General features: G+C 73.7%; 55 protein-coding genes (1 of these 55 cut by a window edge). 29 read left to right on the top strand and 26 right to left on the bottom strand.

Going from position 1 to position 55660, the window contains the following annotated elements; all coding sequences use genetic code 11:
- Positions 1-64: 64 nt before the first annotated feature.
- Together OG335_RS23100 and OG335_RS23095 are read right to left on the bottom strand one after the other, a co-directional pair.
- Positions 65-1183, bottom strand: coding sequence for an adenylate/guanylate cyclase domain-containing protein (locus OG335_RS23100; protein WP_405013030.1), 1119 nt, complete (start codon positions 1181-1183; stop codon positions 65-67).
- 143 nt (positions 1184-1326) lie between these two features.
- Positions 1327-2139 carry a biotin--[acetyl-CoA-carboxylase] ligase gene (locus tag OG335_RS23095; protein WP_405015490.1) on the bottom strand — a complete coding sequence of 271 codons (813 nt, stop codon included), beginning with the start codon at positions 2137-2139 and terminating at the stop codon, positions 1327-1329.
- 348 nt (positions 2140-2487) lie between these two features.
- Here OG335_RS23095 and OG335_RS23090 point away from each other — a divergent pair, with 348 nt between their 5' ends.
- The gene (locus OG335_RS23090; protein WP_405013029.1) at positions 2488-4080 is read left to right on the top strand and encodes an acyl-CoA carboxylase subunit beta; all 1593 of its coding nucleotides are present in this window, start codon (positions 2488-2490) and stop codon (positions 4078-4080) included.
- A 24-nt stretch (positions 4081-4104) separates the two neighbouring features.
- On the top strand, positions 4105-4323 hold the full coding sequence (locus OG335_RS23085) for an acyl-CoA carboxylase subunit epsilon (protein ID WP_405013028.1): 219 nt from the start codon (positions 4105-4107) through the stop codon (positions 4321-4323).
- 65 nt (positions 4324-4388) lie between these two features.
- On the opposite strand, the gene OG335_RS23080 is transcribed toward OG335_RS23085, so the two are convergent.
- On the bottom strand, positions 4389-4862 hold the full coding sequence (locus tag OG335_RS23080; RefSeq protein ID WP_405013027.1) for a DoxX family protein: 474 nt from the start codon (positions 4860-4862) through the stop codon (positions 4389-4391).
- 201 nt (positions 4863-5063) lie between these two features.
- Between OG335_RS23080 and mmpB the strand changes: the two genes are divergently transcribed.
- Both mmpB and OG335_RS23070 read left to right on the top strand, forming a co-directional pair.
- Positions 5064-5189, top strand: a complete 126-nt coding sequence (gene mmpB / locus OG335_RS23075; protein ID WP_405013026.1) for a morphogenic membrane protein MmpB — start codon at positions 5064-5066, stop codon at positions 5187-5189.
- Between the two features lie 40 nt (positions 5190-5229).
- On the top strand, positions 5230-5829 hold the full coding sequence (locus OG335_RS23070; protein WP_405013025.1) for a nucleoside triphosphate pyrophosphatase: 600 nt from the start codon (positions 5230-5232) through the stop codon (positions 5827-5829).
- A gap of 2 nt (positions 5830-5831) precedes the next feature.
- On the opposite strand, the gene OG335_RS23065 is transcribed toward OG335_RS23070, so the two are convergent.
- A complete protein-coding gene (locus OG335_RS23065) occupies positions 5832-6575 on the bottom strand; it encodes a hypothetical protein (RefSeq protein ID WP_405013024.1) in 744 nt (247 codons plus the stop codon).
- A gap of 258 nt (positions 6576-6833) precedes the next feature.
- Between OG335_RS23065 and OG335_RS23060 the strand changes: the two genes are divergently transcribed.
- Positions 6834-7568, top strand: coding sequence for a hypothetical protein (locus OG335_RS23060; protein WP_405013023.1), 735 nt, complete (start codon positions 6834-6836; stop codon positions 7566-7568).
- A gap of 240 nt (positions 7569-7808) precedes the next feature.
- Positions 7809-9581 (top strand): acetyl/propionyl/methylcrotonyl-CoA carboxylase subunit alpha, encoded by a 1773-nt coding sequence (locus OG335_RS23055; RefSeq protein WP_405013022.1) that lies wholly within the window; start codon positions 7809-7811, stop codon positions 9579-9581.
- Positions 9582-9670: 89 nt separating this feature from the next.
- Here OG335_RS23055 and OG335_RS23050 read toward each other — a convergent pair whose 3' ends face one another.
- Positions 9671-10639: a DeoR/GlpR family DNA-binding transcription regulator gene (locus OG335_RS23050; RefSeq protein WP_405013021.1), complete on the bottom strand. Its 969-nt coding sequence runs from the start codon at positions 10637-10639 to the stop codon at positions 9671-9673.
- Positions 10640-10822: 183 nt separating this feature from the next.
- Entirely contained in the window at positions 10823-12277 is a 1455-nt protein-coding gene (locus OG335_RS23045) for an NAD(P)H-quinone dehydrogenase (protein ID WP_405013020.1), read from the bottom strand.
- Between the two features lie 122 nt (positions 12278-12399).
- Here OG335_RS23045 and OG335_RS23040 point away from each other — a divergent pair, with 122 nt between their 5' ends.
- The 3 genes from OG335_RS23040 (at position 12400) to OG335_RS23030 (ending at position 15643) form a co-directional block, all read left to right on the top strand.
- A complete protein-coding gene (locus tag OG335_RS23040; RefSeq protein ID WP_405013019.1) occupies positions 12400-12837 on the top strand; it encodes a gamma-glutamylcyclotransferase in 438 nt (145 codons plus the stop codon).
- Positions 12838-12999: 162 nt separating this feature from the next.
- Complete coding sequence (locus OG335_RS23035; protein ID WP_405013018.1) at positions 13000-13833, top strand: purine-nucleoside phosphorylase; 834 nt, start codon at positions 13000-13002, stop codon at positions 13831-13833.
- Positions 13834-13936: 103 nt separating this feature from the next.
- Entirely contained in the window at positions 13937-15643 is a 1707-nt protein-coding gene (locus OG335_RS23030) for a phospho-sugar mutase (protein WP_405013017.1), read from the top strand.
- A gap of 119 nt (positions 15644-15762) precedes the next feature.
- Here the strand turns inward: OG335_RS23030 and OG335_RS23025 are convergent, their stop codons facing one another.
- The 3 genes from OG335_RS23025 to OG335_RS23015 all read right to left on the bottom strand — a co-directional run bounded on the left by OG335_RS23025 (position 15763) and on the right by OG335_RS23015 (position 17971).
- Positions 15763-16413 carry a PH domain-containing protein gene (locus OG335_RS23025; protein WP_405013016.1) on the bottom strand — a complete coding sequence of 217 codons (651 nt, stop codon included), beginning with the start codon at positions 16411-16413 and terminating at the stop codon, positions 15763-15765.
- A 68-nt stretch (positions 16414-16481) separates the two neighbouring features.
- Positions 16482-17219 carry an ABC transporter permease gene (locus tag OG335_RS23020; protein ID WP_405013015.1) on the bottom strand — a complete coding sequence of 246 codons (738 nt, stop codon included), beginning with the start codon at positions 17217-17219 and terminating at the stop codon, positions 16482-16484.
- Positions 17216-17971, bottom strand: a complete 756-nt coding sequence (locus OG335_RS23015; RefSeq protein WP_405013014.1) for an ABC transporter ATP-binding protein — start codon at positions 17969-17971, stop codon at positions 17216-17218. The genes OG335_RS23020 and OG335_RS23015 overlap by 4 nt, the downstream gene beginning before the upstream one ends.
- Before the next feature lie 86 nt (positions 17972-18057).
- Here OG335_RS23015 and OG335_RS23010 point away from each other — a divergent pair, with 86 nt between their 5' ends.
- Complete coding sequence (locus OG335_RS23010) at positions 18058-18621, top strand: hypothetical protein (RefSeq protein WP_405013013.1); 564 nt, start codon at positions 18058-18060, stop codon at positions 18619-18621.
- On the opposite strand, the gene OG335_RS23005 is transcribed toward OG335_RS23010, so the two are convergent.
- Complete coding sequence (locus tag OG335_RS23005) at positions 18608-19222, bottom strand: TetR/AcrR family transcriptional regulator (RefSeq protein ID WP_405013012.1); 615 nt, start codon at positions 19220-19222, stop codon at positions 18608-18610. The two genes, OG335_RS23010 and OG335_RS23005, sit on opposite strands and share 14 nt — an antisense overlap.
- A 752-nt stretch (positions 19223-19974) precedes the next feature.
- Here OG335_RS23005 and deoC point away from each other — a divergent pair.
- The 4 genes from deoC to OG335_RS22985 all read left to right on the top strand — a co-directional run bounded on the left by deoC (position 19975) and on the right by OG335_RS22985 (position 24199).
- Complete coding sequence (gene deoC / locus OG335_RS23000) at positions 19975-20982, top strand: deoxyribose-phosphate aldolase (protein WP_405015489.1); 1008 nt, start codon at positions 19975-19977, stop codon at positions 20980-20982.
- Between the two features lie 5 nt (positions 20983-20987).
- Complete coding sequence (locus OG335_RS22995; RefSeq protein ID WP_405013011.1) at positions 20988-22481, top strand: aldehyde dehydrogenase family protein; 1494 nt, start codon at positions 20988-20990, stop codon at positions 22479-22481.
- Complete coding sequence (locus OG335_RS22990) at positions 22474-23376, top strand: aldehyde dehydrogenase family protein (RefSeq protein ID WP_405013010.1); 903 nt, start codon at positions 22474-22476, stop codon at positions 23374-23376. Before OG335_RS22995 ends, OG335_RS22990 begins: the two co-directional genes overlap by 8 nt.
- A 175-nt stretch (positions 23377-23551) precedes the next feature.
- Complete coding sequence (locus tag OG335_RS22985) at positions 23552-24199, top strand: ATP-binding protein (RefSeq protein WP_405013009.1); 648 nt, start codon at positions 23552-23554, stop codon at positions 24197-24199.
- A gap of 60 nt (positions 24200-24259) precedes the next feature.
- On the opposite strand, the gene OG335_RS22980 is transcribed toward OG335_RS22985, so the two are convergent.
- Positions 24260-25246: a zinc-dependent alcohol dehydrogenase family protein gene (locus OG335_RS22980; protein ID WP_405013008.1), complete on the bottom strand. Its 987-nt coding sequence runs from the start codon at positions 25244-25246 to the stop codon at positions 24260-24262.
- 114 nt (positions 25247-25360) lie between these two features.
- Between OG335_RS22980 and OG335_RS22975 the strand changes: the two genes are divergently transcribed.
- The gene (locus OG335_RS22975; RefSeq protein WP_405013007.1) at positions 25361-26341 is read left to right on the top strand and encodes an AraC family transcriptional regulator; all 981 of its coding nucleotides are present in this window, start codon (positions 25361-25363) and stop codon (positions 26339-26341) included.
- Between the two features lie 158 nt (positions 26342-26499).
- On the opposite strand, the gene OG335_RS22970 is transcribed toward OG335_RS22975, so the two are convergent.
- Positions 26500-27225, bottom strand: coding sequence for a SigE family RNA polymerase sigma factor (locus OG335_RS22970; RefSeq protein ID WP_405013006.1), 726 nt, complete (start codon positions 27223-27225; stop codon positions 26500-26502).
- A gap of 489 nt (positions 27226-27714) precedes the next feature.
- On the opposite strand from OG335_RS22970, the gene OG335_RS22965 reads away from it, so the two are divergent.
- The 5 genes from OG335_RS22965 to OG335_RS22945 all read left to right on the top strand — a co-directional run bounded on the left by OG335_RS22965 (position 27715) and on the right by OG335_RS22945 (position 31628).
- Positions 27715-28395 carry a response regulator gene (locus OG335_RS22965; protein WP_405013005.1) on the top strand — a complete coding sequence of 227 codons (681 nt, stop codon included), beginning with the start codon at positions 27715-27717 and terminating at the stop codon, positions 28393-28395.
- 30 nt (positions 28396-28425) lie between these two features.
- Complete coding sequence (locus OG335_RS22960) at positions 28426-29913, top strand: ATP-binding protein (protein ID WP_405013004.1); 1488 nt, start codon at positions 28426-28428, stop codon at positions 29911-29913.
- Positions 29910-30278: a hypothetical protein gene (locus OG335_RS22955; protein ID WP_405013003.1), complete on the top strand. Its 369-nt coding sequence runs from the start codon at positions 29910-29912 to the stop codon at positions 30276-30278. The genes OG335_RS22960 and OG335_RS22955 overlap by 4 nt, the downstream gene beginning before the upstream one ends.
- Positions 30279-30388: 110 nt before the next feature.
- Entirely contained in the window at positions 30389-31006 is a 618-nt protein-coding gene (locus OG335_RS22950) for a VanZ family protein (protein WP_405013002.1), read from the top strand.
- A gap of 439 nt (positions 31007-31445) precedes the next feature.
- The gene (locus OG335_RS22945; protein WP_405013001.1) at positions 31446-31628 is read left to right on the top strand and encodes a PspC domain-containing protein; all 183 of its coding nucleotides are present in this window, start codon (positions 31446-31448) and stop codon (positions 31626-31628) included.
- 152 nt (positions 31629-31780) lie between these two features.
- On the opposite strand, the gene OG335_RS22940 is transcribed toward OG335_RS22945, so the two are convergent.
- From OG335_RS22940 to OG335_RS22930, 3 genes are all read right to left on the bottom strand, one after another.
- Positions 31781-32254 (bottom strand): hypothetical protein, encoded by a 474-nt coding sequence (locus OG335_RS22940; protein ID WP_405013000.1) that lies wholly within the window; start codon positions 32252-32254, stop codon positions 31781-31783.
- Between the two features lie 240 nt (positions 32255-32494).
- Entirely contained in the window at positions 32495-33640 is a 1146-nt protein-coding gene (locus tag OG335_RS22935; protein ID WP_405012999.1) for an adenosine deaminase, read from the bottom strand.
- A gap of 95 nt (positions 33641-33735) precedes the next feature.
- Positions 33736-34692 (bottom strand): LysR family transcriptional regulator, encoded by a 957-nt coding sequence (locus tag OG335_RS22930; RefSeq protein WP_405012998.1) that lies wholly within the window; start codon positions 34690-34692, stop codon positions 33736-33738.
- A gap of 63 nt (positions 34693-34755) precedes the next feature.
- On the opposite strand from OG335_RS22930, the gene OG335_RS22925 reads away from it, so the two are divergent.
- Positions 34756-36087: an MFS transporter gene (locus OG335_RS22925; RefSeq protein ID WP_405012997.1), complete on the top strand. Its 1332-nt coding sequence runs from the start codon at positions 34756-34758 to the stop codon at positions 36085-36087.
- Between the two features lie 140 nt (positions 36088-36227).
- Positions 36228-36782 (top strand): Uma2 family endonuclease, encoded by a 555-nt coding sequence (locus tag OG335_RS22920; protein WP_405012996.1) that lies wholly within the window; start codon positions 36228-36230, stop codon positions 36780-36782.
- Between the two features lie 40 nt (positions 36783-36822).
- Here OG335_RS22920 and OG335_RS22915 read toward each other — a convergent pair whose 3' ends face one another.
- The 8 genes from OG335_RS22915 to OG335_RS22880 all read right to left on the bottom strand — a co-directional run bounded on the left by OG335_RS22915 (position 36823) and on the right by OG335_RS22880 (position 46846).
- Entirely contained in the window at positions 36823-37947 is a 1125-nt protein-coding gene (locus OG335_RS22915; RefSeq protein WP_405012995.1) for a GDSL-type esterase/lipase family protein, read from the bottom strand.
- Positions 37948-38151: 204 nt separating this feature from the next.
- Positions 38152-39429, bottom strand: a complete 1278-nt coding sequence (locus OG335_RS22910) for a thymidine phosphorylase (protein WP_405012994.1) — start codon at positions 39427-39429, stop codon at positions 38152-38154.
- A gap of 108 nt (positions 39430-39537) precedes the next feature.
- Positions 39538-39933 (bottom strand): cytidine deaminase, encoded by a 396-nt coding sequence (locus OG335_RS22905; protein WP_405012993.1) that lies wholly within the window; start codon positions 39931-39933, stop codon positions 39538-39540.
- A complete protein-coding gene (locus OG335_RS22900) occupies positions 39930-41195 on the bottom strand; it encodes an ABC transporter permease (protein WP_405012992.1) in 1266 nt (421 codons plus the stop codon). Before OG335_RS22900 ends, OG335_RS22905 begins: the two co-directional genes overlap by 4 nt.
- Positions 41192-42343, bottom strand: a complete 1152-nt coding sequence (locus OG335_RS22895; protein WP_405012991.1) for an ABC transporter permease — start codon at positions 42341-42343, stop codon at positions 41192-41194. The genes OG335_RS22900 and OG335_RS22895 overlap by 4 nt, the downstream gene beginning before the upstream one ends.
- Positions 42344-42346: 3 nt before the next feature.
- Entirely contained in the window at positions 42347-43963 is a 1617-nt protein-coding gene (locus OG335_RS22890; RefSeq protein WP_405012990.1) for an ABC transporter ATP-binding protein, read from the bottom strand.
- A gap of 271 nt (positions 43964-44234) precedes the next feature.
- Positions 44235-45305 carry a BMP family protein gene (locus OG335_RS22885; RefSeq protein ID WP_405012989.1) on the bottom strand — a complete coding sequence of 357 codons (1071 nt, stop codon included), beginning with the start codon at positions 45303-45305 and terminating at the stop codon, positions 44235-44237.
- A 293-nt stretch (positions 45306-45598) separates the two neighbouring features.
- On the bottom strand, positions 45599-46846 hold the full coding sequence (locus OG335_RS22880) for an amidohydrolase (protein ID WP_405012988.1): 1248 nt from the start codon (positions 46844-46846) through the stop codon (positions 45599-45601).
- 330 nt (positions 46847-47176) lie between these two features.
- On the opposite strand from OG335_RS22880, the gene OG335_RS22875 reads away from it, so the two are divergent.
- The 6 genes from OG335_RS22875 (at position 47177) to OG335_RS22850 (ending at position 52487) form a co-directional block, all read left to right on the top strand.
- Positions 47177-47920, top strand: a complete 744-nt coding sequence (locus OG335_RS22875) for an SDR family oxidoreductase (RefSeq protein ID WP_405012987.1) — start codon at positions 47177-47179, stop codon at positions 47918-47920.
- A 257-nt stretch (positions 47921-48177) separates the two neighbouring features.
- Positions 48178-48714 (top strand): 2-oxo-4-hydroxy-4-carboxy-5-ureidoimidazoline decarboxylase, encoded by a 537-nt coding sequence (locus tag OG335_RS22870; protein WP_405015488.1) that lies wholly within the window; start codon positions 48178-48180, stop codon positions 48712-48714.
- 345 nt (positions 48715-49059) lie between these two features.
- Positions 49060-49437, top strand: a complete 378-nt coding sequence (gene sdhC, locus OG335_RS22865) for a succinate dehydrogenase, cytochrome b556 subunit (protein ID WP_405012986.1) — start codon at positions 49060-49062, stop codon at positions 49435-49437.
- A 6-nt stretch (positions 49438-49443) separates the two neighbouring features.
- The gene (sdhD, locus tag OG335_RS22860; RefSeq protein WP_405012985.1) at positions 49444-49935 is read left to right on the top strand and encodes a succinate dehydrogenase, hydrophobic membrane anchor protein; all 492 of its coding nucleotides are present in this window, start codon (positions 49444-49446) and stop codon (positions 49933-49935) included.
- 36 nt (positions 49936-49971) lie between these two features.
- On the top strand, positions 49972-51714 hold the full coding sequence (sdhA, locus tag OG335_RS22855; protein WP_405012984.1) for a succinate dehydrogenase flavoprotein subunit: 1743 nt from the start codon (positions 49972-49974) through the stop codon (positions 51712-51714).
- Entirely contained in the window at positions 51714-52487 is a 774-nt protein-coding gene (locus tag OG335_RS22850; RefSeq protein ID WP_405012983.1) for a succinate dehydrogenase iron-sulfur subunit, read from the top strand. Before sdhA ends, OG335_RS22850 begins: the two co-directional genes overlap by 1 nt.
- Positions 52488-52554: 67 nt before the next feature.
- Here OG335_RS22850 and OG335_RS22845 read toward each other — a convergent pair whose 3' ends face one another.
- The gene (locus tag OG335_RS22845; RefSeq protein WP_405012982.1) at positions 52555-52821 is read right to left on the bottom strand and encodes an SCO4848 family membrane protein; all 267 of its coding nucleotides are present in this window, start codon (positions 52819-52821) and stop codon (positions 52555-52557) included.
- Positions 52822-52948: 127 nt separating this feature from the next.
- Here OG335_RS22845 and OG335_RS22840 point away from each other — a divergent pair, with 127 nt between their 5' ends.
- Positions 52949-54235, top strand: coding sequence for a D-alanyl-D-alanine carboxypeptidase family protein (locus tag OG335_RS22840; RefSeq protein WP_405012981.1), 1287 nt, complete (start codon positions 52949-52951; stop codon positions 54233-54235).
- Positions 54236-54296: 61 nt separating this feature from the next.
- Here OG335_RS22840 and OG335_RS22835 read toward each other — a convergent pair whose 3' ends face one another.
- Together OG335_RS22835 and OG335_RS22830 are read right to left on the bottom strand one after the other, a co-directional pair.
- A complete protein-coding gene (locus tag OG335_RS22835; RefSeq protein WP_405012980.1) occupies positions 54297-55181 on the bottom strand; it encodes a class I SAM-dependent methyltransferase in 885 nt (294 codons plus the stop codon).
- 160 nt (positions 55182-55341) lie between these two features.
- Positions 55342-55660: the final stretch of a YihY/virulence factor BrkB family protein gene (locus OG335_RS22830; RefSeq protein WP_405012979.1), read on the bottom strand. 593 nt of this gene lie beyond the right edge of the window; only the last 319 of its 912 coding nucleotides appear in the window; the start codon falls outside the window, past its right edge; it ends in the stop codon at positions 55342-55344.

Below are 55660 nucleotides of genomic sequence, written 5' to 3'. Positions count from 1 at the left end.
CGTGTCCGCCGACCGCCCGGGCCCCGGGGCGAGGTCCCGCTCCGCACCGTGCGGGCGCCGCGCGTCACTCGGCGTCGCGGCTCCGGGTCAGCAGCCAGGGCTCGACGAGGCCGAGCCCGCGCACCGGCCGCCGCCACATCGGCTGCAGGTGGAACGGGAAGCCGACCGCGGCCTGGTGCCCGGCCGGATCCTCCGGGACGTACGGCGGCACCGCGCCGGTCTGCTCCATCGCGGCCGCGAGTTCGCCGTCGACGAGGACGGCGTCGCGCGGGGCGATCGAGGTGAGGCGGCTGGCCAGGTTGACGGTGGTGCCGAAGACGTCGCCCATCCGCGAGGTGACGGTGCCGAACGCCATGCCGACCCGGAGCGCCGGCATGGTGTCCTCCTTGGCGAGCGTCTCGACGAGCGCCAGGGCGATCTCGGCCGCGACCACGGGGTCCTCGGTGGCGTAGAGGATCTCGTCGCCGAGCGTCTTGATCACGCGGCCGCCCTGGCCGACGATCAGGTCGGAGCAGGTGTTCTCGAAGGTCTCGACGAGCTCGCCGAGCTCCTCCTCCTCCAGGCGGCGGGAGAGCCGGGTGAAGCCGACCAGGTCGGCGAAGCCCACGGCGAGCCGGCCGCTGGTGATCTCGGTGTCCTCCGCGGCATGCACCACCCGGCCGGTGACGGCGGCGAGCTGACGGCGCCAGACGTAGACGAGGAACTGCTCCAGCTCGGGCAGGAGCAGCTCGGTCAGCGGGTAGGCGACCTCGGCCCGGGTGAGGCCCGGTTCGACGGCCTGGGTGAGGTTCTCCAGGAAGGTGTCCATCTGCCAGCCGGCGAGGCGCGCGGTGGTCTGGCCGGTCGACCGGGCCACCTGGATCGCCATCGACTCGCTGAGAAGGCCGGACTCGATCAGGCCGGCGAGACGCCGCAGCGCGATCACGTCGTTGTCGGTGAGCGCCCGCGACTGCCCGATGTCGGGGAAGCCCATGGCGCGCCAGAAGCGGGTGGCGAGGTCCATCGACACGTCGGCCGCCCGGGCGGCCTGGTACGGGGTGTACCGGCGCGGCGCGTCGAGGATCAGCCGTTCCAGTTCGAGCGCGACGGTGTTGTCGCCCGCACCGCCGGCGGCCTGACCCTCGCTGCCGCCACTGCCGGTGCCGCTGCTGTTGCCGCCGCTGCCGGATCCCTCGCCTGCCACCGGTCCATCCCCGTGCGGTCGCCGCACTTCCTCTTGTCCTGCCTGTCAAGGGCGGCCGACCACCCTGGGGTAGTGGCGCGCCTCACACCGCTGCCAGGTGGAATGTTCGCACGGAATCCCGCGATCCGGGGCATCCGTCCGGATCAGGCGGGATCCGGGCGTTCCGGCCGGACGTGCACGACGTCGCCCGCGGCCACCGGGTGGCGGCTGCCGTCGGCGGTGCGGACGACCAGCCGGCCGTCGGTGTCCACGGCGACGGCCTCGCCGAGGAGCTCGCGGTCGCCGGGGAGTTGCACCCGCACGGGGCGTCCGAGCGTGGTGCAGCGGGCCGTGTAGGCGGGCAGCAGCCCGCTGGCGTGCGGGTCGCCCGCGGCGGCCCGCCACTCGCCGTACAGCTCGGCGAACTCGCGGAGCAGGCCGCGCAGCAGGGTCTGCCGGTCGGTGACGGCTGCACCGGCCAGGGCGAGCGATCCGGCGGTGGGCACCGGGAGTTCGTCGGCGCGCAGGGTGACGTTGATGCCGAGCCCCGCGACGACCGCGCCGCCGCCGAGCTCGGTGAGGATGCCGCCGATCTTGCGCTCCTCGCCGCCGACGGTGATCTGCAGGTCGTTCGGCCACTTGAGGCCGGTCTCCAGCTCGGTGACCCGCGAGACGGTGGTGGCCGCGGCCACCCCGACCAGGATCGGCAGCCAGCCGTACCGCTCGATCGGCACGTCGGCGGGGCGCAGCAGGACGGAGAGGAAGAGCCCGGAGCGCGGCGGGGCGCTCCAGCGGCGCTCCAGGCGGCCGCGGCCGGCGTTCTGCGACTCGGCGACGAGCACGGCGCCCTCGGGGGCGCCGTTCCTCGCGCGGGCGGCGAGGTCGGTGTTGGTGGAGCCGGTCTCGGTGACGACGTCGAGGGAGGTCCAGAGGCCGCCGGGCACCACGAGGTCGCGGCGGAGCGCGTCGGTGTCCAGCGGGGGGCGTTCGAGGTCCGTCCAGGGCGAGGGGCCGGAGTGGCCGAAGCCGCGGAGTCCGCTGCGGCGGGGGCGGGTGGGCTCGGGGTGCTCGGCGTCGGTCACCGGGTCAGCGTACCGACGGCCGGGTGCCCCGACGGAGCGCCGGCACCCGCCCGAGCGGGCATCCGCAGCAGGTCACAGGCCGTACCATCGTGCCGCAGATGGCGGGGCGACACACTGTGTCGCCCGCCATAACACGATGCGCCCGGCGCTGGCTACGCTACTTCGCGGTAGTCGCAGTGCCGCCCTGCCCTCAGGCCGTCGTCGGCTTCGGAGGCGGCCCATGGACCAGGGAGAGCCACCTCTATGACCGAGGCGCCGTACGACCCCCACACCACCGCCGGCAAGCTCGCCGACCTGCGGCGCAGGATCGACGAGGCGGTGCACTCCGGCTCCGCCGCGGCCGTGGAGAAGCAGCACGCGAAGGGCAAGCTGACGGCCCGTGAGCGGGTGGTGGAGCTGCTGGACGAGGACTCGTTCGTGGAGTTCGACGAGTTCGCCCGGCACCGGTCCGTCAACTTCGGGCAGGAGCGCAACCGCCCGTACGGCGACGGCGTGGTGACCGGCTACGGCACCGTCGACGGCCGTCAGGTCGCGGTCTTCGCGCAGGACTTCACCGTCTTCGGCGGCTCGCTCGGCGAGGTGTTCGGCGAGAAGATCGTCAAGGTCATGGACTTCGCGCTGAAGACCGGCTGTCCGGTCGTCGGCATCAACGACTCCGGTGGCGCGCGGATCCAGGAGGGCGTGGTCTCGCTCGGCCTGTACGGCGAGATCTTCCGGCGCAACGTGCACGCCTCCGGCGTGATCCCGCAGATCTCGCTGATCATGGGCCCCTGCGCGGGCGGCGCGGTGTACTCCCCCGCGATCACCGACTTCGTGGTGATGGCCGATCAGACCTCGCACATGTTCATCACCGGCCCGGACGTCATCAAGACGGTCACCGGCGAGGACGTCGGCATGGAGGAGCTGGGCGGCGCGCGCACCCACAACGCCAAGTCGGGCAACGCGCACTACATGGCCGCGGACGAGAAGGAGGCGATCGAGTACGTCAAGAGCCTGCTCTCGTACCTGCCCTCCAACAACCTCTCCGACCCGCCGGCCTACCCCGAGCAGGCCGACCTCTCCGTGACGGACGAGGACCTGGAGCTCGACGCGATCGTGCCGGACTCCGCGAACCAGCCGTACGACATGCGCCGGGTGATCGAGTACGTCCTCGACGACGGGGAGTTCCTGGAGACGCAGCCGCTGTTCGCGGGCAACATCATCACCGGCTTCGGCCGGGTCGAGGGCCACCCGGTGGGCGTCGTCGGCAACCAGCCGATGGACCTCGCGGGCTGCCTCGACATCAACGCGAGCGAGAAGGCCGCGCGGTTCGTCCGCACCTGCGACAGCTTCAACATCCCGGTGCTGACCTTCGTCGACGTGCCGGGCTTCCTGCCCGGCACCGGCCAGGAGTGGGACGGGATCATCCGCCGCGGCGCGAAGCTGATCTACGCGTACGCCGAGGCCACCGTGCCGCTGATCACCGTGATCACCCGCAAGGCGTTCGGCGGCGCGTACGACGTCATGGGCTCCAAGCACCTGGGCGCCGACCTGAACCTCGCCTGGCCGACCGCGCAGATCGCGGTGATGGGCGCGCAGGGCGCGGCCAACATCGTCTACCGCCGCGAGCTGGCCGAGGCCGCGAAGGCGGGCGCGGACGTCGACGCCCGGCGGGCCGAGCTGGTCGCGGAGTACGAGGACACCCTCCTCAACCCGTACCTGGCCGCGGAGCGGGGCTACGTGGACGCGGTGATCGCGCCCAGCGAGACCCGCGGTCACATCGTGCGCGGGCTGCGGGCACTCCGCGGCAAGCGTGAGACCCTGCCGCCGAAGAAGCACGGCAACATCCCGCTCTGACCGCCGCACGAGAGGATTGAGAGCATGGCCCCGATCCAGGTGCTGCACGGGCAGCCGACCCCCGAGGAGCTGGCCACCGTCCTGGCGGTGGTCCAAGCCCGGGCCGCCGCAGAACAGGCCGCCGCAGAGGCGGCCCGCGGGGCGGGCGGCCCGGTCGACCCGTGGCGCGACCACGCCCGGCGGATGCGCGGGGCGCCCGCCCCCGGGCCCGCCGTCTGGCGGACCTCCGGCTGGGCGCGCTGACGCCCGGCCCGTCCCGGCACGAGGGGCCCCGACCGTACCGGTCGGGGCCCCTCGCCGTGCCGGGGTCAGGCCGCGGCGGGCACCGCGGCGGTGCGGCGTGCGAGCAGGCCGTCGAGGGCGAGGCCGCCGGGGCCGACGGCCGCGATCGCCAGGAACACCCAGCAGAAGAGCACGGACGGCTCGCCGCCGTTCTGGATCGGCCAGAGCGCGTGCTCCTGGTGGACCGAGAAGTAGGCGTAGGCCATGGACCCGGAGCAGATCAGGGCCGCCGTGCGGGTGCCGAGGCCGAGCAGCACGAGGACGCCTCCGACGAGCTGGATCACCGCGGCGAACCCGCCGGGCCAGCTCCAGGCGTCGACCGTGCCGCCGCCCTTGGCGCCGCCGAGCACGCCGAAGAGCGAGGCGGCTCCGTGGCAGGCGAAGAGCAGGCCGGCGACGATGCGGAAGGCGCCCACGACGTACGGCCTGGCCGTGTCGACGGGCTCGCGGGGGACCGCGGACGTGCGGGGCGCTGCGGACGTGCGGGGGACTGCGGGCATGGGGGGCTCCCTCGGGGCGAAACCTGATGTGGGGGGGTCTTGCCGGTCCTTCTGTCACCTGTGAGCCGCAGAGGGATTGGCTTTACAGGTCCTTGACAAGGATTCAGTTCCCCGCGGACCCGGCCGCCGAACTCCCCACCCGGCGGTAACTTGAGTACCGGTACTCAGGCGCCCGCCCTCCGCCCCGCACAGGATGAGGAGGTGCTCTGGTCCGACCCCCGCGACGAACCCTCCGCCGAAGCGCGGAGGGTGCAGCGCATGCTGCGGCGCGCGGGCCCGCTGCTGGCCGCCCTCGCCCTCGTCGCCGCCGTCCTGCTGGTGCGCTGAGCGGCCCGTACGCCCCCGGCGGAGGCCCTAGGCTTGCCGCATGACCGATCGCCGCACCCTCGTCCTCGCGTCCGCCTCCCCGGCCCGGCTCGGACTGCTCCGCCAGGCCGGCCTCGACCCGCAGGTGCGGGTCAGCGGGGTCGACGAGGACGCGATCAGCGCCGCCACCCCCGCCGAGCTCGCGCTCGTGCTCGCCGAGGCCAAGGCCAAGGCGGTCGCCGCCGACCTGACCGGCGGCGAGCTGGTCGTCGGCTGCGACTCCGTCCTGGAGCTCGACGGCCTGGCGCTCGGCAAGCCCGCCGACGCCGCCGAGGCCCTGGAGCGCTGGCGGTCGATGCGCGGCCGCGAGGGCGTGCTGCGCACCGGCCACTGCGTGATCGACACGGTCACCGGCCGGCAGTCCTCGGCGACCGCCTCCACCACCGTGCGCTTCGGCACCCCCGACGACGCCGAGGTCGCCGCGTACATCGCCTCCGGCGAACCGCTGCACGTCGCCGGGGCGTTCACGCTCGACGGCCGGTCGGCGCCGTTCGTCGAGGGCATCGACGGCGACCCGGGCAACGTCATCGGCCTCTCCCTGCCGCTGCTGCGCCGCCTGCTGGCCGACCTCGGCGTCCGGATCACCGACCTCTGGAGCTGAGCTCAGCCCGTCGCGGGCGCGTACGCCGCCAGGAAGGCCCGGACGTCGGGCAGCGCGCCGTCGTCGAGCAGCGGCACGCCGTGGTGGCCGCCCGGGTAGATCCTGAGCTCCTTGTGGGCGGAGGCCGCCGCGGCGTGCAGGCTGCGGGCGTCGTCGGCGAACGGCGCGTCGAGCTCCTCCGCGGCGAGGAACACCGGCGCGGTGAGCCGCTTGACCGCGGTGGCCGCGTTGTTGCCGCCGAACGACTCCGGGGCGCTCAGCGACACCACCGCGGCGACCGGCACCGGCGCGGGCAGCGCGCCCGCCACCAGGGCGCCCGTGCCGCCCTTCGACGCCCCGACGAGCACGAGGCGGGTGACGCCCTTGCCCTTCAGCCAGCCGGCGACCGCCGCGAAGCCGTCGGCGACGTCACCGTTGGCGTTGAACGGCACGACCGCGTAGCCCGCCCCGGTGAAGCCGTCGAGGTACGGCACCCAGTCGCAGAGCGAGCCGCCGTTCTGGTGGGCGAGCACCAGTGCGACCCGGGCGCCGCCGGTGTCGGAGTCGCGGTAGTAGGCGTCGGTGTCGGCGAGGCCGCCGGGGATGCGGACCGACCCCGCGGCCGCCTGGGCCTCCGTCAGGCAGCCGTACCGCTCCGCGGCCGCCGACGCGGCCGGGGCGGCGGCCGCGCCGGGGCCGTCCGTGCCGCAGCCCGCCACCGCGGCCAGCAGGGCCCCCAGCGCGGCCAGGGCCGCCGTTCTCCGCACCGCTCGCATCGTGTGTCTCCCCCGTCGGTCCCCGGCGGACCGGGCGGACCGCCGCGGACACGCTAGGGGCCGCCCCCGGTCGCGTCAATGGTCCAGACCATTGGGTGCCAGACCCTGCGGCCAACCGGACGGCGGACCTCCGGAAAGCCCTGTCGATCCGGACAGAACGCGGCCCGCACAACTGTGGCCCCGGGCCACCCGACGGCCCACCGGGCCCCGCTAGGCTGACGCGCAGCCGTCGAGCAGGAGGGAGCGGGGATGTCGGACAGCGTTCTGAACGTGGCGCTCGGACTGGTGGCCAGCGCCATCAGCGCGGGCCTCGGCTGGCTCGCCCAGACCCTCCGCCGACGGCGGAGGGTCGGCCGGGTGCGTCGGTTCTTCGGCATGCCGGCCGGCACCGAGTGCCTGCTGGTCGTGCCCCGCAAGGGCGGACCGGGCACCTCCACCGCCGTGGCGCGCGACGACGCGTACGCGATGATGGAACTCGCCGCCCTCGTACGGGAGTGCGGGGCGCGGTCCGAGATCGTGGCGCACGACCAGGTGCGCCAGGGGCTCGGCGGCAAGGCCGAGTTCTGCCTCGGCGGCCCGTCCGCCAACCACCGGACGGCCGCCCACCTGGCGTCCTGGCTGCCCGGACTCACCGTCGCCTCGGGCGAGGGCGACCTGACGATCACCGCGGGCGACGAGGCGTTCCCGCTCGCCCGGCCCGCACCGGACGGCGCCCCGGCGTACGTCCTGCTGGCCCGGGTGCACGCCGGATCGGGCGACCGCCCGGTCTTCCTGATATCCGGTCAGACCGCCACCTCCAACCACGCGGCCGTCCGCTACCTGGCGGCCAACCACCGCGGCCTGGCCCGGCAGCACGGCACGGACGGCACGTTCGCCGTGATACTCCGGGTGGTCAACCCGGAGGCGTACGGCCCGGACGTGGTCGAGCAGGCGGCGGACGTGACGGCCAGGGCCACCGCGCGACCGGCACCCGTGACCGTCTGACGACCCCTCCGCGACCGCCGTGTGGCGAAGGCCACGGCTCGGCACGCCCCGCCGCGGGGCGCCGCGGGCCCGGGATCGGCCGCCCCGCGTAGCGTCCCTACCTGCAGGGCCTTCCGCAGCGTGGTCGGGTGATCACGAATACGGGTGACGCTCCGTGTGGGCCAGCTCACCACCAGGGACTACTCGCCGGTAGTGCGTTTGGATCCCTAGACTCAACGAGGTTTCACGAAGGGAGCCACAGTGCGCAAGGTGCTCATCGCCAACCGCGGAGAAATCGCCGTCCGCGTCGCCCGGGCCTGCCGGGACTCCGGTATCGCCAGCGTCGCCGTGTACGCCGAGCCGGACAGGGACGCTCTGCACGTCCGCGCGGCCGACGAGGCCTACGCGCTCGGCGGCGACACTCCCGCGACCAGCTACCTGGACATCACCAAGGTCCTCAAGGCTGCCGCCGACTCGGGCGCGGACGCCGTCCACCCCGGCTACGGGTTCCTCTCCGAGAACGCCGACTTCGCCGAGGCCGTCATCGGCGCGGGCCTGACCTGGATCGGCCCGCCGCCGCAGGCCATCCGCGACCTCGGCGACAAGGTCACCGCCCGCCACGTCGCGCAGCGCGCCGGCGCGCCGCTGGTCGCCGGCACCCCGGAGCCGGTCTCCGGCGCCGACGAGGTCGTCGCGTTCGCCTCCGAGCACGGCCTGCCGGTCGCCATCAAGGCGGCGTTCGGCGGCGGCGGCCGCGGCCTCAAGGTCGCCCGCACGCTCCAGGAGATCCCCGAGCTGTACGAGTCGGCCGTCCGTGAGGCCGTCGCCGCCTTCGGCCGCGGCGAGTGCTTCGTCGAGCAGTACCTCGACAAGCCGCGGCACGTGGAGACCCAGTGCCTGGCCGACAGCCACGGCAACGTCGTCGTCGTCTCCACCCGCGACTGCTCGCTGCAGCGCCGCCACCAGAAGCTCGTCGAGGAGGCGCCCGCGCCGTTCCTGACCGACGAGCAGAACGCCGAGCTGTACCGCGCGTCCAAGGCGATCCTCCGCGAGGCGGGCTACGTCGGCGCGGGCACCTGCGAGTTCCTCGTCTCCCAGGACGGTCTGATCTCCTTCCTGGAGGTCAACACCCGCCTGCAGGTCGAGCACCCGGTCTCCGAGGAGGTCGCCGGCCTCGACCTCGTCCGCGAGATGTTCCGCATCGCCGACGGCGAGGCGCTCGGCTACGACGACCCGGAGATCCGCGGCCACTCGATCGAGTTCCGGATCAACGGCGAGGACCCGGGCCGCGGCTTCCTGCCGGCCCCCGGCACCGTGACGCTGTTCGCGCCGCCGTCCGGCCCGGGCGTGCGCCTCGACGCGGGCGTGGAGACCGGCTCGGTCATCGGCCCCGCCTGGGACTCCCTGCTCGCCAAGCTGATCGTCACCGGCGCCACCCGCAAGCAGGCGCTGCAGCGCGCCGCCCGCGCGCTGGAGGAGTTCACGGTCGAGGGCATGGCCACCGCCATCCCGTTCCACCGCGCGGTGGTCACCGACCCGGCGTTCGCGCCCGAGGTGCACGGCAGCGACGCGCCGTTCGAGGTCTTCACCCGCTGGATCGAGACCGAGTTCGACAACACCATCCCGGCCTTCACCGGCACCGGTGGTGACGGCGACGAGGCCGAGACCCGCGAGACCGTGGTCGTCGAGGTCGGCGGCAAGCGGATCGAGGTCTCGCTGCCCTCCTCACTCGGCGTCTCCACCGCCCCCGCGCCGACCGGCACGAAGGTCGCCAAGCGCCGGGTCGGCGCCAAGAAGGCCGGCGCGGCGGCGAGCGGCGACACCCTCGCCTCCCCGATGCAGGGCACCATCGTCAAGGTCGCCGTGGAGGAGGGCCAGGTCGTCGCCGAGGGCGAGCTGATCGTCGTCCTGGAGGCGATGAAGATGGAGCAGCCGCTCAACGCGCACAAGGCCGGCACCGTCGTCGGCCTCAAGGCCGAGGTCGGCGCCAGCGTCAGCAGCGGTGCCGCACTCTGCGAGATCAAGGACGTCTGACCCGCGTCACGTCCGGACGGCCGGCCCGTACCCCTCGGGGTGCGGGCCGGCCGTCGTCGTGGCGGGAGCCGGCCGGGGCGCGGCCGGGCTCAGGGGCGGCCGGTGGCCAGCGGCCGGGCGATCAGGCCGCCGTGCGCGCCCGGACGGCGCTGGCCGGGCAGCGGGGCGCCGGGCGGCGCGGCACGCCGCAGGCCGGCCGGGGCCCCGCCCGGCGGCTGGTGCGCCGTCGGCCCGGGGTGGGCGGGGCCGCTGTGCACCGGCGGCTCCGCGGGCGTCCCGAGCGGGGCCAGCGAGATCTGGACGCCGCAGTCGGCGAGCGCGTCCAGTTCGCGGGCGGTCGGGTCGTGGGCGGCGGACTGCTCGTCCGTGACCAGCCGGGTGATGGCGTCGGTGGGCACCGTCTGGAACATCGTGTCGGCGCCGAGCTTGGTGTGGTCGGCGAGGACGATCACCTCGGTGGCCGACTGCACCAGTGCCCGGTCCACGCTCGCCGACAGCATGTTGGTGGTCGACAGGCCGCGCTCGGCGGTCAGGCCGCTGCCCGACACGAACGCCTTGGAGACCCGCAGGCCGGCCAGCGACTGCTCGGCGCCGCTGCCCACCAGGGCGTAGTTGGAGCCGCGCAGGGTGCCGCCGGTCATCACCACCTCGACGCGGTTGGCGTGCGCGAGGGCCTGCGCCACCAGCAGGGAGTTGGTGACCACGGTGAGGCCGGGCACCCGGGCGAGCCGGCGGGCCAGCTCCTGCGTGGTGGTGCCGGCGCCCACGACCACGGCGTCGCCCTCCTCGACCAGGCCGGCGGCCAGGTCGGCGATGGCGCTCTTCTCGGCCGCGGCGAGATGGGTCTTCTGCGGGTAGCCGGGCTCCCGGCTGAAGCCTCCGGGAAGCACCGCGCCGCCGTGGCGGCGGTCGAGCAGCCCTTCGGCCTCTAGGGCCCGGACGTCCCGACGGACGGTGACTTCGGAGGTCTGGACGACACGGGCCAGTTCCCGGAGCGAGACCGCTCCGTTGGCGCGCACCATCTCAAGGATCAACTGGCGACGTTCTGCTGCAAACACGGAACCGACGGTAACCGAATGACCGTCTGCTTTCAGGCGTTTGCACCTGGTAACGGGAAACGCTCACGTCGGAGCGGCGCACGACCGTACAATTCGCGCCGCCGACCGCTTCCCGCGCGCTGGGCCACGCGGGTGGTGCGCCGGGGCGACCGCCGCGCGACCGCCCCGACCTGCACCGGCAGGTCAGGAGTCCGAGCCCTCGCGCTTGCGGATGTGCAGCTGCCGGGCGGCCTCGGCGGTGGAGCCGGACAGGGACGGGTAGACGGTGAACGCGCCGGCCACCTGTTCGACCGTCAAGTTGTTGTCCACCGCGAGCGAGATCGAATGGATGAGTTCGCTCGCGCGCGGCGCGACGACGACACCGCCGACCACGATGCCGGTGCCCGGCCGGCAGAACAGCTTCACGAAGCCGTCCCGGATGCCCTGCATCTTGGCCCGCGGGTTGCCGCGCAGCGGCAGCTTCACCTCGACGGCGTCCATCTTCCCGCAGGAGACGTCGGCGGCGGTGTAACCGACCGTGGCGATCTCGGGGTCGGTGAAGACGTTGGAGGCGACGGTCTTGAGGTTGAGCGGCTGCACCGCGTCGCCGAGCACGTGGTACATCGCGATCCGGCCCTGCATGGCGGCGACCGAGGCGAGCATGAAGACGCCCGTGCAGTCGCCGGCCGCGTACACGCCCGGGGCGGAGGTGCGGGAGACCCGGTCGACCTGGATCTGGCCCCAGTCGTTGAGCTTCACCCCGGCCTCCTCCAGGCCCAGGCCCGCGGTGTTCGGGACGGAGCCGACGGCCATGAGGCAGTGCGTGCCCTCGATCACCGTGCCGTCCGCGAGGGTGACCTCGACCGTGTCGCCGATCCGCTTGGCGCTCTCGGCGCGGGAGCGGCCCATGACGTTCATGCCGCGGCGGCGGAAGACCTCCTCCAGCACCTCGGCGGCGTCCGGGTCCTCGCCGGGCAGCACGCGGTCGCGGCTGGAGACCAGGGTGACGTTGGATCCGAGCGCCTGGTAGGCGCCGGCGAACTCGGCGCCGGTGACGCCGGAGCCGACGACGATCAGCTCGCGGGGCAGCTCGTCCAGGTCGTAGACCTGGGTCCAGCTGAGGATGCGCTCGCCGTCCGGCCGGGCGTCGGGCAGCTCGCGGGGGTGCACCCCGGTGGCGATCAGCACCGCGTCGGCCCGCAGCGCCTCGGTGGTGCCGTCCACCCGCTCGACCAGCACCTCGCGGGAGCCGTCGGCCGCCTGGCCGCCGGGGCCGAGCCGGCCCAGGCCGCGCAGCACGGTCACGCCGGCCCGCGTGACGGCCTGCGTGATGTCGTGGGACTGCGCGATGGCGAGGCGCTTCACGCGGCGGTTGACCTTGCCGAGGTCGACGCCGACCACCCGGGCCTTCTGCTGCAGCGGCGGGGTGTCGTCGGCCACGATGATGCCGAGCTCCTCGTAGGAGCTGTCGAAGGTGGTCATCACCTCGGCCGTGGCGATCAGGGTCTTGGACGGAACGCAGTCCGTCAGCACCGCCGATCCGCCGAGTCCGTCGCGGTCGACGACGGTCACCTCCGCGCCGAGCTGGGCCGCCACCAGGGCCGCCTCGTATCCGCCGGGTCCGCCACCGATGATCACGATCCGAGTCACGAGCACCATTGTCCCGCATGCCGGAAGCAAATCCACGCCCGGGGGCGTTGCCGTGTGCTCACCGCGTCCCGATGTGACGGTGAGCACTCCCGCGCCCGCCCCGGGCTGCGCACTCCCGTAGGCTGGCGCCCATGTCGCTCTACGCCGCGTACGCCACGAACCTCGACGCCCGGCAGATGACCCGGCGCGCCCCGCACTCCCCCTTGCGCGGCACCGGCTGGCTGGACGGGTGGCGGCTCACCTTCGGCGGCGAGCAGCTCGGCTGGGAGGGCTCGCTGGCCACCGTCGTGGAGGACGAGAAGGAGCAGGTCTTCGTCTCCCTCTACGACGTCTCGCCGGTCGACGAGGAGGGCCTGGACCGCTGGGAGGGCGTGCAGCTCGGCATCTACCGCAAGATCCGCCTGCGCGCGCACACCCTGGACGGCGACATCCCGGTGTGGACGTACGTGCTGAACGACTACGAGGGCGGTCTGCCCGCGGCGCGCTACCTCGGGCTGATCGGGGACGCGGCGGAGAGCGCCGGCGCGCCGGACGACTACGTGCTCGACCTGCGCCGCCGCCCCTGCTGACGGCCGCGGGGCCGCGGACGGCGCGCGCCATGGTGCGATCCGCCGGAAGGGCGCCCGGCCAGGGGGACGTTTCCGGTCTTTCCGGACGATCCGGGTAACGATCCGGCGCGTCTTCGCGGGATGGTCTACGCGCGTAGGAGAATGTTGACTATCCTCGGCCATGTGAACGCATCTCCTCAGTCGGTCGTCTCCGCCGACCCCTATGCCGCCGCCCGGGCCGCCGCCGAGCGCCTGCGCGAGCTGACCGGTGCCGAGCGCCACGACGTCGCCCTCGTGATGGGCTCCGGCTGGGTGCCCGCCGCCGACGCCATCGGCGACCCCGACGACCCCGGCACGGTCGAGTTCCCCGTGACCGAACTCCCCGGGTTCCCCGCACCCTCGGTCGCCGGACACGCCGGCCGCATCCGCTCCGTGCGGGTCGGCGACAAGCGCGCCCTGATCTTCCTCGGCCGCAACCACTACTACGAGGGCCACGGCGTGGCCACCGTCGTGCACGGCGTCCGCACCGCCGCCGCCGCCGGCTGCGGCATCGTCGTGCTCACCAACGGCTGCGGCGGCCTGCGCCAGGGCTGGCAGCCCGGCCAGCCCGTGCTGATCAGCGACCACATCAACCTCACCGCCGACTCGCCCATCGTCGGCGCCAACTTCGTCGACCTCACCGACCTCTACTCCAAGCGGCTGCGCACCCTGTGCCGCGAGGTCGACCCGACCCTCGACGAAGCGGTCTACGTGCAGTTCCGCGGCCCGCACTACGAGACCCCGGCCGAGGTCAACATGGCCCGCGTCATCGGCGGCGAGCTCGTCGGCATGTCCACCACCCTGGAGGCCATCGCCGCCCGCGAGGCCGGCACCGAGGTGCTCGGCCTCTCCCTCGTCACCAACCTCGCCGCCGGCATGACCGGCGAACCGCTCAACCACGAAGAGGTCCTGGAGGCCGGCAAGGCCAGCGCCGAGCGCATGGGCTCGCTGCTCGCCAAGGTCCTTGAGCGGATCTGAGCCCGTCCTGACGCAGAATCAGTAGACCGGCGGCGGCCGGCCCGCCCCCAGCGGTGCCGCCGCCCGCCGCCGGCCGGCCCGCACTTCGTTTGGAGCTCGCAGCATGGCGCAGGCACCCACCACCGACCTCCTCGACCGGGCCCGCACCTGGCTCGCCGAAGACCCGGACCCGCGGACCCGCGACGAGCTCACCGAGCTGCTCGCCGCCGCCGAGGGCACCGACGCCGACACCGGCCAGCGGATCGCCTGGTCACGGCTGGCCGAACGCTTCTCCGGCCGCCTGCAGTTCGGCACCGCCGGCCTGCGCGGCGAGCTCGGCGCCGGCCCGATGCGGATGAACCGCGCCGTCGTCATCCGCGCCGCCGCCGGCCTCGCCGCCCACCTCCGCCGCCACCCGGAGCTCGGCGACCTCGTCGTCGTCGGCTACGACGCCCGCCACATGTCGTACGACTTCGCGCGCGACACCGCCGCCGTCGTCGTCGGCGCCGGCCTGCGCGCCGCGCTGCTGCCGCGCCCGCTGCCCACCCCGGTGCTCGCCTTCGCGGTCCGCCACCTCGGCGCCGCCGCCGGCGTCACCGTCACCGCCAGCCACAACCCCCCGCAGGACAACGGCTACAAGGTCTACCTCGGCGACGGCTCGCAGATCGTGCCGCCCGCCGACGCGGAGATCGCCGCCGAGATCGACGCGATCGGCGCACTCGCCGACGTGCCGCGCGCCGACGGCGGCTGGGAGGTGCTCGGCGACGGGGTCGAGCAGGCCTACCTCGCCCGGGCCGTCACCGTGCTCGACCCGGCCGGGCCCCGCGACCTCGACGTCGTCTACACCCCGCTGCACGGCGTCGGACGCGACACCCTGCTGGCCGCCTTCGCCCGGGCCGGGTTCCCCGCCCCGACCGTCGTCGCCGAACAGGCCGAGCCCGACCCGGACTTCCCCACCGTGGCGTTCCCCAACCCGGAGGAGCCGGGCGCGATGGACCTCGCGTACCGCACCGCCGCCGCGGCCCGCCCGGACCTCGTCATCGCCAACGACCCGGACGCCGACCGCTGCGCCGTCGCCGTGCCGGACGCGGCCGACGGCGGCTGGCGGATGCTCCGCGGCGACGAGGTCGGCGCGCTGCTCGGCGCGGCCCTGGTCGCCAAGCACGCCACCGGCACCTTCGCCACCACCATCGTCTCCTCCACCCTGCTCGGCCGGATCGCCGACGCCGCCGGCCTCGGCCACGCCGAGACCCTCACCGGCTTCAAGTGGATCTCCCGCGCCGAGGGGCTGCGCTACGGCTACGAGGAGGCGCTCGGCTACTGCGTCGACCCGGAGGGCGTCCGCGACAAGGACGGCATCACCGCCGCCCTGCTCGTCGCCGAACTCGCCGCCACCCTCAAGCGCTCCGGCCGCACCCTGGCCGACCTGCTGGACGACCTGGCCGTGGAGCACGGGCTGCACGCCACCGACCAGCTCTCCGTCCGGGTCGACGACCTCGCCCTGATCGCCGACGCCATGCGGCGGCTCCGCGACGAGCCGCCCACCCTGCTCGCCGGCCTCCGGGTGACCGGCGCCGACGACCTGACGGCCGGCTCCGCCGGCCTGCCCCCCACCGACGGCCTGCGCTACGTGCTGGCCGGTGAGGGCGTCCGCTCGGCCCGGATCGTCGTGCGGCCCTCCGGCACCGAGCCCAAGCTCAAGTGCTACCTGGAGGTCGTCCTGCCGGTCGACGGCGCCACCGGTCTCGCCCCCGCCCGGGAGCGCGCCGCCGCCCTGCTCGCCGGCCTCAAGCGCGACCTCGCCGCGGCCGCGGGCATCACCGGCGCCTGACACCGCCGCGGGCATCACCGGCGCCCGGCACCGCCGCGCCGACACGCCGACATGCCGCAGGGCCCGGGACACCCGTCCCGGGCCCTGCGGGCGTACGGCGGCCGGTCAGCCCGTGACGGTCAGCCCGTCACGACCAGCGCGACGAGCGCGATCAGCCCGAGCACCGTCGGCGCGATCACCCACCAGCACCAGCGGACGACGACCGGGCCCTGCGCCGCGGCGTGCGCGGAGCGGTGGGACGCCATCTCCTGCAGCTCGTCGACCACCTGGTCCGACCACGCCCGGGTCGGGTCGCTGTCACCGGGACGGCGCGTCGTCAGCCCCGGGTCGCCGGCGGCCCGCGCACGGTCGGCACGGCGGCGGGCCGTCTTCCGCTGGCGGATCGACACCGGCACCGCCCACACCTGGTACTTGTGGCCGGCGGCGAACAGCTCGACGGAGTACCCCGACTTCAGCCCCTCGACCCCGGACCACGGCGCGTCGATCGTGCGCAGCGGGTTGCGCACCAGCAGCCGGCGGTCGTTGGCGTACACGGCGGGCCTCAGGGTGTAGGCGATCACCGGGAAGGCGAAGACCGGCGCGGCGGCCAGCGCCACCCACGGCGTGCGGCCGGAGCCGGAGATCACGGCGTCGACGATCAGCCAGCCTGCGACGGCGAGCAGCAGCACGCCGGAGATGATGCCGGGGCCGGAGCGGTAGACGCGGTCTGCGTACTTGGGCTCCTCGGGGGCGGCAGAGCCGGGGTCGGGCGTGCCGTCGGATTCGGTCATGGGGACGATTCTGCCCCATGCCCGCGACGCACCCCGGGGAGCCCGGCCGGTGCCGCCCCCGGCCGCCGTCAGGCGCTGCGGCGGCGCAGCGTCGCCGCTCCGAGGGCGAGGGCGAGCAGGGCGCAGCCGGCGATCACGGCGAGGTCGCGGACGACCGCGCCGCCCACCCCGCCGTGCACCGTCAGCCTGCTCATCGCGTCGACGGCGTACGACAGCGGCATGACGTCGGAGGCCCAGCGCAGCACCTCCGCCATCCGCTCGCGCGGCACGAACAGCCCGCAGAGCAGGAACTGCGGCAGCAGCACGGCCGGGAGGAACTGCACGGCCTGGAACTCGGTCGCGGCGAACGCCGAGACCAGCAGCCCCAGGGCCATGCCGAGCAGCCCGTCGCCGACCGCGACGGCGAACAGCAGCCAGGTCGGCCCGGCGACGTCGAGGCCGAGCAGGCCGATGGTCAGCGCGGAGGCCAGCGCCGCCTGCACGAGGGCGACCAGGCCGAAGGCGAGCGCGTAGCCGAGCAGCAGGTCGAGCCGGCCGAGGGGCATGGTGAGCAGGCGCTCCAGCGTGCCGCTGGTGCGCTCGCGGAGCATCGCGACCGAGGTGACGAGGAACATCACGAGCAGCGGGAAGACGCCGAGGAGGGCCGCGCCGATCCGGTCGAAGGCCTCCGGCTGGCCGTCGTACATGTAGCGCAGCAGGGTCAGCAGCACACAGGGCACGACGAGCAGCATCGCGAGGGTGCGCGGGTCGTGGCGGAGCTGGGCGAGGACCCGCCGGGTGGTGGCGAGGGTGCGGCGGAGGTTCATCGGGGGCTCTCCACGGGTGCGGGGGTGCCGCCGGCGACGAGCGCGAGGAAGGCGCCGTCGATGTCGTCGGCGCCGGTGGCGGCGAGCAGCGCGGCCGGGGTGTCGTGCGCGAGCAGGCGGCCCTCGCGCATGAGGAGGAGGCTGTCGCAGCGGGTGGCCTCGTCCATGACGTGGCTGGAGACGAGCAGGGTGGCGCCGCCGTCGGCGAGCCCGCGGAAGAGCCGCCAGAGGTCCTGGCGGAGCACGGGGTCGAGGCCGACGGTGGGCTCGTCGAGGATCAGCAGTTCGGGGGTGCCGAGCAGGGCGGCGGCGAGCGAGACGCGGGCGCGCTGGCCGCCGGAGAGCCGGCCGGCGGTGTCGTGCTCGTGGCCGGTGAGGCCGACCTGTTCGATGACGCGGGCCGGGTCGGTGCGGGGTGCGCCGAGGACGGCGGCGAAGTAGGCGAGGTTCTCGGTGACGGTGAGGTCGCCGTAGACGGAGGGTGCCTGGGTGACGTACCCGACGCGTTCGCGCAGTTCGGCGGCGCCGGCGGGGCGGCCGAGCACCTCGACGCTGCCGCCGGCGGTGCGCTGCACGCCGACGATCGCGCGGAGCAGCGTGCTCTTGCCGCAGCCGCTGGGGCCGAGGAGCCCGGTGACGGAGCCGCGGGGCACGGTGAGGTCGAGCCCGTGCAGGACGGTGCGGCCACCGCGGACGACGGCGAGCCCGTCGACGCGGATGGCGGGGGCGGGCCCCGCCGGAGAATTCATCATGCGATGAGTTTTGCGCGCGGGGACGGCGGCCGTCAAGACCGGGAACACCATGGACAACCACGCCGGACAACCGCCAGGGTGGCCCCGTGATCCCCTCGGACGACACGACGGAACCCGGCCGCACCGTGCGCGGCCTGACCCTCCCCCCGCTGCTCCTCGGCCTGATCGCGGACGGCCGGTGGCGCCACCCGGGCGACGCCGCCGTCACCGCGGCACTGCCGTGGTTCGAGGACCCGCTCGACCTCCTCACGGAGATCCCGGAGATCCGCCGCCACTCGCACGCGCTCGACGACCTCGCCGACCTCGACCTCGGCCCGCTCTACCGCCAGGCCCGCGGCAGCACCGCCACCGGGCCGGTGGAGCTGCCCTGGCTCGACATCGACCGGGCCGTGCTCGTCGGGCTCTCCCGCACCGCCGGCGACGACACCGCCCTCGCCCTCGACTACCGCACCGACCCGGCGGACCCCCGGGTCGTGGCGAGCGACGTCTGGACCGACCCGCGCGCGTACGTCTGGCGGGTCGCGGCACCCACCCTGTCGTCCTTCGCCGCCGCGCTCGGCCTGACGCCCGGCCCGGCCCCCGCCGCGCCCGGGCCGACGACCCCCGCCGCGCCCGGCCCGGCCCCGGGGAAGCCGGTCAGGCCCCGGTGAGGTAGCCCTGCAGGGCCCGGGCCAGCAGCGGCAGGAGCTCGTCCGGGGAGGCCGAGGCCAGCGGCTCCACGGCGATCACGTACCGGGCCATGGCCAGGCCGATCACCTGCGACATCGCGAGCTCGACCCGGAGCTCCGGCTGCGGCACGTCCAGACCGGCCGCCACCCCGGCGACCACCTCCGCGACCATGAAGCCGCGCATCAGCCCGGCGACCTCCTCGGAGGCCGCGGCCGTCCGCAGCACCGCGAGCAGGCGGTCCCGCACGTCCGGCTGTTCCCACAGGGCGAGGACCAGCCGGGCCAGCCGCTCGCCGATCGCGGCGGGGCCGCCCTCCAGCACCTGCGGGACGATCAGCCGAGGATCGATCGGGAACTCCAGCGCCGCCAGGAACAGCCGGTCCTTGGTGCCGAAGTAGTGGTGCAGCAGCGCCGCGTCCACCCCGGCCGCCCGGGCGATCGCCCGCATGCTCGCCTTCTGGTAGCCCCGCGCGGCGAACTCCGCCCGCGCCGCCTCCAGCACGGTGCCCCGGGTGTCGGCCCCGCCGGGGCGTCGGCCGGTCTTCTTACGGGGGGCGGGCTGCTCGCCGGCTGCGGAGGTCACCCCGGCATTCTCCCCGGCCGGGCGTGACTCTTCCGAGCGAGGACGAATCGCTTCCCTTCCGCGCACCCACCCGGACACTGTCCGGACTCCGGGCCATGACCGACGAACCGGCCCTCGCGGGCACCGCACCCGCCCGGGCCGCCACGGAATCCGAACCGCCCGGCTACGGCGACCTCCTGCGCGACGTCAAGGCCGAGATCACCTCCGCCCACGTCCGGGTGCACCGGGTGGTCGACACCGAACTCATCACCCACCACCGGCACATCGGCCGGATCATCCCGGAACGCCAGGAGAAGGAGGGCTGGGGCACGAAGGTCGTCGACCGGCTGTCCGTCGACCTCCGGACGAGCCTCCCGGGGCGCAGCGGGGGTACTCGGTCCGCAGCCTGCAGTACATGCAGCACCTGGCCGGGAACTGGCCGGACCCAATTGGGCCGCAGCCTGTGGCGCAATTGCCGTGGGGCCACGTCCGCACCCTCCCCGGCTCCCTCCCCGACCGTCCGGCCAGGGACTTCTGCGCCCGGCAGGCCGTGCAGCACGGCACGCTGCCCGCGGAGCTGCGGCCGCTGCCGCCGGGCCCGGAGCAGCCGGCCCGGGTCACGCACGAGGTGCCGTCGCGGCACGGCACCGCGCGAGGGCGGAGCGCACGGGGAGCCGGTCGCGGCGCCCCGCGCGCCCCGCATCTCGGTCCCGTATCGAAACCTGACCCCCCTAGCGGATCGCTACGCGCGTAGATATGCTGGTCTGGTGACTATGTCCACTCTTGCAGCCAACGCCAACCCCCAGCCTGGCGGCCGGGAGGTGCCATCGGGCGCTGCGGGCAGCGGTCTTGAGGACGTCGCGGCGTCCGAGGCCTCGCTCCGCCGCTTCCTGCACGGCCTGCCCGGCGTCGACCAGGTCGGCCTGGAGGCTCGCGCCGCCACGCTCGGCACCCGCTCGATCAAGACCACGGCGAAGGCGTACGCCATCGACCTGGCGATCTCGATGATCGACCTGACCACGCTGGAAGGCGCGGACACGGTCGGCAAGGTGCGCTCGCTCTGCATCAAGGGCCGCAACCCCGACCCGACGGCGCCGCGGGTCGCGGCCATCTGCGTCTACCCGGACATGGTCGCGACCGCGAAGGACGCGCTGCGCGGCACCGACATCCAGGTCGCCTCCGTCGCCACCGCCTTCCCCGCCGGCCGCGTCGCCCTGCCGGTGAAGCTGGCCGACACCGCGGACGCGGTGGCCGCCGGCGCCGACGAGATCGACATGGTCATCGACCGCGGCGCCTTCCTGTCCGGCCGCTACCTGGACGTCTTCCAGGAGATCACCGCGGTGAAGGAGGCCTGCCGCCGCCCCGACGGCACCGCCGCCCACCTCAAGGTGATCTTCGAGACCGGCGAGCTGCAGACGTACGACAACGTGCGCCGCGTCTCCTGGCTGGCGATGCTGGCCGGCGCCGACTTCATCAAGACGTCCACCGGCAAGGTCGCGGTGAACGCCACTCCCCCGGTGACGCTGCTGATGCTGGAGGCCGTCCGCGACTTCCGGGCGCAGACCGGCGTGCAGGTCGGCGTGAAGCCGGCCGGCGGCATCAAGACCACCAAGGACGCCATGAAGTACCTGGTGATGGTCAACGAGACCCTGGGCGACGACTGGCTGAGCCCGCACTGGTTCCGCTTCGGCGCCTCCAGCCTGCTCAACGACCTGCTGATGCAGCGCCAGAAGCTGACCACCGGACGCTACTCCGGCCCCGACTACGTGACGGTGGACTGAGACAGATGGCCAAGAACAAGAAGACGGACGAGCCCGTGACCGAGAAGCGCGGCCTGTTCGAGTACGCGCCGGCCCCCGAGTCCCCCGCCGCCGCGGGCGACATCGCCACCTCGTACGGCCACTTCATCGGCGGCGAGTTCGTCGACTCCAGCGGCAGCGAGGCGCTGAAGACCGTCAACCCGGCCACCGAGCAGGTGCTGGCGGAGTTCGCGCAGGGCACCACCGAGGACGTCGACCGCGCGGTCGCCGCCGCCCGCACGGCGTTCACCGACTGGTCGGCCCTGCCGGGCAGCGAGCGGGCCAAGTACCTCTTCCGGATCGCCCGGATCGTCCAGGAGCGCTCGCGCGAGCTCGCGGTGCTGGAGTCGATGGACAACGGCAAGCCGATCCGCGAGACCCGCGACTTCGACCTGCCGATGGTCGCCGCGTGGTTCTTCTACTACGCGGGCTGGGCCGACAAGCTCGACTACGCGGGCTTCGGCCCGAACCCCCGCCCGGTCGGCGTGGCCGCACAGGTCATCCCGTGGAACTTCCCGCTGATGATGCTGGCGTGGAAGATCGCCCCGGCCCTGGCGACCGGCAACACGGTCGTCCTCAAGCCGGCCGAGACGACCCCGCTCACCGCGCTGCGCTTCGCCGAGATCTGCCGCCAGGCGGGCCTGCCGAAGGGCGTCGTCAACATCGTCACCGGCGACGGCCGCACCGGCGCCGCCCTGACCGCCCACCCCGACGTCGACAAGGTCGCCTTCACCGGCTCGACCCCGGTCGGCCGCTCGATCGCCCGCCAGCTCGCCGGCAGCCGCACCCGGGTGTCGCTGGAGCTGGGCGGCAAGGCCGCGAACATCGTCTTCGACGACGCGCCGATCGACCAGGCCGTCGAGGGCATCGTCAACGGCATCTTCTTCAACCAGGGCCACGTGTGCTGCGCGGGTTCCCGGCTGCTCGTCCAGGAGTCGGTGCAGGACGAGTTCCTGGAGGCGCTCAAGCGCCGCATGTCGACGCTGCGCGTCGGCGACCCGCTCGACAAGAACACCGACATCGGCGCGATCAACTCGGCCGCGCAGCTCGCCCGGATCACCGAGCTGACCGACGCGGGCGAGGCCGAGGGCGCCGAGCGCTGGGCGCCGTCCTGCGACCTGCCGGGCGCCGGCTACTGGTTCCGTCCGACGCTGTTCACCGGCGTCAGCCAGGCCCACCGGATCGCCCGCGAGGAGATCTTCGGCCCGGTGCTGTCCGTGCTCACCTTCCGCACCCCCGCGGAGGCGGTGGAGAAGGCCAACAACACCCCGTACGGGCTGTCGGCCGGCATCTGGACGGAGAAGGGCTCGCGGATCCTCTGGACGGCGAGCCGGCTCAAGGCCGGTGTGGTCTGGGCGAACACCTTCAACAAGTTCGACCCCGCGTCGCCGTTCGGCGGCTACAAGGAGTCGGGGTACGGCCGCGAGGGTGGCCGGCACGGTCTGGAGCCCTACCTGAATGTCGAGGCCCGCGATGTCTGATGGCGCACTTCGTCTTGACGTCCTCAAGACCTACAAGCTGTACGTCGGCGGGAAGTTCCCGCGGTCCGAGAGCGGACGGGTGTACGAGGTGACCGACTCCAAGGGCCAGTGGCTCGCCAACGCCCCGCTCGGCACCCGCAAGGACACCCGGGACGCCGTGCTCGCCGCGCGCGCCGCCGTCAAGGGCTGGTCCGGCACCACCGCGTACAACCGCGGCCAGGTGCTGTACCGGGTCGCCGAGATGCTGCAGGGCCGCCGCGAGCAGTTCACCGCCGAGGTGGCGACCGCCGAGGGCGTGAGCGCCAAGAAGGCCGCCGCCCTGGTGGACGCCGCGATCGACCGCTGGGTCTGGTACGCGGGCTGGACGGACAAGATCGCCCAGATCGCCGGCAACGCCAACCCGGTCGCCGGGCCGTACTTCAACCTCTCCACCCCGGAGCCGAGCGGCGTGGTCGGCGTCGTGGCGCCGCAGGCCGGGTACGGCTTCTCCTTCCTCGGCCTGGTGTCGGTGATCGCCCCGGTGATCGCCTCCGGCAACACCGTCGTGGTGGCCGCCGCCTCCGGCGCACCGCTGCCCGCGCTGTCGCTCGGCGAGGTGCTGGCCACCTCCGACCTGCCCGGCGGCGTGGTCAACGTGATCTCCGGCCGCACCGCGGACATCGCCCCGACGCTCGCCTCGCACCAGGACGTCAACGGCATCGACCTGACCGGCGCCGTCCACCCGGACGGGCCCGGCTCGGCCGCCGCCCTGGAGGCGTCCGCCGCGGACACCCTGAAGCGCGTGCTGCGCCCGGCCGTCGACCCGGCCGCCGCGGACTGGACCGAGGCGCCCGGCACCAGGCGCCTGCGCACGTTCCTGGAGACCAAGACGGTCTGGCACCCGATGGGCATCTGACCGGGCCGCCCGACCGCCGCGTCCCGACGCACGGGGACCCGCACCCTCCCGACCGGGGGTGCGGGTCCCCGTGCGTCGTGCACGGCGCACGACGGGTGTCGGGCCGGTGTGAGATTGGCCCGGGCCGGCCCGACCGGTTTCGGCGAACGGCCCCGATGCATCAGACTGGTGTCCCGTGAGTGACTCCACGATGAACCTCCCGTCGACGCCGCACGCCCGCGTCATCCTGCTGTCGGGCCCGTCCGGGTCGGGGAAGTCCTCGCTCGCCGAGCGGGCCGGTGTGCCGGTGCTCCAGCTCGACGACTTCTACAAGGACGGCGACGACCCCACGCTGCCGGAGCTGCCCGGGGGCGGCACCGACTGGGACTCCCCGCTCTCCTGGCACCGCGACCAGGCACTCGCGGCGATCCGCGCCCTGGTCGTGACCGGCCGCGCCGAGGTCCCGGTGTACTCGATCCCCGCCAACGGCCGCACCGGCACCCGCACCCTGGAGCTCCGCGGTGCCGCCGCGTTCGTCGCCGAGGGCATCTTCGCCGCCGAACTCGCCGGCCCGTGCGCCGACGAGGGCCTGCTCGGCGTGGCGATCTGCCTGCGCAACAGGCCGTCCACCACGGCCTGGCGGCGCTTCCGCCGGGACGTCCGCGAGGGCCGCAAGTCGGTGCCGTACCTGGTGCGCCGCGGCTGGCGGCTGATGCGCACCGAGCGCGGCATCGTGGCCGGCCAGGTCGCCCTCGGCGCGTACGCCTGCGCCGGCCCCGAGGCCGAGCGCAACATCCGCGCGCTCGCCGACCGCCGGCCCGCCCCGGCCCACGCCGCGGCCTGACCGGCCGCCGCACCCCGGCCGCACCCCGCTGCACGGCAGCGCAGCGCCGCGGGCCGCCGGTCAGTGGCGCACCGTCACCACGATCTTGCCGAGGTGCGCCCCGGACTCCAGGTGGCGGTGGGCCTCGGCGATCTCCGTCAGGTCGAAGGTCCGGTCGATCACCGGGGCGAGCGTGCCGGCCCGCAGGCCGGCGTCGAGGAAGTGCGCCGCCCGGCGCCGGGCGGCCGGGTCGCCCACGACCTCCAGGTTGTTGTAGCCGAGGATGCGCAGGCCCCAGTCGAGGGGCAGCGGCGCGGGCCGCGGGTCGAGCCAGCCGTACACCACGAGCAGTCCGCCCGGGGCGACGGTCCTCGCCAGATCGGCCAGTCCGGGCCCCGCCACCGGGTCGAGCACGATGTCGGCGCCGCGTCCGCCGGTGGCCCCGGAGACCTGCCCGGGCAGGTCGCCCTCCTCCGCGAGGAGCACCCGGGCCGCGCCGAGGGCCAGCAGCCGCTCGCGCTTGGCGGCCGAGCGGGTCACCGCGATCGGTACCGCCCCGAGGTGCCGGGCGGTCTGGATCGCGGCCACGCCGACCCCGCTGGACGCCGCCGTGACGAGCACGGTGTCCCCGGCCCGCACCCCGCCCTTCTCGACCAGTGCGCCGTACGCGGTCGTGCCGGCCAGCCAGACCGCCGCACCGGTGACCGCGTCGGTGCCGCCGGGCCGGTGCAGCAGCCCGTCCTCGGCGACCAGGATCCGGTCGCCGTACACGCCGTGCGTGCTCAGGTGCCCGACCGCGGCCGTGCAGACCTGGTCGCCCGGGGCGAAAGCGGTCACCCCCGGGCCGACGGCCAGCACCTCGCCCGCCGCCTCGTAGCCCAGCCGCGAGCCGGGCAGGACCGGCGGGTAGAAGTACGTGCCGGAGCGGAGCAGCGCCTCGGCCCGGTTGAGCCCGATCGCATCGACCCTCACCAGCACCTCGCCCTCGCCCGGATCGCCGAGGTCCACCTCGGCCAGGCGCAGCACCTCGGGCCCGCCGGTCTCGTCGAACACCACAGCCACGGCCATCCCGCATCTCCTCGCCACAGAAGGTGACGTTCCGTCACCACGGCTCCGGTGGGCCGCTGTTCACGATGCTGGGCGACGGCCGCCCGGCGGGCCATGCCGCAGCGTCCACCGGTCATGTCCGCGCGTCTCGCGGGTACGCTCGGCGGCATGGACGTGCTCGGCGACGTGATCGGTGCGATGCGCGCGGGGCGGCCGCACGCCGCACTCCGGACCCGCGGCGGGCCGTGGGGGCTGCACTTCCCCGCCTCGGCGGGTGTCGGGTTCCATGCCGTGCTGGCCGGCTCCTGCTGGCTGCTGCCACCCGGGGGCGGGGAGCCCGTGCAGGTCTCCGCGGGCGAACTGGTCCTGCTGCCCCACGGCCGCGCCTACGGTCTGGCCGACCACCCCGCGACGGCGCTGGTGGAATTCGGCAGCCCTGCGGCCGAACGCCGGCAGGAGCGGGAGGGAACCGCGGGCCCGGAGAGCGTGCTGCTGTGCGGCGCCTACCTGCTCGACCGGGAGCGGACGCATCCGCTGCTGGGCCGACTGCCCGAGGTCGTCCGGCTGGCCGTGGCCGGCACGCCGGCGGGCACCGTGGTGGAGCTGCTGCACGGCGAGCTCGCCGGGCCGCTGGCCGGCGGCGGTACGGCGGCCACCGCCCTGCTCGACACGGCGCTGCTGTACGTCCTGCGGGCCTGGTACGGCGGGCAGGACGCCGTCACGGGGCGGGGGTGGGCGGCGGCCCTGACCGATCCGGCGGTCGGTGCGGCGCTGGCCGCCCTGCACGAGGACCCGGCGCGGGCCTGGACGGTGGCGGAGCTGGGCGCGGCGGGCGGCCTCTCCCGGGCCGCGTTCGCCCGGCGGTTCAGTGCCCTGGTGGGCGAGCCGCCGCTGGCGTACCTGACGTGGTGGCGGCTGACCCTGGCCGGCCGGCTGCTGCGCGAGGGCGACGAGCCGCTGCGCGCGGTGGCCCGGCGGACGGGCTACGCCACGGAGTTCGCGCTGGCCAGGGCGTTCAAGCGGGAGTACGGCACCGCCCCGGGCCGCTACCGGACGGAGCGGCGGGCCGCCTCGGCGGCTGCCGCGGCCCGGGCGGACGGCCGCGCCGCGGGCTGAGCGCGTCCTCCCGGCGGACGCGCAGAAGCCCGGTGCCTCTCCCCGGCACCGGGCCCCGCGTGTCGGGGTCGCGGCGGTTCCCCCGTGGCCGCCCCTCCCCCGAGCCGGCAGGCCACACGTCCGCGAACCCTTCCCGTCCCCCGACGGGAGTCCTGTGGTCAGGCGACCAGCTCGCCGAAGGCGTGCGCGGTGTCGCCGTCACGGTTGAGCTGCTCGTCGTCGCGCAGCCGGCGCAGCGCGCGCCAGATGCTGCTCTTGACGGTGCCGACGCTGATGCCGAGGATGCCGGCGATCTCCGGGTCGGTCCGGCCCTCGTAGTAGCGGAGCACGAGCATGGTGCGCTGGTTCTCCGGGAGCTTGGCGAGCGCCTGCCAGAGCACGGCGCGCAGCTCGGTGCCGCCCATGGCGTCGGTGTCGCCCGCGTGCTCGGGCAGCTCCTCGGTCGGGTACTCGTTGACCTTGCGGCGCCGCCAGGCGGAGATGTGCAGGTTGGTCATGGTGCGGCGGAGGTACCCGCCGACCGCGGCCTTGTCGGTGATGCGGTCCCAGGCGCGGTAGGTGCTGAAGAGCGCGCTCTGCAGCAGGTCCTCGGCCTCGTAGCGGTCACCGGTGAGGTGGTACGCGGTGGCGTACAGGGAGGCGCGGCGCTCGCGCACGTACGCGGTGAACTCGGCGATCCGGTCCTCCGCCTCGGCCGGGCACTCCCCCTGCGCGCCTCCCTGTCGACCGTCCTCGGCACCGGCTGCCGCGGGGGTGAGCCGCAGCAGCGTGGTGCCTGCGACCTGGCGGGCGTCCGGCTCCCCCGAGCCGTTGCCGTTCAGGCCGTTCCCCGTCGGGATGTCCCGACCCTGGCCGCCGACCGGGAGAATGCCCCGGAGCGTCATGGTCGAGCCGCTGTCGGCCGTGTTCCCCCCGCGGCCGATCCCGAACAGCTCCCCCCCGTGCCCGCCGCCGGAGCGGTGGGCGCCGGTGCGGTGTGCGCACCCCCGTACGATCACGGCACCGGACGTCTCGTCGGTCCGCACCTCGTACCTGGTCCGCGGGCTCGCGGTCGAACGCGCTGCGCGGACAGCCGCGTTGCGGTTCAGAAGCGTTGCGTTCATCGTGCGCCCCCATGGTAGGTACGTGCGGTTCCGCCGCCGTCCCGGCCGGGTGCTGGACCCTGCGCGTTCTCGGCAACAAGGGAAATCCTGCCCGCCCGTCGTCATGGCGGTGTCCGCCGACTGTCACAGGGCTGTCACAGCAGCCGGGGGACGCTCATGCACCGCTGTCCCACCCCGCCGGACGCCCGAAGCGGCCCTTCCGGTTCCCGCGACCGTTCAGCAACCACCCGGGTGGGTGATCCCGGGCCCCGGGTGGGCCAGAATGACCCCGTGCCTTTCCTGCTTCTGATCGAGGACGACGACGCCATCCGGACCGGCCTCGAACTCGCCCTCACGCGCCAGGGCCACCGCGTGGCCGCCGCTTCCTCGGGCGAGGACGGCCTGAAGCTCTTCAAGGAGCAGCGTCCGGACCTCATCGTGCTGGACGTCATGCTGCCCGGGATCGACGGCTTCGAGGTGTGTCGGCGCATCCGCCGCACCGACCAGCTGCCGATCATCCTGCTCACGGCGCGCTCGGACGACATCGACGTGGTGGTGGGCCTGGAGTCCGGCGCCGACGACTACGTGGTCAAGCCGGTGCAGCCGCGCGTCCTCGACGCACGGATCCGCGCCGTGCTGCGCCGCGGCGAACGCGAGAGCTCCGACTCGTCGACGTACGGCACCCTCGTCATCGACCGTTCCGCGATGACCGTCACCAAGGACGGCGAGGACCTGCAGCTCACGCCGACCGAGCTGCGGCTGCTGCTGGAGCTGAGCCGTCGGCCGGGGCAGGCGCTGTCGCGGCAGCAGCTGCTGCGGCTGGTGTGGGAGCACGACTACCTCGGTGACTCACGGCTGGTGGACGCCTGCGTGCAGCGGCTGCGGGCGAAGGTCGAGGACGTGCCGTCCGCGCCGACGCTGATCCGCACCGTGCGCGGGGTCGGTTACCGCCTCGACCCGCCCCTGTCGTGACCTCCGCTCCTTCGTCGTCTGTGAGACCTGTTGACTGACCCCCAGACCCCGCGGCGCCGGTCCGGTCCGTGGCTGCGGCTGCGTTCGCTGCGGGTGCGCCTGATCGCGGTGTTCGCCGCCGTCGCGCTGATCACCGCCGTGTCGGCGTCCGGCATCGCGTACTGGCTGAACCGCGACGCCGTGCTCAAACGCGCCCAGGACACCGCCCTGAACGACTTCCGGGTGTCGCTGACGCGGAACGTGTCGGCGCTGCCCTCGCAGCCCGACTGCTCCGAACTCGGCTACCTGGCCCAGCAGGTGGCGTCCTCCGGGCTCAACTACGACGTGGTGGTGACCGATCCGGCGCACCCGGAGTGCCGGGTCTCGTCCGACCCGTCGCAGTTCACGCTCGCCCTCGTGCCGGACGCGCTGCGCCGCGCCGTCGGCACCCCGCGCGAGGTGGGCGCGGGCAACCCGTACGCGTACCACCTGTACTGGCAGCGGGTGAACCTCGGCAACCGGCCGTTCCTGGTGGGCGGTACGCGGGTGGTGCCGGACGGGCCGACGGCGTACATGTTCAAGTCGCTGGAGGACGAGCGGGCCGATCTCAACACGCTCGGCTGGTCGCTGGCGATCGCCACCCTGCTCGCGCTGATCGGCTCGGCACTGCTCGCGCAGGCCGCGTCGGCGACGGTGCTGCGGCCCGTCCGGCGGCTCGGCGAGGCCGCCAGGCAGCTCGGCGAAGGCCGGCTGGACACCCGCCTGGAGGTCGAGGGCGGCGACGAACTCGCCGACCTCGCCAGGACGTTCAACCGCACCGCGGAGTCGCTGTCGCACCAGGTCGAGGAGTTGAGCGCGCGCGAGGCGCAGAGCCGGCGCTTCGTCGCCGACATGTCGCACGAACTCCGCACCCCCCTCACGGCGATGACCGCGGTCTCGGACATCCTGGAGGACGAGGCCGACTCGCTCGACCCGATGATCGAACCGGCCGTCCGCCTCGTGGTCAGCGAGACCCGGCGCCTCTCCGACCTGGTCGAGAACCTCATGGAGGTGACCCGCTTCGACGCCGGCACGGCACGGCTCGTCGCCGACGAGGTCGACATCGCCGACCTCATCATGTCGTGCATCGACGGCCGCGCCTGGTACGACGCCGTCGAGGTCGACTCCCCCCGCGGGGTCCGGCTGATGGCCGACCCGCGCCGGCTCGACGTCGTCTTCGCCAACCTCATCGGCAACGCCCTCAAGCACGGCGGGTCACCCGTGCACGTCGTCGTCCGGCCGCACGGCGACCAGGTCGTCGTCGAAGTCCGCGACAGCGGCCCGGGCATCCCCGAGGAGGTGCTGCCGCACGTCTTCGACCGCTTCTACAAGGCCGACAAGGGCCGCGCCCGCTCGGAGGGCAGCGGCCTCGGCCTGTCCATCGCCATGGCCAACGCACAGATCCACGGCGGCACCATCACCGCCGCCAACGGGGAGCACGGCGCGGTCTTCACCCTGACCCTGCCGCTCACCCCGCCCAGCCAGGAGGACGGCCAGTGACGGCGGCGGAACCGGCGACGGCGGGACGGACCGGCACGGCCCGGCGGGCCACAGCGGTACGGCGGGCCACAGCGGTACGGCGGCTGGCAGCCCTGGTGCTGCTGGCCGGCGCCGCGGTCGGCTGCGGGATCCGGCCGACCGCGGTGCCCGTCGACGCCGGGGCACCCGCCAGCCGCACCGCCTGCCCGACACCGGTGCAGGTGCCCAAGGCCGCCGCCGTCCTGCCGAGCGCCGCACCCGGCCCGGGCACGGCGACCGGCGCGGCGAAGGCCTCCGGCGGCCCGGCGACGAGCGGCGCGCCGTCCGGCCCGCCCGTCTTCAGCGCCTCGCCCACGCCCAGCCCCTCCGCCTCGCACTGCCCCTGAACGCGCCCCCGCCCCGCCCGCACCGGAGCGGTGGAACCACCCGCCGCGGAGGGTGCGTCCCTCCCGGTGTGCACCGACATGCCACCCTCACCAGCAGCGGGACCGGCACCGTGACCGATGGCGGTCGTCCCGGCGACGACGCACCGGCCGACCGGCCCTCGCCGCCGCCGGACGCCTTCCGCCCCGTGCGGGCGGTCGCACGACTGCTGCTGGTGGTCTACCCGGTGCTGCTCGCCGTGCTGGTGCTGCGCCCCAGCGGGGCGGGCTGGACGTACCCGGCGAACCTCACCCCGCTCGCCTCCGTCGACCGGGCACTGGCCCTCGGCGGCTCCGCCGGGGCCCGCCAGCTCGCCTCCGGACTGCTGCCGCTGGCCCCGTTCGGGGTGCTGCTGCCGCTCGCCGTCGGCCGCCTCGGCACCGCCTGGCTGCCGTCGTTCCTGCGCACCGCGGGCGGCACCGCGCTGCTCGCCACCGGGCTGGAGATCCTCAAGAGCTGGGCGCCCGGCCACGTGCTGAACGTCGACGACATCATCCTCGGCACCCTCGGTGCGGCCGTCTGCCACCTCGCGGTCGTCCCGGCCGCCCGGGCCCTGCTGCGGCTGCGCGGACGGTCACCGCGCGGCACCGCGCCCGACCGCCCGCGGGCGGGCGAGCGGGCAGTCGAGCGGGCGCCCCAGACCGCGCCCCTGGGCCGGTTCGGCCTGCCGGACACCGCACCGCGCCGCTGACCGCAGGCCGCAGGCCGCAGGCCGCCACCAGTGGCGCGGGCGGCCTCGGCGGCCTCCGGGTCGTCGCGCTCCCGCCCAGGCGGTCCGGACGGGCGGGAACTCGCGTATCCGGGCCGTGGACCGCACGACCGGCAGCCCCGCGCGGGTGACTTCGCGGTCGAGGCTGCCGGTCGGGGCCCACTCGACCGGCACGCCCGGAAGCGCAGGTGCGGGGCCGTCCGCAGGCGGCCCGTTCGGGGAGCCGGTCTCGGGGGCGGCGCCGGCCGGGCCCTCGGGGTCGGCCCCCGAGCCGACCCCGAGACGGTGCCCGGCCCACCCGGTGAGATGTCAGGGGCCTGGATCGGTATCGGGGCTGACGACCGGAGCGGCCCCGCCGAGCACGATGGAGTCATGCCCGCCGGAGAGACCGGCCGGGCCGCCGGACTCCGGGAGTCACGTCATGAGCAAGCTCGCCCGCCCCCGCCACAACCGCGTCATCGCCGGCGTCTGCGCCGGGCTGGGCAAGCGCTTCGGCCTGGCCCCCTGGACGGTGCGGATCATCTTCCTGGTCTCGTGCCTGCTGCCCGGCCCGCAGTTCCTGATCTACCTGGCGCTGTGGCTGCTGCTCCCGCAGGAGCCGTGAGCCACCGCAGCGCCAGGAGCCACCGGCCGTGAAGCACCGGCCGTGCACCACGGCGAGGGCCCGCCCCGGGGAATCGTCCCCGGGGCGGGCCCTCGCCGTGGTGCGGGCGCGGCAGGTGGTGCAGGTGCGGCGGGCGGTGCGGGTGCGGCGGGTCAGCCGCCGATGCCGGGCAGGCCACCGCCGGTGGCGCCGCCGAGGCCGCTGACGGTGCCGAGGACACCGCCGACCGGGGTCTTCTCCAGGCCCTGGGCGCCGGGCACGGGCGGCAGGGCGCGGTCCTGGGCGGCCGGGGCCGCCTCGGGGGCCGCCTCCGGCGCGACCTCCGGAGCCGCGGCGGGCGCCTCGGCGACCGGGGCGGCGGCGACGGGCGCGGGCGCGGCGGCGGGCGGCGTCAGCTTGCCGGCGACCTCGGGGTTGAGGGTGCCGACGGTCTGGGTGACCTCGTTGCCGCCGGGCACCTTCTGGACGGCACCGGGCACCGCACTGGTCAGGCCGGGGTTGGTCAGCGCGCTGGTCGGGAGCCCGAGCCCGCCCGGGGCGGCGGCGGAGGCGGTGCCGGCGGCTACGGCGGCGATCGCGACGCCGAGAGCGGCGGTGCCGGCGGCCTTCAGGGTTGCCTGCTTCATGCGTTGGTCCTCGTGTCCTCGTCGGTGCCCGTGATGCGGCCGCCTCGCGGCGCCCGAAGTCACACCGGGTCATCAGTGACTGGCACACCGTAGTGAGAACATCGAATGCGGATCAACGGAGCGTCACCCACAGGACTGAATAGTCGGACGATCGCAGGAGCGGCCGGGCAAGCCCGGGACGGACGGGACCGGGAAGCCAGGCCCGCCCGACCCCGGCCCCGCCCGGCTCAGGTGCCCGGCTCAGGCGCCGGCGAAGAGCCACTCCGCCTTGAGCTCGGCGTAGCCCGGCTTGATCACGTCGTTGATCATGGCGAGCCGCTCGTCGAAGGGCAGGAAGGCCGACTTCATCGCGTTGACGGTGAACCACTCCATGTCGCCCAGGGTGTAGCCGAAGGCCTCGACCAGGTGCCCGAACTCGCGGCTCATGCTGGTGCCGCTCATCAGCCGGTTGTCGGTGTTGACCGTGACGCGGAACTTCAGCCGGCTGAGCAGCCCGATCGGGTGCTCGCGGTACGAGGCGGCGGCGCCGGTCTGCAGGTTGGAGGTGGGGCACATCTCCAGCGGTACGCGCTTGTCGCGCACGTACGCGGCGAGCCGTCCGAGCTGCACGGAGCCGTCCTCGCCGACCTCGATGTCGTCGACGATGCGCACGCCGTGGCCGAGCCGGTCGGCGCCGCAGCACTGCAGCGCCTCCCAGATGGAGGGCAGGCCGAAGGCCTCGCCGGCATGGATGGTGAAGTGGTTGTTCTCGCCCTTGAGGTAGTCGAAGGCGGCCTGGTGGCGGGTGGGCGGGTGCCCCGCCTCGGCCCCCGCGATGTCGAATCCGACGACGCCCTGGTCGCGGAAGCGGTTGGCGAGTTCCGCGATCTCCGTCGAGCGGGCGGCGTGCCGCATCGCGGTGAGCAGGGTGCCCACCCGGATGCGGTGCCCCGCGGCGCGCGCGGCGGCCTCGCCGAGGCGGAAGCCCTCGTTGACGGCCTCGACGACCTCGTCGAGGGTGAGCCCGGCCTCCAGGTGCTGCTCGGGGGCGTACCGCACCTCGGCGTAGACGACGCCGTCGGCGGCGAGGTCCTCGGCGCAGTCGGCGGCGACCCTGACCAGCGCCTCGCGGGTCTGCATGACGGCGCAGGTGTGCGCGAAGGTCTCCAGGTAGCGGACGAGCGAGCCGGAGTCGGCGGCCTCGCGGAACCACGTGCCGAGCTTGGCCGGGTCGGTGGTGGGCAGGCCCTCGTAGCCGCAGGCGGCGGCGAGTTCGACGATGGTCTCCGGGCGCAGGCCGCCGTCGAGGTGGTCGTGCAGGAGCACCTTGGGCGCGCGGGCGATCTGGTCGGCGGTGGGGATGCGGGGGCCGGTGGTGCCCGCGGTGGCCGGGATCTGCTTCTCCATTGCGGGAGTGTAGCTCCTACGCGCGTAGATTCCTACTCCCTCCGCCCGTGTCGCACCGCCGCTCGCTTCGTCTGTCGCGCCGCCGGGGCGGGCGTTCAGTCGTGCGTCAGCAGACGGCCCCGGCGCGACAGCACGAAGTCGCGGAACGCCGCCGCCGGCGGGGTCAGCGGCCGGCCCGCCACCCACGCCAGCCCGATCGCCCGACGGGTCCGCGGCGCCGTCACCTCCAGCTCCACCACCCCCGGGCGCGGCACCAGCGCGGGCGGCAGCAGCGCCACCCCCAGCCCGGCCGCGACGAGCCCGCGCAGGGTCTCCGCCTCCTCGCCCTCGAAGGCGATCCGCGGCACGAACCCGGCCTCGGCACAGAAGCCGTCCGTGATCACCCGCAGCCCGTAGCCCTCCTCCACCGCGACGAACGGTTCCTCGGCCACCTCGGCCAGCCGGATCCGGCGGCGGGACGCCAGCCGGTGGTCGGCCGGCACCACCAGGTGGAGCCGCTGTTCGTCGAGCGGGCGCGCCGTCAGGTCCGGCGTGTCGGGCAGCGGCGAGACGAGGCACAGGTCGAGCTCACCCGCCCGCAGCCGCTCCAGCATCGCCGCCACGTAGTCCTGCACCAGCTGGAACCGCACCCGCGGATGCGACTCGCGGAAGCCCCGCAGCAGTCCCGGCACCGCCTCCGTCCCCATGGTGTGAAGGAAGCCGAACGCCACGCGGCCGGCCGCCGGGTCGGCCTCCGCCCGGACCGCCTCCGCGCCCCGTTCCAGCTCGGCCAGCGCCCGCTCCACCGAGGCCAGCAGCAGCCGGCCCGCCCGGGTCAGCCGCACGGCGCGGCCCTGACGGGCCAGCAGGTCGACGCCGAGCTCCGCCTCCAGCCGCGCGACCGCCCGCGAGAGGGTGGGCTGCGGCATGCCCAGCAGCTGGGCCGCCTGGGTCACGTGCTCCAGCCGGGCCACCGCCGCGAACTGCGCCAACTGCGGTGTGAGCCGCGCCACGGGCGAGTCGGGGCCGAGCTCCGCCGGGCGGAGCGGCGGTGAGCTGCCGTCATGCGTCATGGCATCGATTCTCCATCATTCATGTATTGGACGCATCAGCCGGGCGGGGCCTAGCGTCGTCGCATGACGCCTGCCAGTACCGGGGCATCCGCAGCCACGCTGCCGGGTGCCCTCACCTCGCCGCACCCCGCCGCCACCGACGCCGCCCTCGCCACCGCGGCCGCCGCCGAGCCCGCCGCCGCACCGGACACCCGGCACCGGCCCGGCGACCGCTCCTTCCGCCGCGCCAACCTCGCCCTCTTCGCCGCGGGCGTGGCCACCTTCGTCCTGCTGTACTCCACCCAGGGCCTGCTGCCGATCCTCTCCGCCGACCTCGGCCTGACCCCGGGCCAGGCCAGCTGGACGGCGTCCGCGGCCACCCTCGGCCTCGCCCTGGCCCTGCTGCCGGCGAGCGCGCTCTCCGACCGGTACGGCCGGACCGCGGTGATGACCTTCTCGACCGTGTCGGCGGCCCTGCTCGCCCTCGCCCTGCCGTTCGCCCCCGACCTCACCACCCTCGTGGTGCTCCGGGTGCTGCAGGGCGCCGCGCTCGCCGGACTGCCCGCCACCGCCATGGCGTACCTCGCCGAGGAGATCCACCCGAGCGCCCTGGCCTCGGCGATGGGCCTCTACGTGGCGGGCAACTCGATCGGCGGGATGAGCGGGCGGCTCGTCTCCGGCTGGGCCGGCGCCGCCTGGGGCTGGCGCTGGGGCCTGGCGACCTCGGCGGTGCTCGCGATCCTCGCCGCACTGGCCTTCCGCGCCCTGATCCCCGCGGCCCGGCAGTTCACCCCGTCCCGGATCGACCTGCGCACCCTCGGCCGCACGGTCGGTACCCACCTGCGCAACCCGCTGCTGCTGCGGCTGTACGCGCTCGGGATGCTCTTCATGGCCGTCTTCGGCGCCGTCTACAACACCGTCGGCTACCGGCTGACCGCAGCGCCGTTCGACCTGCCGCAGTCGCTCGCCGCGTCGATCTTCGTCGTCTACCTGGTCGGCACCGCGTCCTCGGCCTCCGCCGGCCTGCTCGCCACCCGGCTCGGCCGGCGCGGCGCGCTGTACGTCGCCATCGGTGTCACCACCGCGGGGCTGCTGCTCTCGCTGGCGGGCTCGCTCGTGGCGGCGCTGCTCGGCCTGGTGCTGATCACCGCGGGCTTCTTCGCCGGTCACGCCACCGCCTCGTCCTCGGTCGGCCGCACCGCCTCACACGGCCGCGCCCAGGCGTCCGCGCTCTACCTGATCGCCTACTACCTGGGCAACAGCCTCGGCGGCACCCTCGGCGCCGACGCCTACCACGCGGGCGGCTGGTCCGGCGCGGCCGCCGTCGGCCTGGTGGCGATGGTGCTCGCCTCCGGGGTCACGCTCTACGCGACCCGGCGGGCCGTGGTCGAGCGGCGCGCCCTCGCGACGGGCTGACCCGCCGGGACGCCCCGCGGACCCGTGCCGCGGACCCGTGCCGCGGCCGGCCGACGGAGGACGTCGGCCGGCCGCGGCAGGCGGGGCCGCCCCGGTGCACGGGCGGCCCCGCCGACCACGACGACGGATACACTCCGGCCATGAGCATCGATCCGGCCGTGTACGCCCGGCTCAGGGAGATCGCCGACCACCTTCCGCAGGTGCCGGGCATCGGCAAGATAGAGATCGCGAACGGCGAGATCGTCATGATGATGTCGCCGGTGAAGCGACACGAACTGGCCGTTCACAGGATCGCCGGCCAGCTCAACGGGCAACTACCGACAACGCATCCGGGCTACCTGGCGCACCCCGGCGCCGATCTGGAGGACGCCGGGCTGGGCCGCCTTCGCTGCCCGGACCTCATGGTCTTCCCGGAGGCGACGCTGGAGGGCGAGCAGCCCGCGGTGCTCCCTCACGAAGTGCTCCTCGTCGTCGAGATCGTCTCGAAGTCCAACCCCGAGAACGACTACGAGGGCAAGGTCCGCGACTACGCCGCGATGGGCATCCCGCTCTACCTGCTCGTCGACCCGCGCAAGGGCACCGGCCTCGTCCACGACCTGCCCGGCTACACCTCGCGGACACCGTTCGCCTTCGGCGACACCGTGACCGTCGGTCCCTGGCGGATCGACACCTCCGTTCTGCTGACGTACGCCTGAGCCCCTGCGGCACGACGGGCGCGCCGCAGGGGCCGCGCCGTCAGGCCGGGGTGCAGGTGAGGGCGGGGGTGCCCGGGGTGGACGCGGCGGAGACGAGGTAGCCGAAGGCGGTGGTGGCGCCGGCGGCGAGCGTGCCGTTCCACGCGGCGTTGCGGACGGTCGTCCCGTCGGCGGCGAGGGTGCCGCTCCACAGCTGGGTGATCTTCTCGCCGCCGCCGTAGGCGACGCCGACCGTCCACCCGGCGATCGGCGCCGAACCGTTGTTGCGGACCGTCACCTCGCCCTGGCCGCCGCCCTGCCAGCTGCCGACGGGCTTGAAGGTGGCGGTGCAGCCGCCCACCGGCACGGTCGGGCTCGGGCTCGGCGTGGGCGAGGACGAAGGCGAGGGGGACGGCGACGGGGAGGTGGACGACGACGGGGACGGCGAGGGCGAGGGTGAGGACGTGCCGCCGGTGAGCAGCCCGGCGAGCGCCGGGTACCAGCGGTCGGCCATCTTCACGTCGCCGGAGGCGTTGGGGTGCACGCCGTCGTAGGTGTCGGTGGCGGTGCTGAAGCCCGTCCACTGGTCGACGACGACGACGGGCGACCGCGTGGTGCCGTGTTCGGCCGCCCAGCCGGGGATGACCGCGTTGAGCGCCTCGGCGCGCTGGGCGCACTCGGCGCAGGTGCTGGGGTTCATCGGGATGATCTTGGCGACCAGCAGCTTCGTGTCCGGGTTGGCGGCCCGCATCTGGTCGAGCAGCGTGCTGTAGGCGGCGAGGATGGTCGCCGGGGCGATGTTGCTCCAGACGTCGTTCGTGCCGAAGTGCATGAGGACGATGTCGGGCCGGGTGGCGGCGAGCCAGGCCGGCAGCTGGTTCTGCGAGGCGACGTTGGTGACCAGGAGGCCGCCGTGCCCCTCGTTGTCGCCGTCGTACGACACGGAGCAGCCCTGCGGTCCGAGGGTGCCGACGAAGTCGGTGTTCGTGTAGCCGGCGGTCTGGAGCTTGTTCCAGAGCAGGGCGCGCCAGCAGCCGGGCGAGCCGGTGATGGAGTCGCCGAGCGGCATGATCCGGACGGGGGTCGCGGCGACGGCGGCCGAGGCGGTGTCCGCGGGATGGACGACGGCGAGGGCGAGGAGCAGGGACCATAAGACGAGGACGGCGCCGAACACGTTCTTCTTCATCGATGACCTCCAGCAGGTGGGCCGGTGGGAAGGGGTGCGCGCCGCCGCGAATCCGTGGGAGCGCTCCCACTCACGGCTTCACGGCGGCGCGCACGCCTATGAACCCACCCCCGTCCGCGAACCGTCAAGACATGTGCACGACCGCGGCCGGTCACGGCCGCGCCCCCGTACACCTGCCGGGTGCACGGGGGCGCGGGCGCGGGGTCAGGCGATGCGGTCGAGCACGATCGGGGCCGGCGTGAACGCCGTGCCGGCCGGTGCCACGCCGATGCCGTCCTTCAGCGCCTCGATCGCGTAGTCGAAGCGCTCGGGGGTGTCGGTGTGCAGGGTGAGCAGCGGCTGCCCGGCGGTCACGGTGTCGCCCGGCTTGGCGTGCATCTCGACGCCCGCGCCCGCCTGCACCGGGTCCTCCTTGCGGGCGCGGCCCGCGCCGAGGCGCCAGGCGCAGACGCCGACGGCGTACGCGTCGAGCTCGGTGAGCACGCCGGAGGCGGGCGCGGTGACCACGTGCCGCTCGCGGGCGACCGGCAGCGGGGCGTCCACGTCGCCGCCCTGGGCGCTGATCATGCGGCGCCAGTGGTCCATCGCGGATCCGTCGCGCAGGGCGTCGGCCGGGTCCTTGCCGCGCACGCCGGCCGCGTCGAGCATCTCGCGGGCGAGCGCCAGGGTGAGCTCGACGACGTCCGCCGGGCCGCCGCCGGCGAGCACCTCGACCGACTCGCGGACCTCCAGGGCGTTGCCCGCGGTGAGGCCGAGCGGGGTCGACATGTCGGTGAGCAGGGCGACGGTGTTGACGCCCGCGGCCTTGCCGAGGCCGACCATCGTGCGGGCGAGCTCCCGGGCGTCGGCGAGGTTCTTCATGAACGCGCCGGAGCCGACCTTCACGTCCAGGACGAGCGCGCCGGTACCCTCGGCGATCTTCTTGGACATGATCGACGAGGCGATCAGCGGGATCGCCTCGACGGTGCCGGTGACGTCGCGCAGGGCGTACAGCTTCTTGTCGGCGGGGGCGAGGCCGTCGCCCGCCGCGCAGATGACGGCTCCGGCGTCGCGCAGGGTCTGCATCATCTCGTCGTTGGAGAGCAGGGCGCGCCAGCCGGGGATCGACTCCAGCTTGTCGAGGGTGCCGCCGGTGTGGCCGAGGCCGCGGCCGGAGAGCTGCGGGACGGCGGCGCCGCAGGCGGCGACCAGCGGGGCGAGCGGCAGGGTGATCTTGTCGCCGACACCGCCGGTGGAGTGCTTGTCGGAGGTGGGCACGCCCAGGGCGGAGAAGTCCATGCGGACGCCCGAGCGGATCATCGCGTCCGTCCAGCGGCTGATCTCGCGGAGGTTCATGCCGTTCAGCAGGATCGCCATGGCCAGCGCCGACATCTGCTCGTCGGCGACCTCGCCGCGGGTGTAGGCGTCGATCACCCAGTCGATCTGGGAGTCGGTCAGTTCACCGCGGTCGCGCTTTGTCCGGATGACGGAGGGGGCGTCCATGGGATCTCCAAGAGGGTGTGGCAGGTGCGGGAGAGAAGCGAAGAGTGCCGCGGCGGGCCCTGGTCAGGGGCCCTCCGCGACACTCTACGCGCGTAACAAGCGGAGCTGCTAGAGCCGCTCCGGCCCGAAGGCGTCCGGCAGGACCTCGTCCATGGTCTTCACCCCGGACGGCAGGTCCACCAGCAGTCCGGGCCCGCCGTGCTCGTAGAGCAGCTGCCGGCAGCGGCCGCACGGCATCAGCAGCTCGCCCGCGCCGTCGCAGCAGGTGAAGGCCGTCAGCCGGCCCCCGCCGCCCGCGTGCAGCGCGGAGACCAGGCCGCACTCGGCGCACAGGCCGAGTCCGTACGAGGCGTTCTCCACGTTGCAGCCGGTGACGATCCGGCCGTCGTCGACCAGGGCCGCCGCCCCCACGGGGAACTTGCTGTACGGCGCGTAGGCCTGGGCCATGGCCGTCCGGGCGGCGGCCCGGAGCGTCTCCCAGTCGGGTGCGGGCGCGGTGGTCACTTGCCTTCGCCCTTGCGGTAGATCTGGCCGTCCGCCTTGGGCATGCGCAGTCGTTGCGCGGCGAGTGACAGCACGACGAGCGTGATGACGTACGGCGTCGCGACGATGAGCGGGCGCTCCACCGAGTCGGTGGTGGCGTACCAGAGTCCGAGGCCGCCGCCGACCACCAGGCTGATGACCGCGGTGGTGTACTTCCGGCGGTAGCCGTGCCACATGGCCAGCAGGCCCATGGCGATGGCGATGACGAGCAGCAGCACGTGCACGTTGTCGGCGTCGCGCAGCTGGAGGCTGTCGGTGAAGCCGAACAGGCCGGCGCCGACGGCGAGGCCGCCCGGCATCCAGTTGCCGAAGATCATCGCCGCGAGGCCGATGAAGCCCCGGCCCTGCGTCTGACCGTCCTTGTAGAAGTGCGCCGCGACCAGCGACAGGTACGCGCCGGCGAGGCCGGCGAACGCGCCCGAGCTGACGACCGCGTAGTACTTGTACTTGTAGACGTTGACGCCCAGCGACTCGGCGGCCGTCGGGTTCTCGCCGCACGACCGCAGCCGCAGGCCGAAGACCGTGCGCCAGAGCAGGAAGTAGCTGGCGACGATCAGCACGGCGGCGATCACGATGACCACGGACAGGTTGGTGACCAGGCCGCCGAGGATGCCGGCCACGTCGGACACCAGGAACCAGTGGTGGGTCTCGACGTCCTTGAGGAAGGTCGACAGCCCGGGGATCGTGATGCTCGGCAGCGAGTCGGCCGGGGGCGACTGGTTGGCCCCGGCGCCGTCGGCGACGTAGTCCTTGTAGTAGATCCGGTTGACGTAGGCGCAGATGCCGGGGATCAGCAGGTTGATGCCGACACCGGAGACGATGTGGTCGACGCCGAAGGTCACGGTCACCAGGGCGTGCAGCAGACCGCCCAGCGCGCCGCCCGCCATGCCGGCCAGCAGGCCGGCCCACGGGTTGACCAGGAAGCCCACCCAGGCACCGCAGAAGGTGCCGGCGACCATCATGCCTTCGAGGCCGATGTTGACCACGCCGGCCCGCTCCGACCACAGACCGCCGAGACCGGCCATCGCGATCGGCACGGCGGAGCCGAGCGCGGCGCTGATCTGGCCCGACGCGGTCAGGCCGTGGTTGCCGGTCGCCGCGCCGACGGCGGAGACCAGCACGAGGGCCCCGGCGATCAGCAGCAGCACGACCGGCCAGGTGATACGGGACTTCTTCGCGGGGGCGCCCGGCGTCTTCGGCCGGGCGGCGGTGGCGGTGCTCACGCGGCAACCTCCTTGTTGGCGGCGGCCGCGGCCTGCGCGGCAAGCTCGGCGCCGACCTTCTGCTGCTGGCGCTTCAGGCCGTAGCGGCGCACCAGCTCGTAGGCGACGACGACGCAGATGACGATGGTGCCCTGCATGACCTGGACGATCTCCTGGGGGTAGTCGCCCTGCAGCGGGAGCTGCGTGCCGGAGACGTCCAGGAAGGCGAAGAGCAGCGCCGAGAAGGCGATGCCGATCGGGCTGTTGCGGCCGAGCAGGGCGACCGAGATGCCGATGAAGCCGAGGTTGAGCTGGATGCTCTGACCGAAGTAGAAGGAGCTCTGCAGCAGCTCCGGGATGCCGATCAGGCCGGCCAGCGCACCGGAGACCGCCATGCTGGTGATCACCATGCGCCGGACGTTGACGCCGGAGGCCTTGGCCGCGCTCTCGGAGCGGCCGGTGGCCCGCAGGTCGAAGCCGAAGCGGGTGCGGGTCAGGGTGAACTGGAACACCACGCCGATCAGCACCGCGACGAAGATGAAGCCCCAGAGCGTGCCGCCGGCCGTCTCGATCGAGAAGAAGTGGCTGGACTGCGAGACCGGGTCGGTCTGGATCGAGTTCGCGTTGGCGCTCTTCGACGGGGCGAACCGGCCCGGGATGAGGAGCAGGCCGACGACCGCCGTCGCGATGGCGTTCAGCATGATGGTCGAGATGACCTCGCTGACGCCGCGGTAGACCTTCAGCAGGCCGGCGATGCTCGCCCACAGGCCGCCGACGACCATGGCGGTCACCAGCAGCAGCGGGATCTGCAGGATCGCCGGGAGGTCGACCTGGCTGCCGACGAACGCGGCGAAGAGCACACCGAGGCGGTACTGCCCCTCGACGCCGATGTTGAAGAGGTTCATCCGGAAGCCGAACGCGGCCGCGCAACCGGCGATGTAGTACACCGTGGCGCGGTTCAGGGTCAGCACCTGGCCGTCCGAGGCGGTGCCGTAACGGATCATCACGTCCCAGGCGTCGAACGGGTCCTTGCCCGAGACAGCCAGCAGGGTCGAACAGATCACCACGGACAGCAGGACGGCCAGCACGGGGGCGGCGAGGCCGAGAAGGATCTTCTCGCCGTCGAACCGGTCGGTGAACGAGCGCTTGGCGGGGGTGGGACTGGTCATGGGTTACTCCCCCGCCTGGTCGTCGTCGGCGGTGTCGGTGGTCTCGGCCTGGGCGTCGGCGCTCCCGGCGGAGGCGTCCGGGGCGTCCCCGGTCTGCCGGCCGTCGGCGGCGAGCGCCCGGTCCTCGGCGACGGCCTCGGGCTCGGACTCGATGTGGCCGCGGGCGGCACCGGTCATCGCGGTGCCGAGGTCCTCGGCGGTCACGGTGGCCGGGTCGGCGTCCGCGACCAGGCGGCCGCGGTAGATCACCCGGATGGTGTCGGAGAGGCCGATCAGCTCGTCCAGGTCGGCGGAGATCAGCAGCACCGCGAGGCCCTCGCGCTGCGCGCCGCGGATCTGCTCCCAGATCTGGGCCTGGGCGCCGACGTCCACACCGCGGGTGGGGTGGGCGGCGACCAGGAGCTTGGGCTTGTGGCTCATCTCGCGGCCGATGATCAGCTTCTGCTGGTTGCCGCCGGAGAGGGAGGCCGCGGTGACCTCGATGCCGGGGGTGCGGACGTCGTACTCCTCGACGATCCGCTGGGTGTCCTTGCGGGCGCCCGCGGGGTCGAGCAGCACGCCCTTGGAGTTGGGCGGCTCGGTCACGTGGCCCAGGACCCGGTTCTCCCAGAGCGGCGCCTCCAGCAGCAGGCCGTGGCGGTGCCGGTCCTCGGGGATGTAGCCGATGCCGGCCTCGCGGCGGGCGCGGGTGAGCTGCCGGGTCAGGTCGACGCCGTCGAGGACGACGGCACCCCCGTCCAGCGGCAGCATGCCCATGATGGCCTCGACGAGCTCGGCCTGGCCGTTGCCCTCGACGCCGGCGATGCCGAGGATCTCGCCCTTGCGGATGCGCAGCGAGATGTCGTCGAGGACGACGCGCTCGATGCCCTCGGCGTCGGTCTTGGCGATGCGCAGGCCGTCGACGCGGAGCATCTCGGTGTCGGTGACGGTCGACTCGCGGCTCCCCGGGGAGGGCAGCTCGGCGCCGACCATGAGCTCGGCGAGCTGCCGGGCGGTGACGGTCTTCGGGTCGGCGTCGCCGACCGTGGTGCCGCGGCGGATGACGCTGATCGCGTCGGCGACCGCGAGCACCTCGTGCAGCTTGTGCGAGATGAAGATGACGGTGACGCCCTCCGCCTTCAGCTCCCGGAGGTTGCCGAAGAGCGCGTCCACCTCCTGCGGCACGAGGACGGCGGTGGGCTCGTCGAGGATCAGGGTGGTGGCGCCGCGGTAGAGGACCTTGAGGATCTCGACGCGCTGCCGGTCGGCGACGCCGAGGTCCTCGACCATGGCGTCCGGGCGCACGCCCAGGCCGTACTGGTCGGAGAGCTCCTGGATCTTCGCCTTGGCCCTGGCTCCTATGCCGTGGAGCTTCTCGCCGCCGAGAACGATGTTCTCCCAGACGGTGAGGTAGTCGGCGAGCATGAAGTGCTGGTGCACCATGCCGATGCCGAGGGCGATGGCGTCGGCGGGGGTGTTGAGCTGGACCTGCTTGCCGTTGACGGCGATGGTGCCCTCGTCCGGCTTCTGCATGCCGTAGAGGATCTTCATCAGGGTGGACTTGCCGGCGCCGTTCTCACCCATGAGGGCGTGCACGGTGCCGCGTCGCACGGTGATGTCGATGTCGTGGTTGGCCACCACGCCGGGGAAGCGCTTGGTGATGCCGCGCAGTTCGACGGCCGGTGTCGCCGTCCCCGCGCTGGGGGTGCCGCCCTCGTCGAGGGCGGGGTCGGAAGCGGTGATGGCGAGCTCCTGTGGTCGTCGTGCGCACCGTTGCGCCGGAGTGCCGGTATCGGGGGTGGGAACGGGTGGGGCCCGGCGGGGCGCGTCGCACGCGCCCCGCCGGGCCCTCCGGTGCTGTTCGTCGGCCCCGGTGTCACCGCCGGGCAGTGGCGGTGCTCAGGGCTCCGGATCAGCTCTCCGGGGTGGTGGGGATCTTGGTGGCGCCGGAGGTGATCTGCTGGGTGGCGGCGTCCAGCTTGGGCTGGATGTCCTTCAGGAACCCGCCGGTCTGCGAGAGCGAGACACCCTCGGACTTGAGGTCGAAGTTCTTGACGCCGGTCAGCGGGTTGCCTTCCTTGTACGCCTTGATGTAGTCGAAGACCGCGACGTTCACGTTCTTGACCATCGAGGTGAGGATGCTCGCCTCGTACTTCTTCAGCGCGGGCTGCTTGGCCTGGTCGGAGTCGACGCCGATGGCCCACTTGCCCTTGCTGCCGGCGATGGCCTCGATGGCGCCGTTGCCGGAGGAGCCGGCCGCGCTGTAGATGACGTCCGCGCCCTTGTCGAGCTGGCCGAGGGCGGCTTCCTTGCCCTTGCCCGGGTCGTTGAAGCCGCTGAAGTCCGGCGGAGTGGTGAGGTACGTGGTCTCGACGACGACGCTCGGGTCGACGGACTTGGCGCCCGCCTTGTAGCCGGCCTCGAACTTCTTGATCAGCTCGGACTGCACGCCGCCGATGAAGCCGATGTGCTTGGCCTTGCTCTTGGAGGCGGCGGCGACGCCGGCGAGGTACGAGCCCTCCTGCTCCGAGAAGGTCAGCGAGGTGACGTTCGACGGCTGGGTGTCGGACGCCGAGTCGATGATCGCGAACTTGACGTTCGGGTTCTCCTTGGCGACCTTCTCGACGGCGGCCTGGTAGACGAAGCCGACGGCGATGACCGGGTTGAAGCCGGCGCCGACCAGGGACTTGAGGCGGGCCTCCTTGTCGGCCTCGGCCTCACCGGTCTTGGCCTCGGCCTCGGTGACCTGGACACCGAGCTCGTCCTTGGCCTGGTCGAGGCCACGGGCGGCGGAGTCGTTGAACGACTGGTCGCCACGGCCGCCGATGTCGTAGGCCATGCCGACCTTGACGCCGGAGGCGCCGGAGGCGCCCGAGGCGCCGGGGGTGGGGTTGTCGGTGCTCTTTGCGCCGCAAGCGGCGAGCGAGGCAATGCTCAGGGAACCCGAGAGCACGACCGCGGCGAGCTTCAGTGAACGGCGCAAGGGAGTATCTCCTTCTCACACACCCGTATGGCGTGGTCGAGCGCCACCGTAACGCGCGTAGAACACGGTTGTGTTACGGGCTGCGGGGGCATTCGGGTTGTTACCAAAACGTGGTCATCCGCCCGGTCGGAGCCGAGCGGACCGCCACCTTCGTCCAACTCGAAGTCACGGCCGGGTGGTATCGGGTGTCCACCCTACGCCCGACCGGCCCCGGGCTACGGAAGCCGCGCCTTCCGGGGTCCGTTCGGGCACGCCGGACACCCGCACGGCCCTGTCGACCGCGGCGCGGCGGATCAGACCCGGCCGTGCTCCAGGGCCAGCGCGCAGAAGAGCTCCACGCCGACGGCGATCGCCCGCTCGTCCACGTCGAACCGGCCCTGGTGGAGGTCGCGGACCCCCTTCTCGTGCGGCCCGCGGACCCCGAGCCGGGCCAGCGCGCCCGGCGCGTGCTCCAGGTACCAGGAGAAGTCCTCGCCGCCGAGGCTCTGCTCGGTGTCCTCGACCACCGGGCCGCCGCCGTCCGCGAAGCGCGCGGTCATCGCCCGCTCCAGCTGGGCGATCGAGACCTGCTCGTTGACCACCGGCGGCACCCCGCGGTGGTAGTCGAGGGTCCACTTCGCCCGGTGGGTCTCGGCGATCCGGGCGATGAGCTCGTCCAGCACCTCGGGCGCCTCCCGCCAGCCGTCCAGCTCCAGGCAGCGCACGGTGCCCTCCAGCTCGGCGTGCTGCGGGATGGCGTTGGGCGCGGAGCCGGCCGCGATCCGGCCGAAGACCAGGCTCACGCCCCAGCGCGGATCCATCCGGCGGCCGAGCGCGGCGGGCAGGTCGGCCGCCATCCGGGCGACGGCGGTGACGAGGTCGGTGGTCAGGTGCGGACGGGCGGTGTGGCCGCCGGGCCCGTCCAGGGCCAGCAGCAGCCGGTCGCACGCCGAGGTGATCGCGCCGACCTTCAGCCCGACCCGGCCGACCTCGACCTTGGGGTCGCAGTGCACCGCGAAGATCCGGCCGACGCCCTCCATGCCGCCCGCCTTGATCACGTCGAGCGCACCGCCGGGCATGACCTCCTCGGCGGGCTGGAAGATCAGCCGCACCGGCTGCCGCAGCTCTCCCGTCCGGGCGGCCTCCGCCAGCACCAGGGCGGTGCCCAGCACGACCGCGGTGTGCACGTCGTGGCCGCAGGCGTGCGCCCGCCCGGGCAGGGTCGAGCGGTACGGCACGTCGGTCTTCGCGTCGTCGATGGGCAGCGCGTCGATGTCGGCCCGGAAGGCCAGCAGCGGCGTGCCCGCGGGGGTGCCCGGCGGCACGATGTCGACGGTCATCCCGGTGCCGCCCGGCAGTACCCGGGGCTGCAGCCCGGCCCCGGTCAGCCGCTCCCCCAGCAGCCGCGTCGTCCGGAACTCCTGCCGGCCCAGTTCGGGGTGTCGGTGGAGGTCACGGCGGAAGGCGATCAGCTCGGCCTCGTGGGCCCGTACGCGGGCGCGGAGGTCCGGGCCGGGGCGGACGGCGGTGGCGGCCCGATCGGCGGGCTGAGGATCGTTCACCTCAACAAGAGTAGGCCGGTGGAGGGGATTTGGCCCGCCTTCCCACGAATCGGTGACCCGATCGGTGCATGGCGGCCGTCCGACTGGGTATGACATTCCGATTCAGCCGCCTTCCCCGGTGGTCCCCGCCCAGTGCAACGAGTCCCGCCGCCGGCGGACACGGCAGCCTGCTCCGGGCGGGGCCGACACGCCGTCAGCGGCACCCCCTCCCGACGCCTCCTCCCGACGCCTCCTCCCGACGCGGCCCGCAGCGCCGGGCGCGCCCGCGGGCCGCGCCGGACCGGTTGAGATGATCGGGGCCGCAGACCGGACTTCTCCCTGGGAGTGGCAATGACCGAGCAGAAGGTGGCCGTCGTCACCGGCGCCAGCAGCGGGATCGGTGCCGCGACGGCACGACGCCTCGCCGCCGACGGATTCGACGTGGTGGTGACCGCACGCCGCACCGACCGGATCGAGGCGCTCGCCAAGGAGATCGGCGGCCGCGCCCACACCCTGGACGTCACCGACCGGGCCGCCGTCGACGCCTTCGCCGCCGAGGTCGGCCGGGTCGACGTCCTGGTCAACAACGCCGGCGGGGCGCTCGGCGCCGAGAGCGTGGAGCACGGCGACCCGGCCGACTGGCGGACGATGTACGAGGTGAACGTGATCGGCGTGCTGCACGTGACGCAGGCGCTGCTGCCCGCGCTGCGCGCGACCGGCGACGGCACCGTGCTGGTGCTCTCCTCGACGGCGGCGTTCGCCGCGTACGAGGGCGGCGGCGGCTACGTCGCCGCCAAGCACGCCGCGCACACGATCGCGGCGACGCTGCGGCTGGAGCTGTGCGGGGAGCCCGTCCGGGTGATCGAGATCGCGCCCGGCATGGTGCGGTCCGAGGGCTTCGCGGTGACCCGCTTCCGCGGTGACGAGGACAAGGCGGCGGCGGTCTACGCGGGCGTCGCCGAGCCGCTGACCTCGGAGGACATCGCGGACACCGTCTCCTGGGCGGTCACCCGGCCGTCGCACGTCAACATCGACCTGCTCGTCGTCCGGCCGCGCGCCCAGGCCGCGAACCACAAGGTGCACCGGGAGCTCTGACCTGCCCGGTCAGGGGGAGGGAGCTGTCGAATAAGTGTCAACGTCACAACTTGATAGCTCGTTCGAGTGAATTCTGCGCGCTCCCTCCCCAACTGATGAGTACTCAACTACCTTGATGGCGCTGCACGGGCGACATGTCCGACGCCCGGCTCGTCCCGCTTTCCCTCGGTACGTCGCGCAACCTCACAGCACCTACCTTTCGTCTCTGGAGCATCCCCCCTTCCTGCCCTCACAAGGAGGATCCGCTGACCAGTGACATCTCGCCGCAGCGCCGCGACGCCGCGACGGATCCGTCCCTGCTCGGGCTGCACCGCTTCAACGAGGCCGACACCGGCGCGGCCGAAGAAGCCCTGCTCGCCTGCTGCGGAAGTCACCGCTGGGCCCTGCGCCTCACGGCCCACCGGCCCTACCCCGACATAGAGTCCCTCCTGGCAGCCGCCAGCGAGGCGTCCTACGACCTCCGCCCCGCCGACCTCGCCGAGGCCCTGGCGGACGAGAGCTGGATGCCGCAGCCCCTGCTCGGCATGCGCGCCCCGGGCAGCCAGGCCGCGCACACCGCCCTCAGGGCCGCCCACGCCGCGTACGAGGCCAGGTTCGGCCACGTCTTCGTGGTCTGCCTGGAGGGGGTGGCGCCGGAGGAGATGCTCGACACCGTCCTCAGCTCCATCCGCACCCGGCTCGCCAACGACCGGGACGAGGAACGGCTCGTCGCGTCCGACGAGCTCCGCCGGATCGCCCTGGTCCGGCTCTCGCACCTGGTCTCCCGACACTCCGCGGAGGCCGCCGCCCACTAGGGCACGTCTCCGTGCAGGTCCGAGCCCGCACCCCCCGACGCCCGCACCCGGCCCTGCCGCCCGGTGCGGGCGTCGGCGTTTCCCGCGCCCCCGCGGCCGGGGCCCTTCGCCCGACTCCCGGCGACCGGCGACCGGCGACCGGCGACCGAGAGTGACATTCGATGACGCTGCGCAGCCATTCCCTCGCGCATTAGGCCGTGCGTGCCTGATTGATCACACCTGCGCCCCCCGGAGGCCGGGGGGCACCGGGCGTCGATAGGATGCCAGCGGCCGGTGGACCGTACCCGGCCGGGCTGACCGACACCGAAGCCGGCCGAGCCCCCGATCGCTTCCGGAGGGTTTTCCGTGCCGGCTGGAACGCTGTACCGCGGCCGGGAAGGCATGTGGAGCTGGGTGGCTCACCGAGTCACCGGCGTCCTCATTTTCTTCTTCCTGTTCGCCCACGTCCTCGACACCGCACTCGTGCGCGTGTCCCCGCAGGCGTACGACACCGTCATCGAGACGTACAAGACGCCCCTCGTGAACCTGATGGAGTACGGCCTCACCGCCGCCATCCTGTTCCACGCGCTGAACGGCCTGAGGCTGGTCGCCGTCGACTTCTGGTCGAAGGGCGCGAAGTACCAGAAGCAGATGCTCTGGTCCGTCGTCGGCGTCTGGGTCGTCCTGCTGGCAGGCGCCTTCTACCCCATCCTGCAGCACACTCTTCGCACGTGGTTCGGGTGATCCTCAATGGCTTCTGACACCACCGACCGTCTGGTCGTCCCGTCCGTGCACGCCCACACGGGCCAGGGCCTGGGCACCGGCAACCCCGCCGACGCGTTCGTCGTCGAGCCCGCCCGCACCCGCACCAAGCGGTCGCCGCGCCGCACCCGCACCAACTTCGAGATGCTCGCATGGCTGTTCATGCGCCTCTCGGGCGTGGTGCTGGTCGTCCTGATCCTCGGCCACCTGCTGATCATGCTGGTGCTCGACGGCGGCGTCTCCAAGATCGGCTTCGCCTTCGTGGCCGGCCGCTGGGCCTCGCCGTTCTGGCAGGGCTGGGACCTGCTGATGCTGTGGCTGGCCATGCTCCACGGCTCCAACGGCATGCGAACCGTCATCAACGACTACGCCGAGAAGGACAGTACTCGTCTCTGGCTGAAGACCCTGATGGGCGTCGCCACGGTGTTCACCGTGCTGCTCGGCACCCTGGTGATCTTCACCTTCGACCCGAACATCTAGTCGGTATCGAACTCAAGGACGAGGCGACACATCCCCATGCAGATTCACCAGTACGACACCGTCATCGTCGGCGCCGGTGGCGCAGGCATGCGCGCGGCGATCGAGTCGACGCAGCGCAGCCGCACCGCGGTGCTGACCAAGCTCTACCCCACCCGGTCCCACACCGGCGCGGCCCAGGGCGGCATGTGCGCCGCCCTGGCCAACGTCGAGGAGGACAACTGGGAGTGGCACACCTTCGACACGGTCAAGGGCGGTGACTACCTGGTCGACCAGGACGCCGCCGAGATCATGTGCAAGGAGGCCATCGACGCCGTCCTCGACCTGGAGAAGATGGGTCTCCCCTTCTCCCGGACCGACCAGGGCCGCATCGACCAGCGCCGCTTCGGCGGCCACTCGCGCAACCACGGCGAGGCGCCCGTCCGCCGCTCGTGCTACGCGGCCGACCGCACCGGCCACATGATCCTCCAGACGCTGTTCCAGAACTGCGTCAAGCACGGTGTCGAGTTCTTCAACGAGTACTACGTCCTCGACCTGCTGATGAACGAGGGCAAGACGTCCGGCGTCGTCGCCTACGAGCTCGCCACCGGCGAGATCCACATCTTCCAGGCCAAGGCCGTGGTGTTCGCCTCCGGCGGCACCGGCAAGATGTTCAAGGTCACCTCGAACGCCCACACCCTCACCGGTGACGGCCAGGCCGTGGCGTACCGCCGGGGCCTGCCGCTGGAGGACATGGAGTTCTTCCAGTTCCACCCGACGGGCATCTGGCGCATGGGCATCCTCCTCACCGAGGGCGCCCGCGGCGAGGGCGGCATCCTCCGCAACAAGGACGGCGAGCGCTTCATGGAGCGCTACGCGCCCGTCATGAAGGACCTCGCCTCCCGCGACGTCTGTTCGCGCGCCATCTACAGCGAGATCCGCGAAGGCCGCGGCTGCGGTCCGGAGGGCGACCACGTCTACCTGGACCTCACGCACCTCCCGCCGGAGCAGCTGGACGCCAAGCTGCCCGACATCACGGAGTTCGCGCGCACCTACCTCGGCATCGAGCCCTACACGGACCCGATCCCGATCCAGCCCACCGCGCACTACGGCATGGGCGGCATCCCGACCAACGTCGAGGGCGAGGTGCTGAGGAACAACACCGACGTCGTCCCCGGCCTGTACGCCGCAGGCGAGGTCGCCTGCGTCTCCGTGCACGGCGCCAACCGCCTGGGCACCAACTCGCTGCTGGACATCAACGTGTTCGGCCGCCGCGCGGGCCTCGCCGCCGCCGAGTACGCCGCGAACAACGACTTCGTGCCGCTGCCGGAGAACGCCGAGGCGCTCGTCCAGAACATGGTCGACGGCCTCCGCGAGTCGACCGGCACCGAGTCCGTCGCGCAGATCCGCAAGGAGCTGCAGGAGTCCATGGACGCCAACGCGTCCGTGTACCGCACCGGTGACACCCTCAAGCAGGCCGTCGCCGACATCGCGCTGCTGCGCGAGCGGTACAAGAGCGTCTCCATCCAGGACAAGGGCTCGCGGTTCAACACCGACCTGCTGGAGGCCATCGAGCTGGGCAACCTGCTCGACCTGGCCGAGGTGCTGGTCGTCTCCGCGCTCGCCCGCGAGGAGTCGCGCGGCGGCCACTACCGCGAGGACTTCCCGACCCGCGACGACGTGAAGTTCATGCAGCACACCATGGCGTACCAGGAGGTTGCCGCGGACGGCACCACCTCGATCCGCCTCGACTACAAGCCGGTCGTGCAGACCCGCTACCAGCCGATGGAGCGTAAGTACTGATGAGCACTCCGACCGTGGAGCAGCACTCGGCCGCTCTCGACGCGGCAGAAGCGGGCGCCACCGCGCTGATCACCGTCACCCTCCGGATCCGCCGGTTCAACCCGGAGGAGCACCCGGACCCGGTGTGGGTCGACTACCAGCTGGAGATGGACCCGAAGGAGCGCGTCCTCGACGCCCTCAACAAGGTCAAGTGGGAGCAGGACGGCACCCTGACCTACCGCCGTTCCTGTGCGCACGGCATCTGCGGCTCCGACGCGATGCGGATCAACGGCCGCAACCGGCTGGCCTGCAAGACCCTGATCAAGGACGTCAACCCCGAGAAGCCGATCACCGTCGAGGCCATCAAGGGCCTCGCGGTCCTCAAGGACCTGATCGTCGACATGGACCCGTTCTTCCAGGCGTACAAGGACGTCATGCCGTTCCTGGTCACCAACGGGAACGACCCGACGCGTGAGCGCCTGCAGTCGCAGGAGGACCGCGAGCGGTTCGACGACACCACCAAGTGCATCCTGTGCGCCGCGTGCACGTCGTCCTGCCCGGTGTTCTGGAACGACGGCCAGTACTTCGGCCCGGCCGCGATCGTCAACGCGCACCGCTTCATCTTCGACTCGCGCGACGAGGGCGCGGAGCAGCGCCTGGAGATCCTGAACGACCGTGAGGGCGTGTGGCGCTGCCGCACCACCTTCAACTGCTCGGAGGCCTGCCCGCGCGGCATCGAGGTCACCAAGGCCATCGCCGAGGTGAAGCGCGCGCTGGTCACCCGTCGCTTCTGACGCTTCGGCAGCAACGCCCGAGGGCCCGTCCGGTCGGTACCGGACGGGCCCTCGGGCGTTGTGCGGCTCAGGCCTCCGAGGCGGCGCCGGCGGCACCGGAGCGGGCCCGCAGGCCGCGGACGCCGACGGCGCCGACCAGCACGCCCAGCAGCAGCGAGGTGACGGCGAGCACCAGGTGCACCCAGAAGAAGGCGGTCGGCCGGGAGTGGTCGCCGTCGAGGAAGGCCTGTCCGCCGGAGTCCTTCCAGAGGTTCTTGACGAAGGTCGTCCAGATGATCAGGGACCACACGCCGAAGGCGGTGAGGAACCAGGAGGTACGGCGGCTGAGCGTCATCGGGCATTCCTTCGCGGACGTCGGGTGCTGCCCGTCCAGTATGCGCGGCCCGGGTGGGCGCACCCGTTCGGGGGGAGTTGGACGGCGTCCGGGCGGCGCGGTCCCGCGCCGCGGGTACGTTCCCCCCATGCTGATCACCCGTCACCTCGTGTCCCGGTGCGCCGTCGCGGCCGCCGCCGGCCTGATCGGCCTCACCCCGGCCGCCGCCGCGGCCCGCCCCCAGTCCGCCGGCGAGGCGGTGGGCGGCGAGCGGCTGGGCCGGTCCGGCGTGCAGGTCGCGCCGCAGTCGGGGGCTCCGGCGCTGCCGGGCGGCCTGTCCGGCCGGTCCTGGGTCGTCGCGGACGGCACCACCGGCGACGTCCTGGCCTCCTACAACGCGCACCTGCAACTGCCGCCGGCGTCGACCCTGAAGATGCTGTTCGCCGACACGGTGCTGCCCAAGCTCGACCGCGACGCCGTGCACCGGGTCGCCCCCGAGGAGCTCACCGGGCTCGGCGCGGGCAGCAGCCTGGTGGGCATCAAGGAGGACCTCGACTACAGGGTGGAGGACCTCTGGCGGGGCGTCTTCCTCAGTTCCGGCAACGACGCGGTGCGGGTGCTCGCCCACATGAACGGCGGGATCGACCGCACGGTCGCGCAGATGCAGGCCCGGGCGGAGTCCCTGCAGGCCCGCGACACGCACGTGGTCACCCCGGACGGCTACGACCAGGACGGCCAGCTCTCCTCGGCGTACGACCTCACGCTGTTCGCCCGGGCCGGGCTGCGCAACGCGGACTTCCGGGCGTACTGCTCCACCGTCGACGCGCAGTTCCCCGGCGCGGTGGACCGGGCCACCGGGCAGCGCGGGAGCTTCGGGATCGCCAACACCGACCGGCTGCTCGGCAAGTACCAGGGCCTCATCGGGGTGAAGAACGGCTACACCACGAACGCCGGCTCGACCTTCACCGGGGCGGCGGAGCGGGACGGCCGGCTGCTGATCGTGACCGTCATGCACCCCACGACGTACCAGAAGGTGTACGACGAGACGGCGGCCCTGCTGGACTGGGGCTTCGCCGCGGCGGACCGGGTCGCGCCGGTGGGCGAGCTGGCCGAGGACACCTCGGCCGTGGCCGTCGCACCGTCGGCGGCGCCGCAGCCGAACCCGGTGCCGGACACGGCCGGGTCGGCGTCGCCCGACCCGCAGCACTCCGTCGCGGCGGCCCCGCCGCAGCCCGCTCCGGCCGTGGCGGCCGGACCGGGGCGCGAGCCGGCCGGGCGGCGGGGCGGCACGGCCGGGCTGATCGCCGGGGGGCTCTGCGCGGTCGCCGGGGTGATGGCGCTGCTGCGGCTGCGCGGGCGGCGGGCCGCCCGGCCTTCGCTGGGGCCGGCGCTGCGGCGGTGGGCGGGCGCCGCCGGTTCGGTGCGGCGCCGCTGAGCACCCGGACGGCCCCGCCGCGGCGGGGCCGTCCGTCGGAGGAGGCCGCCGGGGGAGGCCGTCAGCGGGGGCCGCGGGCCCGGGCGGCGCCGAGCGCGCGGCGGGCGGCGCGGGTCGCGATGGGCGGCAGCACGTCGAGGGCGATGCGGCGGGCCGTGGAGCGGTGCGGCACGGTCCGGCCGGCCGCGGCCGCACGGGCGGCGGGCTGCGGGCCGTCCCAGGCGAGCCGGTGGCAGGTGTGGCCGGCGATCATCTCGTCGTCCATCCGGAAGCCCTCGCCGCGCCAGTCGCGGGCGAGCAGGTCGGCCTGGACGGCCTCGGCGTCGCCCCAGGTGCCGTAGAACTTCTCCGGGGTGAGGCAGACCGGCTTGAGGCCGAGCACGAAGACCGCCTCCCAGACGGCGGCGGCCACGCCGGGGGTGTGGGCGGCACGGTAGTCGTCGAGGGCGATCACGCCGTTCTCGGCGAGGACGTCGCGGGCGACGAGGATGTCGCCGGCGACGTGCTCGTAGAGGTGCGAGGCGTCGACGTGGACGAAGCGGCAGGAGCCGGCGGGGATGCGGCCGTCGGCGAGCACCGAGGTCGGCGCCTGGACGACGGTGGGCAGCTCGGGGTGGAACGCGAGGTAGTTGGCCTCGAAGGCGGTCCGGGTGAGGGTCCTGCGGTACGACATCGCCATCTCGGCGGAGTTGTCGTCGTCCGGCGCGTCGGAGTCGAAGAGGTCGCAGACGGTGAACCGCTCGCCGGGCCGCAGGTGGCTGCCGAGCAGGATGGCGCTGCGGCCGAGGTAGGCGCCGAGCTCCAGCAGGTCACCGGTGGTGCCGGCGGCGGTCTGGCGGTCCAGGAGCCAGCTGAAGACGTCCTGGTCAGCCTTCCAGAACCATCCCGGGACGTCGTCCGGCGTGCGCGGGACGGGGGTGGCTTCGGCGGTGTCGACGCTGGTCACGAGGCGCTCCTGGGGTGGCTGCGGAGAGGGTTCACGGTGCGGAGCCGCCGACGGCGGGGGTGTGCCGTCGCCCCCGCACCGGATGAGATCCGAATGATCTCCGGATGAGAAGTAGGCGTGATCCTAGTCACATCCGATTGTGCCCGACAGAGCGCCGTCGTCACTTCTCGGCGGACGCCTCGATCAGCCGCCCGCCTTGCTCACGGGCGCGTTCCCGGGCGGCGGCGGGGTCGTCCAGGGCCGTCCAGGCGGCGCAGTAGAGCAGCAGCCGGGCGACGAAGTCGATCCACAGAAGAAGGGCGACGGGTACGCCGAACGCGCCGTAGAGGCTTCGCCCGGCGACCGAGCCGAGGTACGAGGAGAGCAGCACCTTGAGGACCTCGAAGCCGACCGCGCCGATCAGCGCGCCCTCCGCGACGGCGCGCCGCCGCTGTCCGGTGATCCGCGGGAAGGGCGCCAGCAGGTAGGCGAAGAGGAGG

It is taken from the genome of Kitasatospora sp. NBC_01539 (genome assembly GCF_045040525.1).
GTDB lineage: Bacteria > Actinomycetota > Actinomycetes > Streptomycetales > Streptomycetaceae > Kitasatospora.
The sequence above is the reverse complement of the archived record's forward strand: the minus strand, read 5'-3'. Positions and strand labels throughout refer to the sequence as shown.

What these genes read in the sequence shown, in the direction of transcription:
- OG335_RS23090 (WP_405013029.1), top strand. Translation starts at nt 2,488, where the DNA reads ATGACCGAGGCGCCGTACGACCCCCACACCACCGCCGGCAAGCTCGCC.
- OG335_RS23085 (WP_405013028.1), top strand. Translation starts at nt 4,105, where the DNA reads ATGGCCCCGATCCAGGTGCTGCACGGGCAGCCGACCCCCGAGGAGCTG.
- OG335_RS23080 (WP_405013027.1), bottom strand. Translation starts at nt 4,862, where the DNA reads ATGCCCGCAGTCCCCCGCACGTCCGCAGCGCCCCGCACGTCCGCGGTC.
- OG335_RS23070 (WP_405013025.1), top strand. Translation starts at nt 5,230, where the DNA reads ATGACCGATCGCCGCACCCTCGTCCTCGCGTCCGCCTCCCCGGCCCGG.
- OG335_RS23060 (WP_405013023.1), top strand. Translation starts at nt 6,834, where the DNA reads ATGTCGGACAGCGTTCTGAACGTGGCGCTCGGACTGGTGGCCAGCGCC.
- OG335_RS23045 (WP_405013020.1), bottom strand. Translation starts at nt 12,277, where the DNA reads ATGGTGCTCGTGACTCGGATCGTGATCATCGGTGGCGGACCCGGCGGA.
- OG335_RS23040 (WP_405013019.1), top strand. Translation starts at nt 12,400, where the DNA reads ATGTCGCTCTACGCCGCGTACGCCACGAACCTCGACGCCCGGCAGATG.
- OG335_RS23030 (WP_405013017.1), top strand. Translation starts at nt 13,937, where the DNA reads ATGGCGCAGGCACCCACCACCGACCTCCTCGACCGGGCCCGCACCTGG.
- OG335_RS23025 (WP_405013016.1), bottom strand. Translation starts at nt 16,413, where the DNA reads ATGACCGAATCCGACGGCACGCCCGACCCCGGCTCTGCCGCCCCCGAG.
- OG335_RS23020 (WP_405013015.1), bottom strand. Translation starts at nt 17,219, where the DNA reads ATGAACCTCCGCCGCACCCTCGCCACCACCCGGCGGGTCCTCGCCCAG.
- OG335_RS23015 (WP_405013014.1), bottom strand. Translation starts at nt 17,971, where the DNA reads ATGATGAATTCTCCGGCGGGGCCCGCCCCCGCCATCCGCGTCGACGGG.
- deoC (WP_405015489.1), top strand. Translation starts at nt 19,975, where the DNA reads ATGTCCACTCTTGCAGCCAACGCCAACCCCCAGCCTGGCGGCCGGGAG.
- OG335_RS22995 (WP_405013011.1), top strand. Translation starts at nt 20,988, where the DNA reads ATGGCCAAGAACAAGAAGACGGACGAGCCCGTGACCGAGAAGCGCGGC.
- OG335_RS22990 (WP_405013010.1), top strand. Translation starts at nt 22,474, where the DNA reads ATGTCTGATGGCGCACTTCGTCTTGACGTCCTCAAGACCTACAAGCTG.
- OG335_RS22980 (WP_405013008.1), bottom strand. Translation starts at nt 25,246, where the DNA reads ATGGCCGTGGCTGTGGTGTTCGACGAGACCGGCGGGCCCGAGGTGCTG.
- OG335_RS22975 (WP_405013007.1), top strand. Translation starts at nt 25,361, where the DNA reads ATGTCCGCGCGTCTCGCGGGTACGCTCGGCGGCATGGACGTGCTCGGC.
- OG335_RS22970 (WP_405013006.1), bottom strand. Translation starts at nt 27,225, where the DNA reads ATGACGCTCCGGGGCATTCTCCCGGTCGGCGGCCAGGGTCGGGACATC.
- OG335_RS22945 (WP_405013001.1), top strand. Translation starts at nt 31,446, where the DNA reads ATGAGCAAGCTCGCCCGCCCCCGCCACAACCGCGTCATCGCCGGCGTC.
- OG335_RS22940 (WP_405013000.1), bottom strand. Translation starts at nt 32,254, where the DNA reads ATGAAGCAGGCAACCCTGAAGGCCGCCGGCACCGCCGCTCTCGGCGTC.
- OG335_RS22935 (WP_405012999.1), bottom strand. Translation starts at nt 33,640, where the DNA reads ATGGAGAAGCAGATCCCGGCCACCGCGGGCACCACCGGCCCCCGCATC.
- OG335_RS22930 (WP_405012998.1), bottom strand. Translation starts at nt 34,692, where the DNA reads ATGACGCATGACGGCAGCTCACCGCCGCTCCGCCCGGCGGAGCTCGGC.
- OG335_RS22925 (WP_405012997.1), top strand. Translation starts at nt 34,756, where the DNA reads ATGACGCCTGCCAGTACCGGGGCATCCGCAGCCACGCTGCCGGGTGCC.
- OG335_RS22920 (WP_405012996.1), top strand. Translation starts at nt 36,228, where the DNA reads ATGAGCATCGATCCGGCCGTGTACGCCCGGCTCAGGGAGATCGCCGAC.
- OG335_RS22915 (WP_405012995.1), bottom strand. Translation starts at nt 37,947, where the DNA reads ATGAAGAAGAACGTGTTCGGCGCCGTCCTCGTCTTATGGTCCCTGCTC.
- OG335_RS22910 (WP_405012994.1), bottom strand. Translation starts at nt 39,429, where the DNA reads ATGGACGCCCCCTCCGTCATCCGGACAAAGCGCGACCGCGGTGAACTG.
- OG335_RS22895 (WP_405012991.1), bottom strand. Translation starts at nt 42,343, where the DNA reads ATGACCAGTCCCACCCCCGCCAAGCGCTCGTTCACCGACCGGTTCGAC.
- OG335_RS22875 (WP_405012987.1), top strand. Translation starts at nt 47,177, where the DNA reads ATGACCGAGCAGAAGGTGGCCGTCGTCACCGGCGCCAGCAGCGGGATC.
- sdhD (WP_405012985.1), top strand. Translation starts at nt 49,444, where the DNA reads ATGGCTTCTGACACCACCGACCGTCTGGTCGTCCCGTCCGTGCACGCC.
- sdhA (WP_405012984.1), top strand. Translation starts at nt 49,972, where the DNA reads ATGCAGATTCACCAGTACGACACCGTCATCGTCGGCGCCGGTGGCGCA.
- OG335_RS22850 (WP_405012983.1), top strand. Translation starts at nt 51,714, where the DNA reads ATGAGCACTCCGACCGTGGAGCAGCACTCGGCCGCTCTCGACGCGGCA.
- OG335_RS22845 (WP_405012982.1), bottom strand. Translation starts at nt 52,821, where the DNA reads ATGACGCTCAGCCGCCGTACCTCCTGGTTCCTCACCGCCTTCGGCGTG.
- OG335_RS22840 (WP_405012981.1), top strand. Translation starts at nt 52,949, where the DNA reads ATGCTGATCACCCGTCACCTCGTGTCCCGGTGCGCCGTCGCGGCCGCC.